This window comes from Agromyces italicus DSM 16388, assembly GCF_000421545.1.
GTDB classification, from domain to species: Bacteria; Actinomycetota; Actinomycetes; order Actinomycetales; family Microbacteriaceae; genus Agromyces; species Agromyces italicus.
This window is the reverse complement of record NZ_ATXF01000004.1, coordinates 1-57671: the sequence shown is the minus strand read 5'-3', so window position 1 is coordinate 57671 and position 57671 is coordinate 1. Positions and strand designations below refer to the sequence as shown.

46 protein-coding genes and 2 tRNA genes (1 of these 48 running past the window's edge) are annotated in these 57671 nt (G+C 71.2%); 9 read left to right on the top strand and 39 right to left on the bottom strand.

Going from position 1 to position 57671, the window contains the following annotated elements:
* Together H516_RS0100655 and H516_RS0100650 are read left to right on the top strand one after the other, a co-directional pair.
* Positions 1–88, top strand: the final stretch of a protein-coding gene (locus tag H516_RS0100655; RefSeq protein ID WP_051138645.1) for a substrate-binding domain-containing protein. 1580 nt of this gene lie to the left of the window's left edge; the window shows 88 of its 1668 coding nt (coding positions 1581–1668); its start codon lies beyond the left edge, outside the window; the stop codon is at positions 86–88.
* A 76-nt stretch (positions 89–164) separates the two neighbouring features.
* Complete coding sequence (locus H516_RS0100650) at positions 165–662, top strand: DUF3515 domain-containing protein (protein ID WP_022887798.1); 498 nt, start codon at positions 165–167, stop codon at positions 660–662.
* A 15-nt stretch (positions 663–677) separates the two neighbouring features.
* On the opposite strand, the gene H516_RS0100645 is transcribed toward H516_RS0100650, so the two are convergent.
* The 19 genes from H516_RS0100645 to H516_RS17510 form a co-directional block, all read right to left on the bottom strand.
* Entirely contained in the window at positions 678–1577 is a 900-nt protein-coding gene (locus H516_RS0100645) for a hypothetical protein (protein WP_022887797.1), read from the bottom strand.
* An 8-nt stretch (positions 1578–1585) separates the two neighbouring features.
* Positions 1586–2695: a D-alanine--D-alanine ligase family protein gene (locus tag H516_RS0100640; RefSeq protein ID WP_022887796.1), complete on the bottom strand. Its 1110-nt coding sequence runs from the start codon at positions 2693–2695 to the stop codon at positions 1586–1588.
* Positions 2595–3734 (bottom strand): NAD(P)H-dependent glycerol-3-phosphate dehydrogenase, encoded by a 1140-nt coding sequence (locus tag H516_RS0100635; RefSeq protein ID WP_022887795.1) that lies wholly within the window; start codon positions 3732–3734, stop codon positions 2595–2597. Before H516_RS0100635 ends, H516_RS0100640 begins: the two co-directional genes overlap by 101 nt.
* Positions 3724–4500: a lysophospholipid acyltransferase family protein gene (locus H516_RS0100630; RefSeq protein ID WP_022887794.1), complete on the bottom strand. Its 777-nt coding sequence runs from the start codon at positions 4498–4500 to the stop codon at positions 3724–3726. Before H516_RS0100630 ends, H516_RS0100635 begins: the two co-directional genes overlap by 11 nt.
* A gap of 7 nt (positions 4501–4507) precedes the next feature.
* The gene (murA, locus tag H516_RS0100625; RefSeq protein WP_022887793.1) at positions 4508–5875 is read right to left on the bottom strand and encodes a UDP-N-acetylglucosamine 1-carboxyvinyltransferase; all 1368 of its coding nucleotides are present in this window, start codon (positions 5873–5875) and stop codon (positions 4508–4510) included.
* On the bottom strand, positions 5872–6492 hold the full coding sequence (gene leuD, locus H516_RS0100620; protein WP_022887792.1) for a 3-isopropylmalate dehydratase small subunit: 621 nt from the start codon (positions 6490–6492) through the stop codon (positions 5872–5874). The genes murA and leuD overlap by 4 nt, the downstream gene beginning before the upstream one ends.
* Complete coding sequence (leuC, locus tag H516_RS17530; protein ID WP_022887791.1) at positions 6492–8003, bottom strand: 3-isopropylmalate dehydratase large subunit; 1512 nt, start codon at positions 8001–8003, stop codon at positions 6492–6494. The genes leuD and leuC overlap by 1 nt, the downstream gene beginning before the upstream one ends.
* A gap of 142 nt (positions 8004–8145) precedes the next feature.
* Positions 8146–8700, bottom strand: coding sequence for an FHA domain-containing protein (locus H516_RS21050; protein WP_157432107.1), 555 nt, complete (start codon positions 8698–8700; stop codon positions 8146–8148).
* Between the two features lie 9 nt (positions 8701–8709).
* Positions 8710–11028: a transglutaminase-like domain-containing protein gene (locus H516_RS17520; protein WP_022887789.1), complete on the bottom strand. Its 2319-nt coding sequence runs from the start codon at positions 11026–11028 to the stop codon at positions 8710–8712.
* Positions 11025–12323, bottom strand: a complete 1299-nt coding sequence (locus tag H516_RS0100600) for a DUF58 domain-containing protein (RefSeq protein ID WP_022887788.1) — start codon at positions 12321–12323, stop codon at positions 11025–11027. The genes H516_RS17520 and H516_RS0100600 overlap by 4 nt, the downstream gene beginning before the upstream one ends.
* Entirely contained in the window at positions 12320–13288 is a 969-nt protein-coding gene (locus tag H516_RS0100595) for an AAA family ATPase (protein WP_022887787.1), read from the bottom strand. The genes H516_RS0100600 and H516_RS0100595 overlap by 4 nt, the downstream gene beginning before the upstream one ends.
* 43 nt (positions 13289–13331) lie before the next feature.
* Complete coding sequence (locus H516_RS17515; RefSeq protein WP_022887786.1) at positions 13332–18683, bottom strand: Ig-like domain-containing protein; 5352 nt, start codon at positions 18681–18683, stop codon at positions 13332–13334.
* Positions 18684–18804: 121 nt separating this feature from the next.
* Positions 18805–20022 (bottom strand): fibronectin type III domain-containing protein, encoded by a 1218-nt coding sequence (locus H516_RS0100585; protein WP_157432106.1) that lies wholly within the window; start codon positions 20020–20022, stop codon positions 18805–18807.
* Positions 20019–24017 carry an Ig-like domain-containing protein gene (locus H516_RS0100580; protein ID WP_022887784.1) on the bottom strand — a complete coding sequence of 1333 codons (3999 nt, stop codon included), beginning with the start codon at positions 24015–24017 and terminating at the stop codon, positions 20019–20021. Before H516_RS0100580 ends, H516_RS0100585 begins: the two co-directional genes overlap by 4 nt.
* Positions 24018–24049: 32 nt before the next feature.
* Positions 24050–24763 (bottom strand): FHA domain-containing protein, encoded by a 714-nt coding sequence (locus H516_RS0100575; RefSeq protein WP_026378255.1) that lies wholly within the window; start codon positions 24761–24763, stop codon positions 24050–24052.
* Positions 24760–26430, bottom strand: coding sequence for a serine/threonine-protein kinase (locus tag H516_RS0100570; protein ID WP_022887782.1), 1671 nt, complete (start codon positions 26428–26430; stop codon positions 24760–24762). The genes H516_RS0100575 and H516_RS0100570 overlap by 4 nt, the downstream gene beginning before the upstream one ends.
* Positions 26430–27632 (bottom strand): FHA domain-containing protein, encoded by a 1203-nt coding sequence (locus tag H516_RS0100565; RefSeq protein WP_022887781.1) that lies wholly within the window; start codon positions 27630–27632, stop codon positions 26430–26432. Before H516_RS0100565 ends, H516_RS0100570 begins: the two co-directional genes overlap by 1 nt.
* Entirely contained in the window at positions 27625–28497 is an 873-nt protein-coding gene (locus H516_RS0100560) for a PP2C family protein-serine/threonine phosphatase (protein ID WP_022887780.1), read from the bottom strand. The genes H516_RS0100565 and H516_RS0100560 overlap by 8 nt, the downstream gene beginning before the upstream one ends.
* A gap of 123 nt (positions 28498–28620) precedes the next feature.
* Positions 28621–29658, bottom strand: coding sequence for a TerC family protein (locus H516_RS17510; RefSeq protein WP_022887779.1), 1038 nt, complete (start codon positions 29656–29658; stop codon positions 28621–28623).
* 209 nt (positions 29659–29867) lie between these two features.
* Here H516_RS17510 and H516_RS17505 point away from each other — a divergent pair, with 209 nt between their 5' ends.
* On the top strand, positions 29868–30569 hold the full coding sequence (locus tag H516_RS17505; protein WP_022887778.1) for a TIGR00645 family protein: 702 nt from the start codon (positions 29868–29870) through the stop codon (positions 30567–30569).
* 197 nt (positions 30570–30766) lie between these two features.
* Here the strand turns inward: H516_RS17505 and H516_RS0100545 are convergent.
* Both H516_RS0100545 and H516_RS0100540 read right to left on the bottom strand, forming a co-directional pair.
* A tRNA-Glu gene (locus tag H516_RS0100545) sits at positions 30767–30839 on the bottom strand.
* Between the two features lie 99 nt (positions 30840–30938).
* Complete coding sequence (locus tag H516_RS0100540) at positions 30939–31841, bottom strand: diacylglycerol/lipid kinase family protein (protein WP_022887777.1); 903 nt, start codon at positions 31839–31841, stop codon at positions 30939–30941.
* Positions 31842–31913: 72 nt separating this feature from the next.
* On the opposite strand from H516_RS0100540, the gene H516_RS0100535 reads away from it, so the two are divergent.
* Positions 31914–32552 carry an MBL fold metallo-hydrolase gene (locus H516_RS0100535; protein ID WP_022887776.1) on the top strand — a complete coding sequence of 213 codons (639 nt, stop codon included), beginning with the start codon at positions 31914–31916 and terminating at the stop codon, positions 32550–32552.
* Positions 32553–32891: 339 nt separating this feature from the next.
* A complete protein-coding gene (locus tag H516_RS0100530) occupies positions 32892–35048 on the top strand; it encodes a YhgE/Pip domain-containing protein (protein ID WP_022887775.1) in 2157 nt (718 codons plus the stop codon).
* Between the two features lie 54 nt (positions 35049–35102).
* On the opposite strand, the gene H516_RS17500 is transcribed toward H516_RS0100530, so the two are convergent.
* The 4 genes from H516_RS17500 to H516_RS17490 form a co-directional block, all read right to left on the bottom strand.
* Positions 35103–37505 carry a transglycosylase domain-containing protein gene (locus H516_RS17500; RefSeq protein ID WP_022887774.1) on the bottom strand — a complete coding sequence of 801 codons (2403 nt, stop codon included), beginning with the start codon at positions 37503–37505 and terminating at the stop codon, positions 35103–35105.
* 147 nt (positions 37506–37652) lie between these two features.
* Positions 37653–38585: a cytochrome b/b6 domain-containing protein gene (locus H516_RS17495; protein ID WP_245561681.1), complete on the bottom strand. Its 933-nt coding sequence runs from the start codon at positions 38583–38585 to the stop codon at positions 37653–37655.
* 139 nt (positions 38586–38724) lie between these two features.
* On the bottom strand, positions 38725–39495 hold the full coding sequence (locus tag H516_RS0100515) for a glucose 1-dehydrogenase (protein WP_022887772.1): 771 nt from the start codon (positions 39493–39495) through the stop codon (positions 38725–38727).
* Complete coding sequence (locus H516_RS17490) at positions 39492–40091, bottom strand: TetR/AcrR family transcriptional regulator (RefSeq protein WP_022887771.1); 600 nt, start codon at positions 40089–40091, stop codon at positions 39492–39494. Before H516_RS17490 ends, H516_RS0100515 begins: the two co-directional genes overlap by 4 nt.
* Positions 40092–40130: 39 nt before the next feature.
* Between H516_RS17490 and H516_RS17485 the strand changes: the two genes are divergently transcribed.
* The gene (locus tag H516_RS17485) at positions 40131–40466 is read left to right on the top strand and encodes an OsmC family protein (protein WP_022887770.1); all 336 of its coding nucleotides are present in this window, start codon (positions 40131–40133) and stop codon (positions 40464–40466) included.
* A gap of 18 nt (positions 40467–40484) precedes the next feature.
* Here the strand turns inward: H516_RS17485 and H516_RS0100500 are convergent, their stop codons facing one another.
* Complete coding sequence (locus H516_RS0100500; protein WP_026378252.1) at positions 40485–41066, bottom strand: YdeI/OmpD-associated family protein; 582 nt, start codon at positions 41064–41066, stop codon at positions 40485–40487.
* Between the two features lie 165 nt (positions 41067–41231).
* Here H516_RS0100500 and H516_RS21045 point away from each other — a divergent pair, with 165 nt between their 5' ends.
* A complete protein-coding gene (locus H516_RS21045) occupies positions 41232–44159 on the top strand; it encodes an AMP-binding protein (protein ID WP_022887767.1) in 2928 nt (975 codons plus the stop codon).
* Here the strand turns inward: H516_RS21045 and H516_RS17475 are convergent.
* The 11 genes from H516_RS17475 to H516_RS0100440 form a co-directional block, all read right to left on the bottom strand.
* Positions 44123–45208, bottom strand: a complete 1086-nt coding sequence (locus tag H516_RS17475) for an ABC transporter ATP-binding protein (RefSeq protein ID WP_022887766.1) — start codon at positions 45206–45208, stop codon at positions 44123–44125. The two genes, H516_RS21045 and H516_RS17475, sit on opposite strands and share 37 nt — an antisense overlap.
* Entirely contained in the window at positions 45205–46698 is a 1494-nt protein-coding gene (locus H516_RS0100485; RefSeq protein ID WP_245561679.1) for an ABC transporter permease, read from the bottom strand. Before H516_RS0100485 ends, H516_RS17475 begins: the two co-directional genes overlap by 4 nt.
* Before the next feature lie 65 nt (positions 46699–46763).
* Entirely contained in the window at positions 46764–47792 is a 1029-nt protein-coding gene (locus H516_RS0100480) for an iron ABC transporter substrate-binding protein (protein ID WP_022887764.1), read from the bottom strand.
* Positions 47793–47880: 88 nt separating this feature from the next.
* A complete protein-coding gene (locus H516_RS0100475; RefSeq protein WP_022887763.1) occupies positions 47881–48939 on the bottom strand; it encodes a permease prefix domain 1-containing protein in 1059 nt (352 codons plus the stop codon).
* Positions 48936–49271, bottom strand: coding sequence for a PadR family transcriptional regulator (locus H516_RS0100470; protein WP_245561677.1), 336 nt, complete (start codon positions 49269–49271; stop codon positions 48936–48938). The genes H516_RS0100475 and H516_RS0100470 overlap by 4 nt, the downstream gene beginning before the upstream one ends.
* A gap of 82 nt (positions 49272–49353) precedes the next feature.
* On the bottom strand, positions 49354–50745 hold the full coding sequence (locus H516_RS17470; protein WP_022887761.1) for an MFS transporter: 1392 nt from the start codon (positions 50743–50745) through the stop codon (positions 49354–49356).
* Positions 50715–51284 (bottom strand): ArsR/SmtB family transcription factor, encoded by a 570-nt coding sequence (locus H516_RS0100460; RefSeq protein ID WP_022887760.1) that lies wholly within the window; start codon positions 51282–51284, stop codon positions 50715–50717. Before H516_RS0100460 ends, H516_RS17470 begins: the two co-directional genes overlap by 31 nt.
* A 127-nt stretch (positions 51285–51411) precedes the next feature.
* Entirely contained in the window at positions 51412–51750 is a 339-nt protein-coding gene (locus tag H516_RS0100455) for an SH3 domain-containing protein (RefSeq protein ID WP_026378249.1), read from the bottom strand.
* A 240-nt stretch (positions 51751–51990) separates the two neighbouring features.
* Positions 51991–52062, bottom strand: a tRNA-Gln gene (locus H516_RS0100450).
* Positions 52063–52246: 184 nt separating this feature from the next.
* Positions 52247–53761, bottom strand: a complete 1515-nt coding sequence (gltX, locus tag H516_RS0100445; protein WP_026378248.1) for a glutamate--tRNA ligase — start codon at positions 53759–53761, stop codon at positions 52247–52249.
* A gap of 10 nt (positions 53762–53771) precedes the next feature.
* Positions 53772–54734, bottom strand: a complete 963-nt coding sequence (locus tag H516_RS0100440; RefSeq protein ID WP_022887757.1) for a LysR family transcriptional regulator — start codon at positions 54732–54734, stop codon at positions 53772–53774.
* A gap of 81 nt (positions 54735–54815) precedes the next feature.
* Here H516_RS0100440 and H516_RS0100435 point away from each other — a divergent pair, with 81 nt between their 5' ends.
* Complete coding sequence (locus tag H516_RS0100435; RefSeq protein WP_022887756.1) at positions 54816–55874, top strand: aminotransferase class V-fold PLP-dependent enzyme; 1059 nt, start codon at positions 54816–54818, stop codon at positions 55872–55874.
* 105 nt (positions 55875–55979) lie between these two features.
* Here the strand turns inward: H516_RS0100435 and H516_RS17465 are convergent, their stop codons facing one another.
* Together H516_RS17465 and H516_RS0100425 are read right to left on the bottom strand one after the other, a co-directional pair.
* Entirely contained in the window at positions 55980–56519 is a 540-nt protein-coding gene (locus tag H516_RS17465) for a group III truncated hemoglobin (protein ID WP_211217055.1), read from the bottom strand.
* Between the two features lie 26 nt (positions 56520–56545).
* A complete protein-coding gene (locus H516_RS0100425) occupies positions 56546–57334 on the bottom strand; it encodes a fumarylacetoacetate hydrolase family protein (RefSeq protein ID WP_022887754.1) in 789 nt (262 codons plus the stop codon).
* Between the two features lie 103 nt (positions 57335–57437).
* Here H516_RS0100425 and H516_RS17460 point away from each other — a divergent pair.
* The coding region (locus tag H516_RS17460; protein ID WP_033196661.1) for a hypothetical protein at positions 57438–57671 on the top strand (234 nt) is incomplete at its 3' end.

The following is a 57671-nucleotide window of genomic DNA, read 5'->3' as shown; positions in this document are numbered from 1 at the left end:
GGCGGCCTACTCCGCCGCGGAGCCACGGGATCTCAGTGTCGTGCTCACCGACGCCCTCTCGCAGCGCGCGTGCCGCCCCAACTGCTGAGCACCGTCGCGCTCGCCAGCCGTGCGGCGCCCTCGATGCACCGGACCCACGGGTTCGGACGGCTACGCTGAAAGAGATGAACCGCCCGACCCCGCCCCGCCGCCGCGCCCGAGCCCTCGTCGTCGTGGGCGGTACCGCGCTCGCCCTCGCACTGACCGGGTGCAGCCAGGCCGTACCGATCGACCCCGCCGTCGAGGCGAGCGATCCCGATTGCGCCGCGGTCGTCGTGCGCCTGCCCGACTCGATCGCGAAGGACACCGGCGAGGAGCAGGCCGAGCGTGAGACCAACGCCCAGGGCACGGGCGCCTGGGGTTCGCCCGCGTCGGTGCTGCTGCGCTGCGGCGTGCGCGCACCGGGCCCGACGACCGACCGTTGCGTCACGGTCAACGGCGTCGACTGGGTCATCGACGAGACCGACGCGCCGAACTACCGCTTCACCACCTACGGGCGTACGCCCGCGGTCGAAGTACTCGTCGACAACGACGTCGTCTCGGGCACCACGGCCATCACCGAACTCTCCTCGGCCGTGTCGGTCATCCCCGCAGAGGGCACCTGCACCACGACCGAGGGCTGAGCGCGGCGAGCCGATTCAGTCCGCGGGGCCCAGGGCCGCGTCGATCGCGTCGGCGATCTCGACGAGCAGCGGCAGCAGCCACCGCCACGTCTCGGGGTCGTCGCTCGAGAGCTGCTCGGGAGAGGTGAGGATGAGCCGATCCTCGACGATCTCGAGGTCGAGTCCGCGGGCGGTGACCCGCTCGACGAGCTCGGGCACGAACACCGTGCGCCCGAGCAGTTCCCGCACGGTCTCGCTTCGACCGATCCGCGACGAGACCGCGAACCGCGCCGCGAGCTCACCGCCGTGCTCGAGTCCGGCAAGGTCGACGTCGCCGAGCGCGACGTCGAGGGGCGCGGGAGGCGTCTGCCGGGCAGCTGCGCCGCGCCTCCGAAGGTCGACCGTGCATCGCGGCGCCTCGTGCTTCAGCGTCGCCGAGGCGTAGCCCCACGACATCCGAACGCTGTCCCGGTAACCGGTCGAATAGGCGTGGTTGCCGACCTCGATCTCGCGCGCGCCGTCGAACCTGACGACGTCGTTCGACACCGCGACCGAGCCGATGCCGAAGATGCGGCCCGGTCGCTCGGGGTCGCTGACGCGCGGCAGGTACCGCGCTCCGTTGCGCTCGGCGAAGCGCTGGAGGCGGTAGCGACGGATCCTGCCCGCACCGGCCCGGCGCCGGGTCGCGACGACGACGAACGACGTGGCGACGATGCCGACGATCACCGGAAGCGCGGCCCCGAGGGGGCCCCAGAGCGCGCCGAAGATCAGCGCGCCGAGCCCGCAGGCCACGAACACGAGCCCGATGAGCACGCACCCGCCGACCGCCTCGTGCCGCGCGAGCCCCTGCTCGCGCGACCGTTCGCGGGCGCGCTGCACCGCCGCCCGGCCGGCCGGCTCGGTCAGCGGTGCGAGATCGAGCTCGCCGACGTCCACGGCGGCCCTCAGCGCGCGCCGGTCGCGTGCCCGATCTCGATGAGCTCGGTGATCAGCTCGGGGTAGCTGAGCCCCGAGTTGAGCCAGCACGTCGGGAACATCGAGATCGGGGTGAAGCCCGGCATCGTGTTGAGCTCGTTCACGACGAAGCCCTCGTCGGTGAGGAACACGTCGACGCGCGCGAGGCCCTGGCCGCCGATCGCCTCGAACGCACGCCGCGCGATGCGCTGGAGTTCGAAGAGCTCGCCGTCGCCGAGGTCGGCCGGGCACACGAGCTCGACCCCCGGGGCATCCAGGTACTTGGCCTCGAAATCGTAGAAATCGCGACCCGTCACGACAACCTCGCCGGCCACGCTCACCCGAGGGGCCGCGCCGTCACGGCCCTCGAGCACCGCGCACTCGATCTCGCGACCGACGACACCCGACTCGATGAGCACGCTCCCGTCTTCGTCGAAGGCGACGTCGAGCGCCGCGTCGAGCGCCGCCCAGTCGCTCACCTTGGTGACGCCGACCGACGAGCCGGCGCGCGCCGGCTTCACGAACACGGGGAGACCGAGGCTTCGGGTGCGCCGCTGCCAGAGATCGGGGTCGGCGGCGAGTGCGGCACGGGTCACGGTGATCCACGGCGCGACCGGGATGCCGGCGCCCTCGAGCACCGTCTTCGTGAAGTGCTTGTCCATGCCGAGCGACGAGGCGAGCACGCCGTTTCCGACGTACGGCAGGCCGACGAGCTCGAGCAGGCCCTGGATCGTACCGTCCTCGCCGAAGCGCCCGTGCAGGATCGGGAACACCACGTCGACCGCGCCGAGCGAGCGGGTGTCCGAGCCCTCGGTGCCGGGCCGCGCCGTCGTCACGGTCAGTTCGCGCGACGCCGTCGACTCGGGCCAAAGCACCCGCGTGCCGTTGTCGACGACCTCGGGCAGGTGCGCGGGGTCGAGCGCGAAGCGCGAGGGTTCGTCGGATTCGAGGATGTACGCGCCCTCGCGGGTGATCCCGACCGGGATCACCTCGAAGCGGTCACGGTCGATCGCTCCCAGCACTCCGCCCGCCGTGGCGCAGCTGATCGAATGCTCGCTTGAACGCCCGCCGAACAGCAGAACCACCCTGAGCTTGTCCATCGTTCGTCCTTTCGCCCTGGGGCTCGTCGTCGGTCGTGAGGTGGGGCGCGATGTCCTTCGGGTCGAGCGTGCCCGCGAGCACCTGACGCACCTGTTCGACGATGGGCATGTCGACGCCCTTCGCCCGCGCGAGTTCGAGGACCGGCCCGACCGAGGCGAGCCCCTCCGTGGTCTGCTGCATCTGGTTCACCACGTCGTTGAGGTGGTACCCCTGGCCGAGCAGCCGCCCCGCGGTGTTGTTGCGCGAGAGCGGCGACTGGCTCGTCGCGATGAGGTCGCCGAGCCCCGCGAGGCCCGAGAGGGTCTCTGGGTGCGCGCCGAACGCGACCGCGAAGTCGCTCATCTCGACGAGGCCGCGCGTGATGATCGACGCCTTCGTGTTGTCGCCGTAGCCGGCGCCGTCGACGATGCCGATCGCGACGGCGATGAGGTTCTTCAGCACGCCGCCGAACTCGGTGCCGATCACGTCGGTGTTCACGAAGGAGTGGAAATAGCGGTTGCGGGCGACCGAGGCGACGGCCTGCGCGGTCTCGAGGCTCGTCGACGAGACGACGGCGGCCGTCGGCTGCTCTTTCGCGATCTCGAGCGCGAGGTTCGGTCCGGAGATGACCGCGATCTGCGACTCCTCGATCTTCAGCACCTCGGCGATGACCTCGCTCATGCGCTTGCCCGTCGACTTCTCGACGCCCTTCATCAGCGAGATCACCGTGGCCTGGGCGTGCAGGTGCGGCGCGATGAGCGCGAGGTTGTCGCGCAGCGACTGGCTCGGCACCGAGACGAAGACCTGTTCGGCGCCCGCGAGCGCGAGGTCGAGCCGGCTCGTCGCCCGGAGGCCGAGCGGCAGGTTCACGCCCGGGAGGTAGTCGCTGTTGCGCTTGGCCTCCTGGATCTCGCGGGCCATCTCGGGACGTCTGGCCCAGAGCACGACGTCGGCGCCGCCGTCGGCGAGGATCTTCGCGAAAGTCGTGCCCCAACTGCCCGCGCCGAGGACGGCGACACGTTTTCCGACGGGCTTGCGGGGGTTCTGCTTAGTCTTCAAGACGGCCCGTCTCCTTCTGGCCGTGGGCCACCGGATCCCAGCGCTCGGCCGGGGCGGGCTCGTGCCGGATCTCGGCGAGGAGCCCGGCGATCGCATCCATCAGCAGCGCGGTCGCCGCGACCAGCGCAGCCTGGTCGACGGGTTTGCCGCGGAACGCGCTGAGGTCGAGCGGTTCGCCGATGATGACGTCGATCGTCTTGCGCGGGAAGAGGTTGAGCTTCTTGCCGTAGCGCGGCATGAGCGCCTGGGTGCCCCAGTGCGCGGCCGGCACGATGGGGATGTCGCGCTCCAATGCGATGCGCACGGCCCCCGTCTTGCCGCGCATGGGCCACAGCTCAGGATCGCGGGTGAGCGAGCCCTCGGGGTAGACCACGACCATACGCCCCTTCTCGACGAGCTCTTCGGCCGCGCGGAGCGCCGCATGGCCGCTGCTGCCGGCGCGCTCGACCGGGATCTGACCGGAGGTTCGGAGGAACCAGCCGAGCACGGGGTTCTTGAACAGGGAGGCCTTCGCGAGGAATCGCGGAGCGCGCCCGAGCTTCCAGCTCGCGGCGCCCATCACGACCGGGTCGATCTCGCTGTAGTGGTTCGGCGCGAGCACGAAGGCGCCCGCGGCGGGCATGCGCTCGCGGTGGTGGAACCGGAATCGAACCGCCAGGTTGAGCACCGGCAGGACGATGCCGGCGAGCACCCAGAAGAACGAAGGGCGGCGGGTCTCCGAGCGCGGCTTCGCCGTCGCCGTCGGAGACGAGTCGTCGTGTTGCACTCCCCTATTATCCTTCGAGTTCGAAATCCGCCCCGAGGAGCTCGAGCTTCGTGATGAAGTCCTCGTACCCGCGCGCGATGATTCCGACGTTCGAGACGGTCGATCGCCCCTCCGCGGTGAGCGCGGCGATCAGGTGGCTGAACCCGCCGCGGAGGTCGGGCACCTCGACGTCGGCGCCCGTGAGCTTCGTCGGACCAGAGATCACGGCGGAGTGCTGGAAGTTGCGCTGGCCGAAGCGGCAGGGCCGCCCGCCGAGGCACTCCTTGTGCACCTCGATCGACGCCCCCATCTCGACGAGCGCGTCGACGAAGCCGAAGCGCTGCTCGTACACCGTCTCGTGCACGATCGAGACGCCCTTCGCCTTCGTCAGCGCGACGACGAGCGGCTGCTGCCAGTCGGTCATGAACCCGGGGTGCACATCGGTCTCGATGATGACCGGCTTCAGTTCACCGCCGGGGTGGTAGAAGCGGATGCCGTCCTCGGCGATCTCGAACGCGCCGCCGACCTTGCGGAAGACGTTGAGGAAGGTGAGCATCTCGGCCTGCCGGGCACCGCCGACGAAGATGTCGCCATCGGTCGCGAGCGCCGCGGCCGCCCAGCTGGCGGCCTCGTTGCGGTCGAAGAGGGCGCGGTGCGTGTAGCCGTCGAGCTTCTCGACGCCCTCGATGCGGATCACCCGGTCGGTGTCGACCGTGATGATGGCGCCCATCTTCTGCAGGATGTTGATGAGATCCATGATCTCGGGCTCGATCGCCGCGCCCGACAGCTCGGTGATGCCGTCGGCGAGCACCGCGGTGAGCAGCACCTGCTCGGTCGCGCCCACGCTCGGGTAGGGCAGTGCGACCTTCGCGCCGTGCAGTCCCCCGGGCGCCGACATCCGGATGCCGCTCGGCAGCTTCTCGACGATGGCGCCGAAGTTGCGCAGCACCTCGAGGTGGTAGTCGATCGGCCGGTCGCCGATGCGGCACCCGCCGAGATCGGGGATGAACGCCTCGCCGAGCCGGTGCAGCAGCGGCCCGCAGAACAGGATCGGGATGCGGCTGGAGCCCGCGTGCGCGTCGATGTCGGCCATGTGCGCCGACTCCACGGCCGAGGGGTCGAGGATGAGCTCGCCCTCCTCGCCCTGCGTCACCGTGACGCCGTGCACCTCGAGAAGACCCCGCACGATCCGGACATCGCTGATGTTCGGCACGTCTTTCAGGACGCTCGGAGTGTCGCCGAGGAGCGCCGCGACCATCGCCTTGGTGACGAGGTTCTTGGCCCCCTTCAGTTCGATCCGGCCGCGGAGCGGCTTCCCGCCGTTGATCGTGATCCTGTCGACGTTCAACCCGACTGCCGTCCCGTGGTTCTTGGCATCCTGCCCGAGTGTGTTCACAGACTCCCTGATTCCGCCGGCTCCCGGATGGGGAGCGTCTTGGGCCGCCACGCCGCCCGATGTGTCTCGAATTCGGCGATGGCTCGTTCGTCCCGGAGGGTGAGGGCGATGTCGTCCAACCCCTCCAGAAGCCTCCACCGAGTGTAGTCGTCGATGTCGAAGGCGACCGTGAGCGCACCCGCGCTCACCGTCCGTGCAACGAGGTCGACGGTCACGTCTATTCCCGGGTCGGCCTCGACGACCGCCCAGAGGCGCTCGATGTCTTCATAGGCGACCTGCGCGGCGACGAGCCCCTGCTTGCCGGCGTTGCCGCGGAAGATGTCACCGAACCGCGAGCTCACGACGACGTCGAACCCGTAGTCGCGCAGCGCCCAGACGGCGTGCTCGCGACTCGACCCGGTGCCGAAGTCGGGGCCCGCGATGAGGACCTTCGCGCCCTGGAACTCGGGGCGGTTCAGCACGAACTCCGGGTCCTGGCGCCACCCGTGGAACAACGCGTCGTCGAAGCCGGTCTTCGTGACCCGCTTGAGGAACACGGCCGGGATGATCTGGTCGGTGTCGACGTTCGAACGGCGGAGCGGCACGGCGACGCCGGTGACGGTCGTGATCTTCTGCATCAGCGCGCCTCTCCTTCGGTGCGGTCGGTGGCCGTCAGGCCGGGATCGTCGGTGGTCGAGTGGGCCTCCGGGCCCGTACCGAGACCCAGATCCCAGGGGCTCGAGAGCGTCCCTCGGATGGCCGTCGCGGCCGCCACGAGCGGCGAGACGAGGTGCGTGCGGCCGCCCTTGCCCTGCCGGCCCTCGAAGTTGCGGTTCGAGGTCGACGCGCAGCGCTCGCCCGGGGCGAGCTGGTCCGGGTTCATGCCGAGGCACATCGAGCAGCCGGCGAAACGCCATTCGGCGCCGAAGTCGGTGATGACCTTGTCGAGGCCCTCCGCCTCGGCCTCGAGCCGTACCCGTGCAGAGCCCGGCACGACCATGACGCGCACGCCCTCGGCCTTCTGCTTGCCCTTGATGATCGAGGCGAACGCGCGCAGGTCTTCGATGCGGCTGTTCGTGCACGACCCCATGAAGACCGCGTCGACCCTGATGTCCTTGAGGGGGGTGCCTGCGGCGAGGTCCATGTACTCGAGCGCCCGCTCGGCCGCGGCGCGCTCGTGCTGGTCGTCGATCGTCGCCGGGTCGGGAACCGACTCGGACAGGGAGACGCCCTGGCCGGGGTTCGTGCCCCAGGTCACGAACGGCTCGAGCGCGTCGGCGTCGATCGACACCTCCGCGTCGAAGCTCGCGCCCTCGTCACTCGCCAGCGTGTTCCAGTACGCGACCGCGGCATCCCATTCGTCGCCCTCGGGCGCGTGCGCCCGACCCTTCAGGTACGCGTACGTCGTCTCATCGGGTGCGACCATGCCCGCCCGGGCACCCGCCTCGATCGACATGTTGCAGATCGTCATCCGGCCGTCCATCGACAGCGCGCGGATCGCAGAGCCGCGGTACTCGAGCACGTAGCCCTGACCGCCGCCCGTGCCGATCTTCGCGATCACCGCGAGGATGATGTCTTTCGCGGTCACCCCGGGGCGCAGCGTGCCCTCGACGTTGATCGCCATCGTCTTGAACGGCTTCAGCGGCAGGGTCTGGGTGGCCAGCACGTGCTCGACCTCGCTCGTGCCGATGCCGAACGCCATCGCGCCGAACGCGCCGTGGGTCGAGGTGTGCGAGTCGCCGCAGACGACGGTGATGCCGGGCTGGGTGAGGCCGAGCTGCGGCCCCACGACGTGCACGATGCCCTGCTCCTTGTCGCCGAGCGAGTGCAGGCGGATGCCGAACTCGGCCGCGTTCTTGCGCAGGGTCTCGATCTGGGTTCGGCTCGTGAGGTCGGCGATCGGCTTGTCGATCTCGAGCGTCGGCGTGTTGTGGTCTTCGGTGGCGATCGTGAGATCGGGGCGACGAACCGGGCGCCCCGCCATGCGCAGGCCGTCGAAAGCCTGCGGGCTCGTGACCTCGTGCACGAGGTGCAGGTCGATGTAGATCAAGTCGGGGGTGCCGTCTTCGCCCTGTTTCACGAGGTGGTCGCTCCAGACCTTCTCGGCCAGGGTGCGGGGGCGGTCGGCGCTCGTCTGCGCAGTGCTCATGCGTTCGTCTCTCTTCGGTGCAGGAGGATCGACTTCGATCCGGAGAAATCGGCCGACGACGGACTCCGCGACGGGGACGGCCTCAGAACGAAGCCCCGCCGCGGCGACGAAGGAGAAGTCGTGGCGCGCGCATGGAATCAGGCTACACCGTCGAGCGGACGACCCGATCCACCCGCAGGCCGAACTCGCCCAGGTAGAGCGCCGCACCCACCGGCACATGGCTCGGCTGCTCCGCCACGAGCTCGCGCAGCGGTTCGCCGGGCGCCTCGACACGGCTGCCGTTCGTCGAACGCAGATCGGTGACGCGCACGCCCTCCTCAGCCGGCTCGATGACGGCATGCGTCTTCGACACCGTGCGGGTCGGGTCGTCGATCGCGACCGCCCTGGCCTTCGAGCCCGCCGTGGCGAGCGGGTCGCGCCCGAGCACGAGCACCCCGTCGATCACGATTTCGGCCCCGGATGCCGCGACGAGCCGCCATGCCGCCGACTCGGACCTCGGCGGTGCCGCCGGGGCTGCGCCACGCGGAGAGGGCGGACGCGGTGCGGCGGGGGCCGCACGCCCGGGGACGAAGCTCGGCAGCGCACGGGGCGGCAGCGCCCTCGTCGGCGCGGCGCGCACCGTGCGATCGGGCGCGGCCGTCTCGGGCGCCGAGGGCACGAGGCCCGGCGGCGGGACGATGAAGTCCGGTTCTGCCACGTTCACAGCCTACCGACGGGAGCGGATCCGGTAGCGGCTGATGAAGCGGCGAACTCGACCGACCGCGGCCGTGACCGCGGCGGTGGCCGCCTCCGCCTCCGTCCAGCGGTGGACGACGATCTCGTCGGGCACGGTCTCGCCGTCGAACACGTCGCGGTCGATCGTCGCCGCCAGTGCGGTGAGCGCGATCGGCTCGGGCCCAGTGCCATCCGCACCGCTTCTTCGCATCGCCTCGGTGAGCCCCTGCTCGCCGAGCTGGCGCTCGAGGGCGCGCGCCGACCGGATGCGGGTGGTCTGTGCGGGCGGCTCGAAGCCGAGCTCGGCGTAGCGGTCGACCAGCTCCTCCCAGGCCGCTGCGGCCTGCCGGTCGTTCGGGCCGGTGCGCCGCCTGCGACGTCGCGCGGCCTTCACGAGCATCACGGCCAGCATGGGGAGGAAGACGATCGCGGCGGGGATGCCGATCGAGGCGAGGGTGACCCACACCCAGCCCGGCACCTGGAACGGGCGGTCCTTGTCGTCGTCGTCGGTCTCGTCGATCTCGACGGTCGCGAGCAGTTCGTCGTCGGTGTGCTCGGCGCGCGGGGGCTGGCGCACCTGCGGCTGCGGCTCGGACTTCGGCTTCGGCGTCTCCTCCTTCGGCACGTCGACCTGGTCGGGTGTCGGCCGGAAGCTCACCCAGCCGATGCCATCGAATGCGACCTCGACCCAGGCGGTGACGTCGTCGCCGACGACCTCGACCTCCTCCTGGCCCTCGCCGATCTCGGGCGCGAAGCCCATCACGACGCGCGCGGGGTAACCGAGATCGCGGGCCATGAGCGCCATGGCCGCAGCGTACTGCTCGGCGTCGCCGACCATCTGCGAACGCGTGAAGAGCTCGGTGATGCGGTCGGCGCCGTGCCCGGCACGCGACGGCACCGCGTCGGAGGCGAGGCCGTGGCTCAGGAAACCCCCGGTCTTCAACGCCGTCTCGATCGCGCGGAGCTGCTCGATCGGGCTGACCGCGTCACCCGCGAACTCGCTCGCCTTCGCCTCGGCGACGTCGGGCGAGTTCTCGACGATCGGGAGCGTGAGGTTCGCGACCGGCACGTCGAGGAGGGCTTCGGTGTCGGGCTCGCGCTGCACGTTCGCCGAGAGCTCGTAGCGCGCACCCTCGTCGAGGCCGCTCGTGAGCACCGCGGTGCCCGCTTCGGGGTTGTAGCGGAGGTCGCCGGCGCGTGCCGAGCTCTGTTCGTCGAGGAGGCGCAGCGACGAGCCGTAGCCGACCGTCGGCAACCACACGTCGGAGTACGCCCCCACTTCGACCTCGAGGGCGCGCTTCGATCCGAGATCGGCGAGACCGGGTTCGGGAAGGGTCTCGCCGACGATGCCGTAGCCGCCGCCGTCGGCACCGACGTCCTCGGGGCCGGCGACGTTCCAGAGCCGTCCGGTGTAGGAGTCCATGGTGGCCAGCCGCAGCGTGTCGCCGGGCTCGAGCCCGCGCACCGTGAAGAGCGTCTCCTCTGCCAGGTCCTTGGTGTACTTGCGGAAGCCCGAGAGCGGACTCGGGAACTCGAGGGGATCGAACGGCGGCACGATCTCCTCGCGGAGCACGAAGCGGTCGGGGCTCACCGGGGCGAAGGCGACGCCCGCGAGCGCGCCGACCGCGACCGCACCGGCCACGACCGCCGACGTGCCGGTGATCTTCTGCCTGCGCAGGCGCTTCGCGCCCTCTCCTGAGGCTTCGACGGTCGTGCCCCGGTGCCAGGCGATCCAGACGAGCGCGATCACGGCGAACGCGACGCCGCGAACCCCGGCGAAATAGGCCTCGTCGGTGCCGAGCAGGATGCCAGACAGGTAGAGCAGCGCGGGGCCGATGACGAGCACGCTCGCGCGGAGCGCGGTGCGGCGCTTCGGCAGCCAACGGGTCACGAGCAGCGTGCCGACGAGCGAGACCAGCCAGGCGGCGAAGTACGGTAGCGCGGCGATGTAGTATGGCGCTTCGACCGGCGTACCGATCGTGACGATGTCGGCCCAGCCGAAGACGGCGCCGTACGCGAGCCCGGCGAGCGAGCTCAGCGACGGCAGCACGCCGAAGATCGCGGTCTCGGGCATCGTGAACGGGGTGCCGAGCAGGAAGTAGGCGGCGAGCGCGAGGAGCACCGTCGTGAGCACACCGAGCCGCCAGAGCGCTCCGGCGACGGCGACGAGGGTGCCGACGACGAGACCGGCGAGGGCCGCGACGAGGAAGTTGAGGTCGCCGAAGGAGGTCTCGTAGCCGAGGATGCCGAGCAGCGACAGCAGGCTGAGGACGAGGAGGTCGCTCGTCACGTTGCGGGGAAGTCGCTTCACGGGCGCACCCTCCTCATCAGGCGCGGCAGATCGCCGAGCGCGCCGACGGTCGCCACCGTCGTGCCGGCGACCTTGGCGAGCGAACTCGTGGTGCCGAGCTCGACGCGGATCGCGATCGTCTCGGTGTCGTTGCCGAAGACGGTCTCGACCGAGCGGAACTCGGCGATGGGCAGCTGGGAGCCGCCGATCGCGATGACGACGCTCGGAGTGGGCAACCGCTTCGTCGCGTCACGAACGAAGTCGCGCATCGACGGGTACGCGCCGTCGGCCGGCTCGATCCGGGACGAGTCGTCGAGGAGGACGGTCGGCGTCGCCGTGCGGAGCGCCACGCCCTCGGTGACGACCGAGAGCCTGGTCGCGTCGCGCACGACCTGCACGCCGATCGAGGCGAGCACCGACACGCCGAGCTCGAACTCGTCGTCTGAGGCGTAGTGCGCGCGCTCGGTCGTCTGCACGAGCGTCAGCTGCGAGCGCCGCGTTTCTTCGTACTGGCGCACCATGAGCTGACCGGTGCGGGCCGAGGTGCGCCAGTGAACGTTGCGCAGCGGGTCGCCCGGCTCGTAGGCGCGCAGCGCGTGGAACGCGATGTCGTTGTTCGTGATGACCTTCGTGACCTCGCCCTCGAGGTCGCGCACGAGACCCGCGGCCGAGGGGCGGAGCCGCGCGGTCAACGGGTGGACGAAGAGCTCGACCGGGTCGGTCCAGCGCACGGTGCGGCGGAGGATGCCGAGCTGGTCGCCGCGCACCGAGACGGCCGGACCCGCGATGATCACGGCGCGCCGGTTCGTCGGCACCGCGAAGAGCTCCTCGTGCTCGGCGTCGGGGGCGAGGTGCGGCACGACGAACTCGGCGAGTCCGGCGCCGACCGGCAGCTCGATGCGGGCCGGCGCCGACGGCGAACCACCCGCGTTGCGGACGACCATGCGCCCGAGCGCCCGCTCCCCCGCCACGACGCGCGTCGGCTGAAGCTCGATGCCGACCGTGAAGTGCATGCGGCCGAAGATGAACGCGACCGACACGAGCATCGCCGCGAGCAGGGTGAAGCCGAGGAACGCGAACTCGATCCAGCCGAACACCCACGCCAGCACGAGGGCGACGACCGCGGCGCCGAGCACGAGCCATCCGGTCGTCGAGATCACGCCCGTCACGGGCGCGCAGAAGTCGGCGACGGCGCGCCCGGCGCGCGCGAGGGTCGCACCAAGCGAGCGCAGGGATGCCCCGAGCGAACGTGCGACGGCGCGGACTGCGATGCGCGCCTGCGACGGGGGCTTCGGCGCGCCGGACTCGGCGGTCATGCCGCCCGGTACGCCGGAGGTGCGACCTCGACGAGCACCCGGTTGACGATCGCCTCGGCGGTGACGCCCGCGAACTCCGACTCGGGGTCGACGATGATGCGGTGGGCGAGCACCGGCACCGCGAGGTCGCGCACGTCGTCGGGGGTGGCGTAGGTGCGGCCGTTCGAGATCGCACGCGTCTTCACCGCACGTGCGAGCGCGAGCGCGCCGCGCATGCTGACGCCGAGCGCCGCGTCCTTGTCGCTCCGCGTCGCCGAGACGAGTTCGTTCAGGTACGAGAGCACCGCCGCGTCGACGTAGACCTCGCTCGCGAGCTGCGACATCGTCGTGATCGAGCTCGGCGCGATGATCGGCGACACCTTCGAGGCGCGGGCGCGGTTGGCCGAATCGAGCAGCAGCGTGACGGCCGTGTCGTGGTCGGGGTAGCCGAGCGAGGTCTTGATCAGGAAGCGGTCGAGCTGCGCCTCGGGCAGGGAGTAGGTGCCGGCCTGCTCGACCGGGTTCTGCGTCGCGATGACCATGAACGGGCTGCCGACGTCGTAGCTCACGCCGTCGACGGTGACCTTGCCCTCCTCCATGACCTCGAGGAGCGAGGACTGCGTCTTCGGGCTCGCGCGGTTGATCTCGTCGGCGAGCACGATCGAGGCGAAGATCGGGCCGCGGTGGAACTCGAACTGGGCCTTGCCCTGGTCGTAGATCGTCACGCCGGTGACATCGGAGGGCAGCAGGTCGGGCGTGAACTGGATGCGCGAGTTCGAGCCGTCGAGGGTGTTCGCGAGCGCCTTCGCGAGCACCGTCTTGCCGGTGCCCGGGAAGTCTTCGAGGAGCACGTGCCCGTCGGAGAGCAGCGCCGTCACCACGAGTTCGATGACCTCGCGCTTGCCGAGGATCGCACGGTCGACGTTGTCGACGAGCTTCGAGAAGGCGTCCTGGAACCACAGGGCCTGTTCTTGGGTTACTGACATGCGTTCGTCTCTCTCTCGCTGCTGGGAAGTCGGGTCGGGCGGGTCACCAGGTGTTGTAACCGAGGTTGTTCCACTGGGCTCCGCTGATCGAACCGAGTGTCACCGAGGTGCCGCCGCTGATGTTCTCGAACCTGACGGCGATCGTGTCGTTGCGCTGGCCGAGGTGGTTCTGCAGTTCCAGCCGGCCGCTCGAACCCAGCCCGTTGTAGACGCCCCGGTACGACCCGACGCCGGAGCCGCCCGCCATCGCGTACACGCGGTAGTTGCCGGGGTTCAGGTTGTTCCAGCTGATGCGCACCCGCGCGCAGCCGCCGCCGCCGCTGTCGCACGCCATGCTCGCACCCTTGCCGATCGTGCCCGACGGCTCGGGCGGCGGCGGCTTCGTCGGCGTGGCGCGGTTCGACGTCGCCCACGGCGAGCAGCCGCGCGCGTTGCACGCGCGAACGTCGTAGCGATAGGTGGTGCCGTTCGAACCGTTCGCGCTCGCCGACGTCGCCCCCGTCTGCCCGGTCGCGCTGCCGCCCTCGCGGTAGGCCCAGTCATAGCGGGTCACCGCACGACCGCCGTTGTCGGACGGCGCGGCCCAGCTCATCGACAGGTTGCCGTTGCCGTTCTGCGAGGCGGTCAGGCTGACGCTCCGCGGCACGCTCGGCGCACCGTACGGCACACCGCTCATCGAGTTCGATGCCTCGGACGGGCCGATTTCGTTGATCGCCCGCACGGTGAAGCTGTAGGACGTTCCGTTCGCGAGATTCGGGATCCGCTGCGGGCTGCCGTCGGCGTTCGCCCCGAACCTCGCCTGTTTGCCCGCGTAGGAGACGATGTACTCCTCGATCGGCGAGTTGTTCGTCGCATTCCCGCGCCAGGTCAGATCGACGTAGCCGTCGCCCTCGACGAGCCGGGTCAGCGTCGGCGCATCGGGCTCGTCGCGCACGATCACTTTCACGCGCCCCTGCACCTCGCGAGCCGGGTCCATCGTGGCGTCCCCGATGCGATAGATGACGCTGAGCTCACCCGTGAACGCGGGGCCGGTGCGCACGGTGATGCCCGTCTCGGTGTGGCTCACCGTGGCGTTCGAGCCGACGTTCAGCGAGTCGATCTCTGCGGCGACGACCCGCAGCTTCTCGCCCTCGGCGTTGAACGGGTTGAAGTCGTTCGCGAGCACGTCGACCGGCTGCGAGTCGCTGCGCGTCATGTCGATCGGTCCGTCGTCGTTCGCGGTCGGCTCGGCACGAGTCGACGAGACGACCTTCACGTCGACGTAGCCGGGCACGGTGAACGACTCGAACCGGAGGTCGAAGGTGAGCCTCGTCGAGGTGCCGGGCTGCACGCCGAGCTCGGCCGACATCGTGAGGGTGCCGCCGTCGATCGAGGCCTGGATGTCGTCGGTCGTGCCGCCGAGATTCGTGTACTCGACCCGTTCGATGTTGTCGGGGTTCGGCTGGAACGTCGAGGAGCGCAGGTCGACCTGCCACGGCTCCTCGCCCGCCTGGATCGTCTCGTTGCGCGGCGTGAACGTCGGCGGGGTGTCGTTGAAGTTCGGGTCGCCGACGGTGATCGGAATGGTGAGGACCGCTTTTCGTCCGATCGGGTCGTCGGCGCTCGTGCCGTCGGTCACCTCGAAGGTCACGGCGGCCGAGCCCCGGTAGTCCTGCTCGGGCACGTACTGCAGGGTCTGGCCGTCGACGAACGGCGACTCCCCGGCGTTGGTCGCCGACGCGGTGAGGATGAGCGGCGGCTTGCCGGAGGGCACCACCACGATGTCGTTCACGTTCCACGTGATGCTGCCGTTCATCGGCACGACGATCTCGCCGAGCTCGGCGAGGTGCGGCGCCGGGAACTTGGCCTTCTCTTCGGCCGCGAGCTCTTCGGGGGTCTTGGGTCGCTGCGTCTCCTCGACCGGCTCCTCGCCGCCCGGGATCGGCGGCACGATCACGAAGGCCTTGGCGTCGAGTTCGTCGAGCTCGTTCTCGAGGCGGAACGCGACGGCGAACCGCTCGCGACCGGGCTTCACATCGATGCTGCCGTCGTTCAGCACTTCGGCACGATCGGCGTTCGGCCCCTCGACCGTGACCGACAGGTCTTCGACGAGGCCGCCGGGGTTCGTCGCGTCGTTCAGTGGCCGCACGTTCACCCGGTCGCCGTCGACGACCTCTTCGGGTTCGATGACCTGGTCTTCGGCGGTCGGCGGCAGGATCTTCGCGTCCTTCGAGACGGCGATCTGAAGGAAGGCGGCATCGGCGCCGCCGTGACCGTTCGAGATCTCGTAGCGCAGCGTGTAGGCGCCCTCGGTCTCGGGCGCCGTGACGACGACCCGCCGACGGTCGCGGACCTCGGCCTCGATGCCGTCGTCGACGTCGGGCAGCCCGGCGACGTGCAGCTGGTAGCCAGAGGGGTCGGAGTCGTTCAGCAGCACCTCGACGCCGACGGTGCGGCCCGGCTTCATCTCGATGGTGTCGTCGACCGCCTTCGGCGGCAGCTGCACGGCGGGCCGCGGGATCACGCCGATGCGCACGACCCCGGTGGCCTTCGCTCCGCCCGTGTCCTGCACCTCGTATTTGAAGGTGTCGGTGCCGGCCGAGCCGGTGAGCGCCTCGTAGGTGATCGAGGTGCTCGTGCGCTCGATGATGCGGCCGAGGGCCGGGGGCGTCGAGATGCCGGTGAGCACGACCGAGTCGCCGTCGGGGTCGATGCCGTCGAGCGGCACATCGATCTTCACGGCCGACCCTTCGAAGGTGCGCGAGGTGAGCGGGGTCGGCAGCGGCGCGCGGTTGTTCTCGGGGTCGGGGCCGATCACGGTGAATCGCACCGTCGCGCGTGCGGTCTGTTCGAAATCGTCGCCCACGGTGTACACCGTGCTGTAGGTGCCCGGAGCCTTCGGCGCCTGGAATCGGACCGCGTCTTCGCTCACGAAGGCGAGCCCGCCCTCGGCGTTCGTGTTCGCGAGCTCGGGCAGCACGTGGATGGCGGCGGCGTCGGGGTGGTAGTCGTTGTCGAGCACCGGCACCGTCACGATGTCGCCGGCTCGCACGTTGACGCTGTCGTCGGCTGCGACGGGAGGCTGATGCTTCACGAGCGGCGGCACCGGAACCACCGCCACCGATGCGGTCGCGGTGTTCACCCCGTCGGAGATCGTGTAGGTGAACTGGAGCTGGCGGTCGATCGCCTCTGAAGCGGTGACCCGCGCGACCGTGTTGGTGAGGATCTCGACCGAGACGAGGTCGTCGGTGGCGGAATCGTCGACCGACTGCACGGCCAGCACGCGGCCCGACGGTGACACGTCGTTCGCGAGCAGCGGCACCGTCGTCGGCTCGCCTGGCCTGAGGTAGGCGGTGTCCTTCACGGCGATCGGGGGCGGCGCCTCGCCGGGCGCCTCGTTCACCTGCACGCGGATGAGCCCGACGCTCACGGCCGTGTCGGCCGCGAGGTTGTAGAGGAAGACGTACTCGCCGGGCTCGTTCGCCGAGAAGGTGACCGTGCCGCGCTCGAGGTTCGGCGTGATCGACGGCCCCTCGGGCACCTCGTCGAGACCGACGAGCGTGAGCGGCGCGCCCGAGGGCGTCAGGTCGTTCGCGAGCGGTTCGATCGAGACCGATTCGCCCGCGAACACCTGGGCGAAGTCGGGCGTGCCGACCGGGTTCAGGGTGCCCGTCGGCTTCACCTCGACGGTGAGGGTGCCAGCGGCCTCGGTCTGCCCGTCGGAGACGATGTACTGCACCTCTTTCGCGCCGAGTTCGCCCGACTGGTGCGCGAAGGTCACGAGCCCGTCGGGGCTGAAGCGCACCGAGTCGCCGCTCGTCGGCGAGGCGTTCACGAGGTAGACGTCGTCGCCGTCGGGATCGTTCCAGTCGGCCAGCACGTTGTACGAGATCTGGCGGCTCTGCTCGACGCTCGTCGCGCCGTTGCGCATCGAGATCGGCGCTTCGTTCTCGCTCGGCGGCCTGACGCGCACGTTGACGGATGCCTCGGCCTTGCCGCCGCGCCCGTCGTCGACGGTGTAGCGGAACGACGCGGTGCCGGCCGCCCCCTTCTCGGGCGTGAACTGCAGCGCCCGGCCGCCGTCGATGAGCTCGAGCCGCCCCGCGGCTCCGCTCGCGGCAGGCAGCTCGGCGACCGTGAGCACGTCGCCGTCGGGATCGGTGTCGTTCTCGAGGACCTCGAGGATGGTCGTGCGCTCGGGGCGCACCCCGTACTCGTCGTCACGGGCGAGCGGCGGCCGGTTGATCGGCCCGCGCTCGGCGAGGGTGTCTTCGAAGTTCTGCTGTGAGCTCTTCTCGTCGCCCTCCTCGTCTTCCGACTCCTCGGGCGGCGTCACCTCCTCCCAGTTGTCGACGAGTCGGAGGTCGGAGTCGACCAGCCAGGCGTTGCCGTTGGAGAGGTTGTTGAGCACGATCACGTCGCGATTGACGCGGAATTCGAGCCGGGCCCCTGCGGTGCGCTGCTCGATCGCCTGCGACCGCGGCTCTGCCCCGTCGCACGCCGCGAGGTAGCGCGCCGAGGCCGACCAGGCACCGTGGGCGCAGCCCTCGAGCCAGACGGGCGCGGCGACCTCGCTCGCCTTCGCGGCCGGAGTGTCTCCGCCGTTGGGAGTCGAGGTGACCGCCCCGCCGCCGAGGGGGACGTCGAAGAGCGCGTCGGCGCCCGCGACGAGCACGGTGTCGTGCTCGGCGCCCGACTGCTGGAGCCGGAGCCCGGGGGCGGGCAGTTCGACGGCCTTGCCGTCGACGATCACCCGGTTCTTCTTCTCGTCGAGGATGACGGCGCGTTCGCCGACCGCCGTGAGCTGGTGGCCCGCGAGCTTCGGAACCTCGCGCTTCACCGGCTCGTGATCGAGCGCGATCGTGTACAGCGCACCCTTGCCGGGCTTCGTCGCGAAGACGGTGCCCTCGCCCGAAACGGCGACCTGCGCCCCCTCGCCGAGCTTCAGGAGCGGGTCGGTGCCTGCGGCGTCGAACGACAGGGCGGAGCCGGCGAGCACCGTCCACAACTCGCCCTTCGGCGAGAGCACCGCGAGCACCTCGCCCCCGTACGCGACGGTCGACCCGGGCGGCACGTCGATGCGCTCGGTCAGGGTCGTGAACGAGGGGTCGATGCGCTCGATCGAACCGATGCTGCGGTCGTAGAGGAACGCGTCGTCGCCGTTCTGGAGCACGTCGAACTCATTGGTGGCCGTGCTGACCGCGGCGTCGAGTTCGCCGATCGGGCGGTTCAGCCGACCAGCGAGCAGGTCTTTCGCATTGGTCACCCACACGTCGCGCGCCCGGAGGTCGGGGTCGGTGACGGGGAAACCCTGGTGCAGGACCGCGAACGTGAGCGGCACGCCGGCGAGGAGCGTCAGCGCAAGGGTCGTCGCGGTGGCCTTGCGCGTACGGATCCACGAAGCGAAGGTTCCCACCACTGCTCCCTGGATTTCACGACGGATTCTCGGGGCGACCGGCCCCCACAACGGGGTACACGCTAACACGGGCCTGCGACGACGTCACATGGGGAGTCATCCCCATCGAGCTCGTCGGCCCTCAGCAGGCCGGGATGGAGCGCCCGGGCCTGTTCGTGTGGTCGGCGTACACGAACCAGCCGTCGTAGGCGCCGCTCTCGGAGGTGAAGTACAGCCAGTGCTCCCCGTTCTGCTGCGAGTAGCACCATGCATCGATCACCGTGCCGGGCGCCAGCGCACCCTGCGGCTGGAACGAGCATCCGCTGTCGCTGTTCCAGGGCCCGTCCGGGTACGCCGACCCCGGCTCGGGGCAGGTCGGCTGCGTGATCGTCGTCGAGTAGTGCGTCGGCGTCCACGGCGGCGGCGCGGTCGGCGTCGCCGGGTTCGAACTCGTCCACCCGCCGCATCCGCGCGCGTTGCAGGCCTGCACCTCGAAGGTGACCTGCGTGCCGACGCCCATCCGGAAGTTCACCGCCGTCGCCGTCGTCGTGCCTGAGGTTCCCCCGCCGAGCTGCCGCCAGCGGTATTCCCCGATGCCGCGCCCGCCGTCGCTCGCGGGCGGCGACCAGCTGAGCGTCATGTCGCCCGTGCCGTTCGTCGTCGCACTGAGGCTCGCGCTCGCCGGGGCGGCCGGGACGCCGTACGGGCGGACGGCGACGCTCTCGGGCGAAGGGGTCGAGTTGCCGACCGCATTGCGCGCGGTCACCCGGAACGCGTAGTCGGTGCCGTTCTGGAGCCCGGTCACGGTGTAACTGCCCTCGCGTGGGACCGTCAACTGCCCGCCCGGCCACGAGATGGTGTAGTCGAGGATCGGCGAGTTGTTCGATGCGGTCGAGTCGACGGTCACCGTCGCCCGGCCGTCGCCTTCGCTCGCGCCGGGTGCCCGCGGGCGATCGGGCACGTCGACGATCGACAGCACGACGCGCCCCTGCACCTGCCGCGTGCGGTCGCGGGTCGCATCCTGCACCGTGTAGACCGCGCTCAGCGTGCCCGTCGCGCCGGGCCCGGTTCTAATCTTCACCGTCTCATCGGTGAACGCGATGTCGGCGGACTCCCCCGCACCCGAGCGATCGAGCACGGCACCGACGACCCGCAACGGCTCGCCATCGGCCGCGAACGGATTGAAGTCGTTGGCGAGGACGTCGAGCTCGATCGTCTGAGAGGGGCGGAAGGTGCGCTGTTCGGCCCCGTTCGGGTCGTCGGCGGTGCGCGCAAGGGGCCGGGTCGAGGATGCCACGACCACGACGATCTCGCCCGGCACGACGAACTCGCCGAGCGACACCTCGAACGTCAGCGTCACCGTCGTGCCCGGCTGCACCCGCGCGGTGCCATGACGGTGAGCTCTGAGCCGGCGAGCCCCGCCTTCACCTCGCTCGTCGCGCCCGACAGACCGCCGAACGCGAGCTGCTCGACGAGATCGGGGTTGGGGTGCGACGCCGAGTCGCGCAGCTCGATCGTGAGCGGCTCCTCACCGGCTTCGATCGTCACGGTCTGCTCGGTGAAACTCGGGGCGACATCGGCGAGATCGGGATCTCCGACGGTCACGGGGAGCGTGAGCAGCGCCGAGACGCCGTCGGGGTCGGCCTCCGAGGTGCCGTCCGTCACCGCGAAACTCACCGACGCCGGGCCCCGGTAGCCCTTCGCCGGGGTGAACCGCAGCGTCTCGCCGTCGATCTTCACCTCGGAGCCGTCGCCGTTCGTCGCCGAGGCCGAGAGCACGAGCGCCGGGCGGCCCGACGGCACGGTGACGAGCTCGGCGACCGACCATTCGATCGGCGTGTCGAGCGGCGTCTGCTGCGGCGCCAGCTCGTTGAGGTAGGGCGGTGCGGGCCGCGTCTCGCGTTCGCCGTCGGGCGCGGGCGGGACGATGATGAACGAGGTCGTCGCGAGGCCGTCGACCTCGTTCGTGAGCCGATAGGCGATCGCGCGACGCGCCTCGCCTGCGCGCACCCGGACCTCCCCGCCCGGCAGCAGCTCCGCGGCATCCGTGCCTCTCCCCTCGAGCGAGACGACGAGGTCCTCGATCCGGCCGCCGGGGTTCTCGGCTCCCTCGAGCACGTCGACGACCGCCGCACGGCCGTCGACGACGTCGTCCACGGCGACGAACCGATCGACCGAGCTCGGGTACGCCGGCCGGGCGTCGTCGGTCACGAGCACGTGCAGGAACGCGGTGTCGACACCGCCGTGGCCGTTGTCGATCCGATACCGGATCGTGAACGCGCCCTCGGTGTCGGGCGCCTCGACGACGACGCGATCGTCGTCGACCTCGGCCGCGATGCCGTCGTCGACCTCGACCAGCTCTTCGTCGATCTCGAGCCGGTAGCCGTTCGGGTCGGAGTCGTTGCGCCATACCGGCACGGAGGCGACTCGCCCCGGCATGATCTCGACCGTGTCGTCGACGGCGTTCGGTGGCGCGTCGGTGCCGGGGCGCGGGATCACCCCGACGCGGATGGTCCCGGTGGAACGTTCGCCGCGCGTGTCCTCGACCTCGTACTCGAAACTGTCGGTGCCCGACATGCCCGGGTACGACTCGTACTCGATGCTGCCGGTGTCGGTCGCGGCGATCCGCCCGAGCTTCGGCGTCGAGGTGACGCCCCGCAGCGCGACGGAGTCGCCGTCGGGATCGAGGCCGTCGAGCGGCACGTCGATCTTCACGGACGAGTCGGCGAAGGTGCGGGTGGTGAGCGGCCGTGCGTTCGGCGCGGCGTTCGTTCCCCCGTCGTCGACGACCGTGAACCGTACCGTGGCGACGGCGGTCTCTCGGGAGGGATCCGTGAGCCGGTAGTCGACCGAGTACACGCCGGGCTCATCGGGCGCCTGGTAGCGCACCGTGTCGTCGCTGACGAAGGCGAGCCCACCCGCCGCGGCGTCGTCGACGAGCTCGGGCTCGACGGTCAGTGGCGCGTGATCGGGGTGGGAGTCGTTGTCGAGCACGGGCACCGTCACGATGTCGCCGGCCCGCACGCGCACCTCGTCGTCGACGGCGACGGGCGGCTGATGCTTGACCAGAGGCGGCACCGGAACGACGGTGAGGCCCGAGGTCGTGCTCGCCCGCCCGTCGCTGATCGTCACTTCGAGCTGAAGCTGCTCGGTGAGCGCCGACGACGGGGTGATGCGCACGACCGCGTTCGTCAGCACTTCGACGGCGAGCCGGCCGTCGGCCCCGTGCGTGTCGACCGCCTGCACCGCGAGCACGTCGCCGCTCGGCGAGACGTCGTTCGCGAGTACGGGCACCGAGACGGGCTCGCCGGCGCGCAGGTAGGCGAGGTCGGTCACGGCGATCGGCGCGAGCGGCTCTGCGGGCAGCTCCGCGACATCGACGCGGATCAGTCCGACGCTCGCGCTCGAGCCCGCGCCGAGCTGGTAGAGCACGGTGTAGCTGCCGGGCGTCGGTGCGGTGAACCCGATGGTGCCGCGCTCGAGGTTCGGGACGACCTCGGCACCGTCGGGCACCTCGTCGAGGCCGAGGAGCGCGAGCGGTTCGCCCGAGGGGCTCTGGTCGTTCGCGAGCGGCTCGACGAGCACGGTCTCGCCGGTGAACGTCGCCGCGAAGTCGGGGGTGCCGACCGGGTGCAGTTCGCCCTTCGGCTTCACCTCGACCGTGAGCGTGCCGGTGGACTGGTCGACCCCGTCGGAGACGACGAAGGCGACCTGCTTCTCGCCGAGCTCGCCCGAGGTGTGCGTGAAGGTGAGCTCGCCGTCGGGCGCGAAGCTGACCGCGTCATCGCCCTTCGGCGACGCCGAGACGAGGAAGACGGCGTCGCCGTCGGGATCGCGCCAGTCGCGCAGCACGTTGTACGAGACGCGCTGGCCCTGCTCGACGCCGATCGCCGCACTCCGCGACGACGCCGGTGCCGTGTTCTGCCCGAGCGGGCGGACCGCGAGGTCGACCTGCGCTTCGGCGACGCCGCCCGGCCGACCGTCGCTCGCCGAATAGCGGAAGCTCACCGAGCCCTGCATGCCGTCGGCGGGCGTGAACTGGAGCGCCCGCCCGCCGTCGATGACCTCGAGCACGCCTCGCGACTCGGGCACCTCGCCGGTCGAGGCCACGGCGAGCACGTCTCCGTCGGGATCGGAGTCGTTGTCGAGCACGGGGATGATCGTCGAGACGCCAGGGCGCACGCCGAAGACGTCGTCGCGGGCGAGCGGGGCCCGGTTCTCCTCCGTGCGTTCGGCGAGCGTGTCCTCGAAGGACTCGGTCGCCGACTCCTCGTCGCCGTCCTCGGTCTCCTCGTCCTCGGGCGGGGTGGCCTGCTCCCAGTCGTCGACGAGGCGGAGTGCGGAGTCGATCAGCCAGGCGTTGCCGCCCGTGAGGTCGTTGAGCGCGATCACGCTGCGATTGACGCGGAACTCGAGTTCGACGTTGTGCGTCGGGCGGTCGAGTTCGACCGTCCGGGCCTCGCCGTCGGCGCACGCGACCGCGTATCGGCCGGCCCCCGCCCACGCCCCGTGCGCGCACCCCTCGAGACGCACCGGTGCGGAGACGTCTTCGGCGTCGGCCAGCTCGCCCGTGATCCCGACGTCGATGCGTCGGACCGCACCGCCTTCGAGCGGCACCTCGAGGAGCCCTGTGCCGGTCGCCACGAGCGCCGCCGCGTCGTCGGGGCCGGTCTGCTGCAGTTCGAGCGCCGCCTCGGGCAGATCGACGGTCGCCTGGTCGGTGATCAATCGGTCTCGCTCGAGGTCGAGCACGACCGGGTGTTCGCCCACCGCGGCGAGTCGGTGCTCGCCGAGTTCGGGCAGCTCGATGCGTTCGGATGTCTCGGCGCCGACCCCGATCCGGAAGAGGGCGCCCTCGCGCGGCGAACTCACGAACACGGTGCCGTCGCCCGACACCGCGAGTTGCGCCCCCGCACCCGCCTCGACGATCGTCGGCGCGGAGGCGGAGTCGAAGGCGAGCGGCGCGGCGGCGTCGAGAATCCAGACGTCGCCCCCGGGTGAAGCGACGGCCAGGAAGTCGCCGCCGTACGCGACGCTCGAGCCCGGCGGCACCTCGGTGCGCTCGACGAGCGTGGTGAACGAGGGGTCGATCCGCTCGATCGCGCCGGCCTCGGCATCGTGGAGGAAGACATCGTCGCCGTGCTGGTAGACCTCGGTTCGGCGAGACGCGGTGTTCACGGCGCCGTCGAACTCGGCGATCGGCTTCGAGAGCCGCCCGGCGAGCAGGGCGTCGCCGTTCGTCACCCAGACGGTCCGCGCATCGAGGTCGACATCGGTGACGGGGAACCCGTCGTGCAGCACCGCGATACCGAGCGGGACCGCGGCGAGCAGGGCGAGCGCGGTGATGGATGCCACAGCGCGACGCCGTGCGCTCCGAAGGGGTGGGATCACGCGTGCGGGACTTCGGCGTCGTCGACCGCGCGATCGAGCATCGGCAGGTCGTCGGCGCTCACGAGGCGGGTCGCCACGGCGTACTCGACGAGGCGGGCGCGACGGTTCGTGGCGAGCTTGCCCCGCCCGCCGCGCAGTCCGTCGACGCCGATGCGGTCGAGCTTCTCGCACACGTTGTCGAGCTTGCGGTTGAACGTCGTCATGCTCCAGCCGAGGCGGGCCGCCGCCTCGGCCGAGGTGGGCACGGTCGCGCGCCCGGCCGTCGGCTGGGCCAGAACGTGCTCGGCGAGCGCGACCACGAGCAGCCGCTGGCTCGTCGTCAGGGTGACCGGCATCACCGTGGTGCCGCCGTCGGCGGGGGTCGCCGTGAGCGAGGTGTTGTAGAAGTCCTCTTCGGCATGCACGGTGAAGTCGTAGGTCGTCGCGCCGGCGCTGAACATGACGTGCACGGTCTGGAAGACGAGGGGCAGCTTCGCCCCCGGCGCGACCCAGGCCTGCACGCTGCCCGTCGCATCGGAGACCGTCGCCGACAGCAGCTGCCCCACGTTCGAGAGCCACCAGAGGCCGTACTCCGACGACAGGGTGAGGAAGGTGCGGTGCAGGTACGGGTTCTCGTCGATGGTGAGGTCGGAGTCGCGCCCGATCGTGAACGGCTCGCCGGCCTCGACCGTGTACCACTCCCCGCAGTATTCGACGCGCAACGGCCTCATCCGGAGCATCCCCTCGCCGGTTCGGAGGTCTTGCTGCCGCGCTGCACCTGCACATCGATGCAGACGACGCCCCCCGCATCGTTCACGACGGTGATCGTCGGGCCCTCGGAGACTTCGGTCGAACCCGTTCCGTCGACGCGCTTCCAACGGTAGCGGTCACCCTCTTCGGCGTCGTCGTGTGCGACCTCGAAGACGGCGGAGGTGCCGTCGAGGCCGGCGAACTCGACCGTCGGCGCCGGCACCGTCGCCTCGATCACCGCGTCCTCGCCGCTCGTCGACGAGGTGGGCTCGGGCTCGGGCGCGGCGAGCGTGCCCGAGAGTGCGATCGCGATGCCGACGACGGCCGCGACGACGATCGCGGCGACGATCGCGACGACCGCACCGACGCGCGAGCGTCGAGGCGCCCTGGTCTCGGTCGGCGCCGACGCGGTGCCGGAGGCCGGGGCCGCGCCCACTGGGCGGATGACGGTGGCGTCGGGCGCCGGCGCGGCGGCGCCGCGGGTGCGGAGCATGGTGGCGTCGTCGACCGCGGGCGCCGGAGCTTGTGCGGCGAGCTGCTGCGGCGAGCGGGCGAGGGTGCGGTCGTCGTCGACGGGCGGCGGCGCGATCGGCGCGGGCGCGACCGGCACGGCGGCCACGGGCGAGGGCGCGACGGGTGCCTGCGCCGCGACGGTCTTCACCGATCGGGCGCGAGTCGCGTCGGCGCCGTCGTCGTCGGGCTCGGCCTCGCGCGCAGCGGCGAGGTTCGGCACCTCGATGTTCGTCGCGGCATAGCCGAGCTCGAGCTCGACCCGCTGGAGGGCGCGCGCGAACTCGACCGCACTCGGATAGCGATCGTCGCGACGGGTCGCCATGCCCTTCGCCAGCACGGCCGCGAGGCTCGCGGGCACATCGGTTCGGCCGATCGGCGTGATCGCCCCGCGCTCGATCCGGCCCATGAGGTCGAGCGAGCCGTTGGAGCGCCCCGGGATCTCGAACGGGGTGCGCCCGGCGAGCAGGGTGTGCACCGTCGCCGCGAGCGAGAAGACGTCGCTGCGCGGGTCGGGCTTCGGGTCGTCGTCGAACATCTCGGGCGGCGACCACGGCACGCTGAGCCCGACCGCCGACTGCCCGGTGCCCGACGCCGAACCGGTCGCACCGAGCTCGGCCACCGTGACCGTGTGCACCGGCAGCTCGCCCTCGAGATTCGACGAGATGCCGAAATCGGTGAGCGCGGGCCAGCCGTAGTCGTTCGTGAGGACGTTCGCGGGCTTGATGTCGCGGTGCAGGATGCCGGCGGCGTGCGCGGTGGCGATCGCGCCGGCGAGCCGCACGCCGGTGCGCAGCGCGTCTTCGACCGAGAAGGGCTCGCGCTTGTACCGTTCGGCCAGGCTCGGGCCCGAGCAGTACTCCATGACGAAGTACGGGCGCCCGTCGGCCGAGACGTCGGCGTGGAAGATGGTGACGATGAAGGGGTGCGCCGAGAGCTGCGCCATGAGGTTCGCCTCGGCGACGAACTGGGCGCGGGTGTCGCGGCCGAGCTCTTCGGTGAGCAGCACCTTGACGGCGACCTTGCGGCGCGGCAGGCGCTGCTCGTAGAGGAAGACGTCGGCGAAGCCGCCCGAGCCGAGCAGGCCGAGCGAGTTGTAGCCCGGAAGCTCGGGCGGTGTCGAGGTGGCTCGCCGCATCAGTCGCCCACCACCTGGATCGTCCAGCCGCCGCCGAGGTCGACGACGGTGCCGATGAGCACGGGCGTCGGCTCTCCGGCGCGGAGCTTCACCGGTGCACGACCGGGGGCGACCACGAGCGTGCCGTTGCGCGAGTGCAGGTCGGTGACGACGACGGTGCCGCCCTCGAGCGCGAGGCGCACGTGACTGCGCGAGATGTCGGGATCGCCGTGCCCGATCGTGACGAGCCTCGGCAGACGACCACCCGAGACCTTGCTGACGCTCGGCGAGCGGCCGAGCACGATCTCGTGGCCGAGCGGTTCGAAACTGCCGTCGGGCATGCGCACGCGCACGCCCGGCGATGCCGGCGTCGGGCGCGCCGGCGCCGCACCCGTGGCCGGACGGGCCGCATCGCGCTCGGCGCGCAGGCGCCGGATGTCGGCGCTCGCGACCGTCATGCCGTCGTGGTCGCCGGGGGCGAAGGCAGCGGACACGCCCTCGCCGACCGGCCGCGCGATGGTCTCGTCGAGATCACCGACGACGGCGGGCGTCGGCACGACGTTCGGCGCCGCCACGAGCGGACCCCCGGTCGCCTCGGGCGGACGGATGAAATCGGTGACCCCGACGATGGTCTCTTCTTCGACCGGCGCGATCGTGTGCTCGGAGACCCCGAGCAGCTCGACGTCGTCGACCTCCGCCCCGGGATTCGCCGGCGCAGCGGCGGCCGAGGTCGCCAGGGGCTTCGGAGCGACGCCGATGTCGCCCGTCGGCGCGGCGCCCGGCACGGCGACGGCCGCCGCGGCCACCACGCCGTCGAGGATCGGCAGCCACGAGGCGCCATCCGTGGCATCCGTGGCATCCGAGGCTTCTGCATGGACGATCTCGACGCGCTCGGCGTCGTCGACGAGCCGTTCGGTCCACGTCGAGACGGCGGCGCCCGACACGACGACCTCGCCCGCGACGACCTCGAACGCTCCGCGCACGATGATGCGGACGCTGCCGAGGCGCTCGCCCGCGGACTGCCAGGTGAGGAAGGCGAAGTCGGGGGTGCGCCCGAGACCGTCGGCCGTGAGCCGCTCGAGCACCGCGTTCGTCGCCTCGCGGTCGAGCACCGACCACAGCTCTGCGGCCACCGGCGCAGCCGACTCGCCCGCGACGACGAGCACGGCCCCCGTCCGCACGGCGGCGACGGCCCCGCTCGCGTCTGCGCGATACTCAGCCATCGTGTCGCCCCTCGTCTCTCGGCCTCGTGACTTCGATCGACTCGTCGCCGCGGTCGCGCGTCGAATCGGCGTCGTCGTCATCGCCGCCGATCTTCGATTCGACGACGACGACGCTGATGTTGTCGCGTCCGCCGTGCGCGAGCGCGGCATCGACGAGTTCGCCCGCCATGCCGGCGGGGTGCGCGGCGTCGCCCGCGAGGATGGCGGCGATCCGCTCGTCCTCGAGCTCTTTCGTGAGCCCGTCGGAGCAGACGAGGAAGACCTGTCGACCTGTGGCCGGGATGAGCCATACGTCGGGGTCGACGACGTCGTCGGCTCCGAGCGCTCTCGTGATCACGTTGCGTTCGGGGTGGCGTTCGGCGTCGTCGGGGCTGATCAGCCCCGCGTCGACCAACTCTTGCACGGCGGAGTGGTCGACGCTCACCTGCTCGAGCGCCCGGCCGCTCCACGAGTAGATGCGGGAATCGCCGATGTTGAACGCCATCCAGTGGTAGCCGCCCGCATCGCCCGCGTCGACGAGCGCGACGCCGGCGAGCGTGGTGCCCGCCACGGCCGTGCCCTCCTCGCCGCGGTCGCTCAGCGCGCGCACGGCCTCGTTCGAGCTGTGGATCGCGTCGAGCACCTGCTCGGGTGACGGCGGCGTGCCCGGCTCGACATGGCGCCGGAACGTCTCGACGACCGCCTGGCTCGCGGCATCGCCCCGCGCGTGGCCGCCCATGCCGTCGGCCACGAGATAGACCGGCGACTCGGCGAACACGGCGTCTTCGTTCACGCTGCGCACGCGCCCGATGTCGCTCCGCGCGGAGTGCGCGATGAGCGCCGAACCGCGGGTCAGAGCGACGACACCCTCGACATCACCTGGCACGGTTCTCCTCGATAGGGCGGGCGTGGTCGGGACGGCAGCCCGAGCGACGCCGCCGGGCGTCGCCCGTCAACGGTAGCAACTCCTGCGCCGCAACGCCGTCACCTGTGGAGAACGGAGCCCGGGTCAGCGGCCCGAACGCTCGGAGTCCTCGGTGAAGTGGGGCACCTCGTCCATCAGCTTGTGTCCACGGCGCTTCGCGTCGACGCGGGCCTTCACGAGGCTCGCCACGGTGGCGACCGCCATCGCGGCGAGGATGACGCCCAGGGACATCCACGTGGAGATCTCGGGCGCCCACTCGATGTGCTCGCCGCCGTTGATGAACGGAAGTTCGTTGACATGCATCGCGTGGAGCACGAGCTTCACGCCGATGAACGCGAGGATGAAGGCGATGCCGTACTTCAGGTACTCGAGGCGCTCGAGGAGGCCGCCGAGGAGGAAGTAGAGCTGGCGCAGGCCCATCAGGGCGAACACGTTCGCGGTGAACACGATGAACGCCGACTGGGTGATGCCGAAGATCGCGGGGATCGAGTCGAGCGCGAAGAGCAGGTCGGTCGTGCCGATCGCCACGAAGACGATGAGCATGGGCGTGAAGAAGCGCTTGCCGTCGATCGTGGTGCGGAGCTTCACGCCGTCGTACTCGTCGGTGAGCCTGACCCGCTTGCGGAGCAGCCGCACGATGAAGGTCTCGCTGTCTTCGTCTTCATGGTCGCCGCGCACCTGCTGGATCGCGGTCCACACGAGCCAGGCGCCGAAGATGTAGAAGATCCAGCTGAAGTTCTCGATGAGCGAGGCGCCGAGCAGGATGAAGATGCCGCGCAGCACGAGCGCGATGATGATGCCCACCATGAGCACCTCCTGCTGCAGCTTCCGCGGCACGGAGAACCTCGCCATGATGATCACGAAGACGAAGAGGTTGTCGATCGAGAGGCTGTACTCGGTCAGCCAGCCGGCGAGGAACTGCCCGCCGTGCTCGGCGTCGCCGAGCCAGAACATCATTCCGGCGAAGACGAGCGCGAGCGCGACGTAGAAGGCGACCCAGAGCGTCGACTCCTTCATCGAGGGCACGTGCGGGCGCTTCAGCACGAGCAGCAGGTCGCCGATGAGGATGAGCGTCAGCACGATGAGCGAACCGACTTCGAACCAGACGGGGAGTTCGAGCACGTTGGACCTTTCGGAGTTCTGGGGACGACGGAATCCGAAAGTCTCTCCCGGGCTGTTCGCACAGCTTCGACGACCGGAGCGGCTGCGATGGCGCTCGTACTGACGATCGTGAATCGAGGCACAGCCTCGCGGGATACTCCCCTTCGCTCCGGCGAGTCTAGTCGAAATCTCGGCCACGTAGACTCGTACCCCCGATCCGAGGAGAGAACTTGAGCGCCACGAAGACGCCGCCACCCGCCCGCCAGTACCGCCCGACCCCGGGCTCCGCGCTCGTCGGGTACTCGATCTTCGCGAGCCGCTGGTTGCAGGCGCCGCTCTACCTCGGGCTCATCGTCGCCCAGGTGGTCTACGTGTGGGTGTTCCTCAAGGAGCTCTGGCACCTCATCGACGGTGTGTTCTTCGCTCAGGACCACGCCCTCGGCGAGGCCGAGATCATGCTCCTCGTGCTCGGCCTCATCGACGTCGTCATGATCGCGAACCTGCTGATCATGGTGATCATCGGCGGCTACGAGACCTTCGTCTCGCGCATCAACGTCGACGGCCACCCCGACCAGCCCGAATGGCTCTCGCACGTGAACGCCAACGTGCTCAAGGTCAAGCTCGCGATGGCGATCGTCGGCATCTCCTCGATCCACCTGTTGAAGACCTTCATCGAGGTCGGAGGCATGCCCGAGAACGGCACGACCGGCGACGGCACCGACAAGTACACCTCGACCGGCGTCATGTGGCAGGTCATCATCCACTGCGTGTTCATCCTGTCGGCCCTGGCGCTCGCACTGATCGACCGCATGTCGTACCACAAGGTCGCCCCGCACGAGGTGCACGACGGCGTTCCCGTGGCCTACCCCGACGCCCGCAACGGCCTCGCCGAGGTCGTGGGCGAGCCCGCCCAGGCGACCGCGCGGCACTGACCGATCGCGGGTGCCGCCTCGCGCGGCACCCGCGATCGCGGGTCACGGCGCGGATGCCATGGGCTCGGGGACGTCGACCCTGGCCGGCCCGTCGTGCACGACGGAGATCTCGGGGCACAGCCCTGCGCGAGACATCCCTGCCGTGAAACGACGAATGCCCCCGCCGAAGCGAGGGCATTCATCTGTTGTCGAACTCGTGACCCCAGCGGGATTTGAACCCGCGCTGCCGCCGTGAGAGGGCGGTGTCCTAGGCCGCTAAACGATGGGGCCGTGCATCTCAGAACTTCTCGTTCTATTTTCGACAACTTGAAGAGTATGACACACGTTTCCGGCACTTTCCAAATCGAGCGACGGCCCCGATCGTGCTGCTCAGGCGAGCACGCTGAGCGCCGCCGGGACGACCCTGACGGAGACCGGCGGAGCACCGATCCGCTCGCCGTCGGCGTAGGCCACGACGCCATCCGCCTCGATCGTCACCTCGCGCGCCGTGACGAATTCGACCGCCGGATGGTCCACATGCTCACCCGCGAAGACCTTCGGGAACACGCCGGCCAACGCCGCACGCGAGAGCGGGTGGACGATGAAGACGTCGAGCCGCCCGTCGGTGAGATCGGCGTGCGGCACGATGCGCATGCCGCCGCCGAGCGAGGCGTTGTTCGCGACCGAGACGAGCATCGCCCGCTGCTCTCGGCGGACGCCGTCGATCGTGAGCACGTACGTCCGCGGTCGGAACGTCGCGAGCTCCCGGAGGATCGCGAGTGTATACCTGCTGGGGCCGCGAGGCCGGGTCATCCGGTTCGCCCGTTCGTTCACGACCGCGTCGAATCCCGCCGAAACGACCCCGGCGAACCAGGTGTCGACGCTGCCCTGCCGCACGACTCCCGCATCGATGGTGCGGGCAGGCACCCGCAGCTGCGCGACGAGGCGCTCGGTTCCGGCCGACGGGTCGCCGATGGGCAGTCCGAGCCCACGCGCGAGATCGTTGCCCGTGCCCGCCGCGACGATGCCGAGCGGCACCGTCGTGCCCGCGACCAGATTCACCCCGAGCGAGGCCATGCCGTCGCCGCCGACCACGACGACGGCGTCGGTGCCGCGGGCGAACGCCCGCTCGGCCTCGCGACGAAGCAGTTCGAAATTCGCCTCCCTGAGCATGGCGACCTCGTAGCCTTCGCGCAGGAGCCGCTCGACGACCGCAGGGCCGACGGCACGGTTGCGCCCGAACGACGCCGCGGGGTTCACGGCGACCAGCAACCGCTCGGGAGTTCGATCCATGGGGCGATTCTGGCAGCGATTCGCGCGGTGGCGCGCCTTGCGCGTCCGACGGGTGCGGTGTTGGCTCGGAGCATGCGCCTCACGAAACTCGAACACGCCGCCCTCGTCATCGAGCACTCCGGCGACAAGCTCTACCTCGACCCCGGCAAGTTCACGACGCCGATCACCGAGTCGTCGGGTGCCGTCGCCGTCGCCGTCACCCACGAGCACGACGACCACTGGACACCGGATCAACTCGAGCGCATCGTCGAGCAGAATCCCGAGGTGCGCCTGTTCGGCCCCGCTGGAGTCGCCGCGGCCGCCGCCGGCCTTCCCGTCGAGGTCGTCGCAGCCGGCGACCAAGTCGAGATCGGGCCGTTCCGCCTTCGGTTCTTCGGCGGCCGGCACGCCGTCATCCACCCCTCCATCCCGGTCATCGACAATCTCGGGGTGCTCGTCAACGACGCGCTCTACTACGCGGGCGACTCGTTCACCGTGCCGCACGGCGTCGCCGTCGACGTGCTCGCGGTGCCCGCGGGCGCGCCCTGGATGAAGATCAGCGAGGCCATGGACTTCATCGAGGCCGTCGCGCCCCGGCGGGCGTTCCCGACGCACGAGATGCTGCTGTCGACCGCGGGCAAGGCGCTCTCGAATCTCCGCCTGGCCTGGGCGACCGAACAGCACGGCGGCGAGTACCTCCCGCTCGAGCCCGGCGACACGCTCGACTTCTGAAACCCGGCGCCCGCCCGCGCCGCACTGTAGGGCGTCGACAAAGGCTCACGACCCCGGCCCGCGAACCGTTGTCGATCGGCACAGAGATTCCGCGGCATCCGTTGAGGGAATATCGCGCGCTGCTACGTTCAGGGCACCTCAGGCGCACCGCGCCACCGCGGCGCCACGGCGGCTCCGCACCGGCGGGGCGTCGGCTCCCCTGAGTACGCGGGCGCGACCCGACCAGACAGCGCCCGCATCCCGATGACCTGCACCGTCATCGTCCTGCACCCTCCACTTCCGGGCGTCTGCGCGCGTCGTACGACGTGCCGTCGCGCCCGGGCGACCACAGGAGTCTCAATGACGAGAATCGACCCGACCGCGCATCGCCACGGCAACGGCATGAAGGTCACGGCCGTGATCCTCGCGATCGCCCTCATCGCCCTCGCGGCGTTCTTCATGCTCACGACGGGCGCGCTGCACTCCGGCGCCACCCAGCTCGCGTCGGGCGCCGGCCAGGCCGGCGACGGCTCGACGAAACTCGCCGCGGGCACCCAGCAGCTCTCCGGCGGCGCCGGCGAACTCGAGGACGGTGCGGCGAGCGCCGCGGAAGGCGCCGAGAAGGTCTCGGCCGGCGCCACCTCGGCCGCAGCGGGCGCCGAACGACTCAAGGCCGGTGCGGAGAAGAGCGCCGCAGGCGCCCTCAAGGTCTCCGACGGTGCCACCCGCACGGCCGGCGGCGCGGCAGAACTCGATGCCGGCGCCGGCCGTCTCGTGACCGGCGCAGGCGACCTCGACGCCGGAGCGGTACGACTCGAGGACGGCACCGACCAGCTCGTCGCCGGAGCCGGGGAGCTCAACGGCGGCGCCGCTGCCGCGGCCGACGGCGCGAAGCGACTGAGCGCAGGCGTCGGCCAAGCGGCCGGCGGCGCCGCCGAAGTCAGCACGGGCGCTGGAGCCGTCGATGCCGGCGCCGACGCCCTCGCCGCCGGCGCTGGCCGGACGGCCGGCGGCGCAGCGAAGTTGAGCTCGGGTGCCGGCGTACTCGACACCGGCGCCAAGTCCCTCGCCGTGGGCGCAGGGCAGGCCGCCGGCGGCGCAGCCCAGCTCAGCGCAGGCGCTGGCACGCTCGCCGAGAAGACGAGCGAACTCGCGTCGGGCAGCTCAGCGCTCGCCGACGGGGCCGCCCGCCTCGCGCAGGGGGCAGCTCAGCTCGCCGGAGGCCTCGGTCAGACCAAGACCGGCGTCGAAGGGCTCGCCACGGGCACCGGCTCGCTGCGCACCGGTGTCGCCTCGCTGAAGACGGGCGGCGAGGATCTCGCCGTCGGCGCCGCGTCCACGCACAGGGGCGCGTCCGCCCTCGCCGACGCGAACACGAAGCTCGCGACCGGCCTCTCGGGCCTCTACGACCAGCTTGCCGCCGCCGGCGCCGACGCGAACCTCCTCGCATCGGTCGGGCAGCTCCGGGACGGCTCGGTCGCGGCCCGCGACGGAGCCGTCCGGCTGGAGACCGCGACGGGGTCGCTCGCCGCCGGTTCGGCCGCGCTGTCCGCCGCCGTCGCCGATGCGAAGGGTGGCGTCGACGGGCTCCACGCCGGCGCGGCGAGCCTCGCTGCCGGCATCGGCGAGCTCGCCGAAGGCGGCACCGCTCTCGCCGACTCATCGGCGGAGCTCTCCTCAGGCGCCGCGGCGATCGCCGCCGGGTCCGGCCAGATCGCCGCAGGCACCGGCACCCTCGCAACCAAGTCCGGCGAACTCGCCACCGGCACCGGCACTCTCGCCCTCGGCGCGACGTCACTGGCCACGGGCACCGGAGACCTCGCCCTCGGCGCGAAGTCGCTCGCCACGGGCACCGGAGACCTCGCCCTCGGCGCGAAGTCGCTCGCCACGGGCACCGGGGAGCTCGCGGTCGGCGCGAAGGATCTCGCCGCAGGCACCGGTACCCTCTTCGGCAAGTCGCGTGAACTCGCGGCGGGCAACGGCCTGCTGCTGAGCGGCACGGAGCGGCTCCGCCAGAGCTCGGGTCTGCTCGCCGCCGGCGCCGACGGGCTCCTCGCAGGCACGAACCGACTCGTCACGAAGTCGGGCGATCTCGCCGCAGGCACCGCGCGCCTCACCGAAGGTGCGCAGTCGCTCGCGAACGGCGCCGGCGAACTCTCGGCGGGCGCGAGCACGCTGAGCGCCGGCGCCGGCGACCTCGCCGCGGGCACCGGAACACTCGCGAACGGCGCCGCGTCGCTCTCCGCAGGCGCCGGAGAACTCGCGGCCGGCAGCTCGACGCTCGCCGCCGGCGCGGACGAACTCGCGAACGGTGCGGAGGAGCTCGACGCGGGCAACGGCAAGCTCGCCGACGGCACCGCCACGCTGGCCGACGGCACGGCGAAGGTCGCGCCCGCATCGGTCGCCCCGTGGCTGCTCGTGCTGCTCGGGCTCGGCGCAGCCGCGATCGCAGCCTGGATCGTGCACCGGGTGCGATTCCGCAGGGCGGAGTCGAACACCGAGGCCGCCGCGGTCTAGGAGGATCCACGATGGGGCGGTCGAGCGATGCTCGACCGCCCCATCGTCGTCGGATCAGCCTCCGCGCCCGCCCCCGCCACCGCGACCACCGCCACCCCCGCGGTGGCCGCCGTCGCCACGACCGCCACCGCCCCGATCGCCGTCACCGGCGCCGCTTCCGTCGCCTCCGAAGCCGCCGCCTTCCGCAGGTTCGCCCGCGCCCGTCCCCGCCGGTTCGGCGCCCTCGTCGGACTCCTCGTCGCCGTCGTCGCCCTCACCGGGCGACTGGAGCGAGGGCGGCCGGGCGACGACCGGTCCGGGGCCGAGCTCGCGGAATCCGTGGCCCCCGTACTTCGCCGCGGCGACGGACATCACCGCCGGCCACATCCGGTGCCGCGCCGTCGCCGCCTCCCCGCTCGCGAACGTGATCCCCCGTTGGTTGGCGTCGCCGTTCACGCTCACGACGGCCGCGACCGTCGCGACCTCGGTGCTCGCACCCGCCATCCACGTGTCCTTCGCGCCGTCGGTCGTTCCCGTCTTGCCGATGAGCGGGACGTAGGGCACCGTGTTGCTGTTCGACTCGTACGCCGTGCCGTTCATGACCCGGCTCATGCCGTAGTGCATGCCCGCAGCGACGTCGGGCGAGACGGATGCGGTGCACGTCGACTCGGGCACCGGCACCTCCTCGCCGTTGCGTCCGACGATGCGTTCGATCGCGATCGGCGTGCACGTGACCCCGTCGTTCGCGATGCCGGCGAACGCGATCGCGAGACTGAGCGGGGCGACCTCGTTCGTCCCGATCACCGAGGCCGGGTTCTGGTTGAGCGGATCGCCGTCGGCCCGGTGCATCCCGAACGCCTCGGCGGTCTTGCGGATGCCGCAGAGATCGAGCTCCTTCGCCATGCCGAGGTAACCCGTGTTGATCGACTGCGTCGTCGACTCGAGTGCGGTGTAGGCCCCGCCCGACTCCCCCTGGTCGTTCTTCGGGTTCCAGTTCTCGCCCGAGACGTCGACGTTGCCGAGGCAGCTGTCCCGGAACACGCCCCAGTTCGAGCGCGGCTTCGAATCGACGCGCTCGCTGAGGCCGTGCCCCTCCTTGAGCCACTGGGCGAGCGTGAACACCTTGTAGGTCGAACCCGGCTGGAAGCCGCGCGAGCCGCCGTGCGTGAAGTCGGTGTTGTAGTTGATGCTCTCGTACTGCGCACCTGAGGCGAGGACGGCGGGGTCCTGGCTGTAGACCTTGTTCTGCGCCATCGCGAGCACGCGTCCGGTGCCGACCTGCACGCTCGAGATGACGCCGCCGACGTCCCAGCCCGGGAAGGTCTGCGGCACGTTGTCACCGAGCGTCTTCACCGCCGCGGCCTGCAGATCGAGGTCGAGCGTGGTGTACACGTCGTAGCCGCCCCGCCGGAAGTTCAGCATGCGGGTCTCGGCGTCCTCGCCGAACGTCGGATCGGTCTGGAGGATGTTCTTCACGTAGTCGCAGAAGTACGCGCTCGCTCCGGCGGTCTGACAGCCGGTGCTCGGCTCGGTGATCTTCGGTTCGACGGGGGTGGCGATGGCCTCATCGTGACGTTCCTGCGTGATCTTCCCGAACGCGAGCATCCGGTCGAGGATGTAGTCGCGGCGCCCGTGGTTGTCGGCGTAGCCGTCGGCCGAACCGTTCCGCTCGTTGCCCGGCCGGTCGATCCTGAACTTCTCGGGGTTGTTCACGATCGCGACGAGCGAGGCCGCCTGGGCGAGGCTCAGATTTGACGAGGAGGCGCCGAAGTAGTAATTGGCCGCAGCCTCGATTCCGTAGACCGTGCCCCCGAACCCGGCGATGTTGAGATAGCCGAGCAGGATCTCGTCTTTCGTGTACCGCTTCTCGACGCCGATCGCGAGCCGCATCTCCTTCACCTTGCGGTCGATCGTCGTCTCGGTCACCGCGTCGTAGCAGTCGTCGCGCGACGCATCCTCGGGCATCAGCTCGCACTGCTGCACGCGCACGTTCTTGACGTACTGCTGGGCGATCGAGGAGCCGCCCTGCGTGTCCCGTCCGCTCGCGGTCGTGGCGGCCGCGCGAAGGGTGCCCTGCATGTCGATGCCGCCGTGGTCGTAGAAGCGCGGGTCCTCGCTCGCGATGGTCGCGTCCTTCACATCCTGGTCGATCGCCTCCCAGCCGACCTCGACCCGGTTCTGGTCGTAGAACGACGCGAGCAGCACGGGCTTGCCGCCGGCACCCGTGGCGTAGATGTTGCTCTTCTCCGAGAGCTCGCCGATCTCGAGATACCCGGGCAGATTGTCGAACATGCTGATCGTGCCGGAGGCGGCGAGCCCGACCATCGCGATCGAGGGGGTCACCGACACGACGACGAGCGCGGCGACCGCGGTGCTCGCGAGGATCAGCCCGACGAATCCGCCGATGACTCCGCCGGGCGTGCGCGTCTCGGCGAAGTCACGGTTCCGCTTGTTCCGCGTCGCGGTCTTTCCGACCACCTGACCGCACCCCCTCCCCGCGCTCGGCAGTGCGTTCGAGAGCCCCGGAAGAGCAGGGTCCGTCCTGCGCTGTCACTCAATGACACCGCAGGCCGGGCGACTTGTCCAGCACCAACCCGTTCGTCTCTCGGCGGGGGTCCCGCCGGCTCAGCGCCGTGCGGCGGTGCGATTCGGCACGGGCGGGGCCTCCGGCATCCGGCGCACCTGCCCGAAGCGCTCGGCCGCAGGCACCAGCAGCAGAGGGCGCGCGAGCACCCACCCGCCGATCATGACCACGATCGAGACGGCGAAGATCGCGAAGCCGACCCAGTCGTCGGACTCGCGCGACGCGTACATGTGATTCAGGTTGCGCAGCGCCCCCGTCGCGAGCACGAGGACGACGTGCGCGAAGGTGAAGAGCAGGAAGAACAGCATCACCGGGTAGTGCAGCGCCCGCGCAGTGCGCTCGGGCAGTGCCGTCGCGAGCCGGCCCTGGAGCGGCCAGCCCGGCGAGAGCCGGAGCCCGGTGAGGATGGCGAGCGGGGAGGCGATGAAGACGATCGTGAAGTACGCGAGCACCTGCGCGTCGTTGTACGAGACCCACGAGTTCTCGGTCGGCCAGTCGAGCGAGAGGTACTGGAGCACGACCGAGATCGAGCCCGGCACGACGTCCCAGCTCGTCGGCACGATGCGCACCCACTGCCCGGTGGCGAAGAGCAGCACGACGTAGACCACGCCGTTGAGCACCCAGAACGCGTCGACGACGAGGTGGAGCCATACCGAGATGCCGAGGCGGCGCGGGGCGCCCTTCGTGCGCGGCCAGCGGGTGTTGTCACGGGTCCAGAAGGCGGGGGGCCGGGTCTTCGAGCGCACGATCAGCCCGGTGCGCACCAGCATCACGAGGAAGAAGGCGCTGAAGAAATGCTGCCATCCGAGCCAGGCCGGGATGCCGACGGGCGCACCGTCGGGCAGGGGGCTGTGCCCCGGGTATTCGGCGATGAAGCCCTCGACCGCCGTCAGCGTGCGCAGGCCGCGCGCCGCCAGCACCGCGACGGCGAGCAGCACGACCGTGCCGCCGGCGTAGAGCACGGCTCGTTTCACGGAGAGTCCCCGTGACCTGGGGCGCGAGGAAGAGGGCACGCTTCTCAGCGTGACAAAGCGCCGCAGGCGGCGCAAGTTCACACTGTCACGTGACGGACGGCAGCGGGATGCCCCGTCCGAGGCATCCCGTACCGCGTCGTCACCGGCCCATGATGTACTCGGTCGAGGGGCCGGCCGTCCAGCCGCCGTCGACCGCGAGCTCCGCGCCGGTCGTGTACGAGGCGTCGTCACTCAACAGGTAGGTGATCGCGCCGACCAGCTCCTCAGCGCGGCCGACCCGCTTGAACGGGTTGTTCGGGAACGCACCCTCGTCGAGGCTGATGCCGGTCGGTGCCGTCATCGGCGTGAGCACCATGCCGGGGTGCACCGAGTTCACTCGGATCTTCTCGCGACCGAGCTCGACGGCGGCGATCTTGGTGAGGCCGCGCACGCCCCACTTCGCTGCTCCGTACCCGCTCGTGAGCGCCATGCCCATGAGCCCGGCGGCGGATGAGATGTTCACTATCGAGCCACCGCCGGCCGCTCGCATGGCCGGGATCGCGAAGTGCATGCCCATGTGCACGCCGACGAGGTTGATCTGCACGATCTTCTGGAAGGTGTCGAGCGGCTCATCGGCGACCGGCAAACCCGAGGCCGAGATGCCGGCGTTGTTGACGAGCCCGTCGAGTCGGCCGAACGCCGCAACGGTCGCGTCGACTGCGGCCTGCCACGACGCGGCGTCGGTGACGTCGAGATGCTGGTAGCGTGCCGACTCTCCGAGCGATTCGGCGACGGCGACGCCGTCGTCGTCGAGCAGATCGCCGATGACGACCTTGCCGCCTGCCGCCACGATGCCGCGCGCGTACGCCTCGCCGAGCCCTCGGGCGCCGCCCGTGACGAGGACGACCTTGCCGGTGAGATCCTGGGTCATGATTCCATCCTTTCGTGCTGTGACGGCATGCGGTCCCGTACCGTCTCGGGAAGTGATCCGGCGAGCTCGTCGGCCAGCTCGGAGGGGTGGCTCCCCTCGGCGACGAGGTGCTCGACCGCCGCCATCACGAAGGCGACCGCGCTCCAGCAGGCCGCAGTGACCGCGACGGAGCCGTCGGGCCTGCCGAGGAGCCCCGCGACGGTGGGCCGAATGAGATGCACTGTGTCGTAGCTCGCTTCGAGCCAGACTCGCCGGAGCGACGGGTCGGCGATGACCGCAGACATGATCGCGCGCGACCGGGACTCGAGTTCGTCGGGAAACACCTCGACGAACACGCCGTGCAGCGCGGCGACGAGTCCCGACTCGGCGGGCCGGGCGGCGAGTGCGCGCGCAAAGGCTCGATTGCCGTCGTCGAAGAGCGGACGCAGACACTCCTCCTTCGTCGGAAAGTAGCGGTAGAAGCTGCGCTCGGAGATGCCTGCGGCTGCGGCGAGGCTCGCCACGGAGGGAACTGCGCCCGGGTCGGCCGCAATCGCGTCGGCGCACGCCGCAGAGATGCGAACGAGTCGTTCGGGGGTGATCGGCCGGCGTGCCACACGCAACACCGTACTCCGAAATGGCAGTTTCTGCCACTATTGGGCGCGCGGCCCGACCCGATCGCGCAGGTCGAACGCGAGCGGTCGGCTGCGACGGCCGGACTCGTCGTGACCGGCTACGAGGACGCACCGGTCGGCACGATGCTCCAGGAGGCCGTCGGCAGCGGCCGGTTCTCCGAGATCGTGCTGCGACCCACCGTCACGATCGCCCCGGGCGCCGACGGCGCAGCCGACGCTGCCCGTGCCGACGAACTGCACGAGCGCGTGGGCGACCACTGCTTCACCGCCAGGTCGGTGAACTTCCCGGTGCGGCACGAGCCCTCGCTCGTCGTCGCCGAAGGTGCCACAGCCGAACGATCGGTCTCGGGGCGCTGAGTCCTGCGCGCTCCAAGCTCACTGCGGGTACGGCGTCTCGCCCCGTTCGAGCCCGCCGACGAGTTTCGTGAGCCGGTTCGCGCGGCTCGTCGCACTCGGCGCCGTCGTGACACGGTGGAGCACGGCGTAGCGGTTGGTCGCGTTCAGGCGTGCGAAGAGCTCGGATGCCGCCGGCGACGCGGCGAGCGCGGCCGCGAGGTCGTCGGGCACCTGCGCCGCGGCCGCCCCTGCGTAGGCACGCTCCCAGCGCCCGTCGCCCTTGGCGCGGTCGATCTCGAACTGGCCGCGCGCCCGCATGCGGCCCTCGTCGACGAGCCCCTCGACGAGGCCGATGTTGCGCTGCGACCAGAGCGAGGCGCGTCGCCGCGGCGTGAACCGCTGCAGGAAGCAGGCGTCGTCGTGGCTGCGTTTCTGCCCGTCGATCCAGCCGCTGCAGAGCGCCTCGTCGAGGGCCTCGGCGTAGATCAGGGTCGTCGGCTCGGTCGTGCCCTTCTTCGCGAGCAGCAGCCAGACCCCGTCGGAGCTTTCTTCGTTCGCGTCGAGCCAGGCGCGCCAGGCCGCGCGGTCGGCCACGACGAAGGGGATGATCTCTGCGCTCATGACGGTCTCCGGTCGCGCGGCGGCAACGGCTCCGCCTCGCTCTTCACACCTTACGCAGCCCCACCGACGCCGATCCGGTCATTCTGCGCCCGACCTCGGTTAGGGTAGGCTCACCTCAGTCCTCCCAGCCGCTCGGCACCCTCCCCGCTCCGAAAGCCCTGATCGATGCCCTCGTCCGCACCAGCCCTCGGCGTCTCGACGCTCGGCGGACGTGCGGAGGATCCGGCACTCGTCGCGGACGGCCGGGTGATCGACTACGCCGAACTCGTCGACCGCGTCGGCCGGCGCAGCGCCGAGCTCGGCACGACCCGGCGGCTCGTGATGATCGAGGCGGGCAACACGCTCGAACCCGTCGTCACCTACCTCGCCGCGCTCGAGGGCGGCCACCCGGTGCTGTTCGTGCCGGCCGGGGGCGACGAGACCGCGCGTCGCAATCGCGCGGCACTCACCGAACGCTTCGACCCCGACGTCATCGCACGCACCGGCGCCGATGACCGCGGCGAGAGGCACTGGATCCTCGACGAGCGTCGTCGCGGCACGCGCCACGAGCTCCACCCCGAACTCGCCTTGCTGGCGAGCACCTCGGGGTCGACCGGCTCCCCGAAGCTCGTGCGGCTCTCGGCCGAGAACCTGCGGTCGAATGCCGCCGCGATCGCCGAGTACCTGCGACTCTCCCCTGCCGACCGCGCCGCGACCACCCTGCCGCTGCAGTACTGCTACGGGCTCTCGGTGGTCAACAGCCACCTGCTCGCCGGGGCGAGCCTGTTGCTCACCGAGCGGTCGGTCACCGACGAGAGCTTCTGGCACGAGGCATCCGAGCATCGCATCACCTCGTTCGCGGGCGTCCCGTACACCTTCGAACTGCTCGAAGCCGACGGCTTCGCCGATCGTGAGCTGCCGAGCCTGCGGTACCTCACCCAGGCGGGCGGGCGACTCGCGCCCGAGGCGGTGCGACGGATCGCCGAGCTCGGCGAACGCCGCGGCTTCGAGCTCTTCGTCATGTACGGGCAGACCGAGGCGACGGCGCGAATGGCCTACCTGCCTCCCGAGCTCGCGGCGAGCGCCGCCGGGGCGATCGGCCGGCCGATTCCCGGTGGTCGGCTGCGCATCGCCGGCCTCGGCGAGGTCGAAGACGAAGCGGATGCTTCGAGCACCGCCTCCATCGAGGGTGACGGGCCGCTCGGCGAGGGCACGGGCGAGCTCGTCTACGAAGGCCCGAACGTGATGCTCGGCTACGCCGAGGCGCCGGCCGACTTCGCGCTCGGCCGAACGGTGCACGAGCTCCGCACGGGCGATCTCGCACGTCGTCGCCCCGACGGCCTCTTCGAGATCGTCGGGCGGGCGGTCCGGTTCGCCAAGGTGTTCGGACTCAGGCTCGACCTCGACCGGGTCGAGCGGCTGCTCGCCGAGGAGGGGCTCACCGCGCGTGCGGCCACCGACGACGCGCGATTGCTCGTCTTCGCCACCTCCGATCGCGTCGTCGCGCGCGTGCGCGAGCGGGCGGCGAGCCTCACCGGGCTGCCGTCGCACGTCGTCGCGGGCTACGCGGTCGCCGAGTTCCCCCGCACCTCGAGCGGCAAGCCCGATACCGCCGCCCTCGTGCGCTTCGCCGCCGACCACGATCGGGTGCTCGGGGAGACGACCGGCACCTCGGCGCCGACCGCGAGCGATGCGTCCGAGCGCGTCCGCGACCTCTTCGCGACACTGCTCGGCCGGGCCGACGCCGGGTTCGACGACTCCTTCGCGGGGCTCGGCGGCGACTCGCTGAGCTACATCGAGGTGTCGCTGCGACTCGAGGAGCTGCTCGGGGCGCTCCCGCGCGAGTGGCCACGGCTGACCGCCCGCGAACTCGGCGCGCGCGGAGGCTCGAGCCCCGCCGATGCCGCGAACCGCGCCGTGGACCAGCCCGACGTCACGGCGAGCAGCGCCGCGTGCCAGCCCGACGTCACGGCGAGCAGCGCCGCGCACCGCACCGCGGGCGCCCGAGCGCACGGCGCGCCGCCCGAGGCATCCGCACCGAACCCCGCCGGCCCGCGCCGCCGCCCATGGGCTGTACGCCTCGAGACCCCCGCGGTGCTGCGCGCCGCCGCCATCGTGCTCATCGTGGGAACGCACGCCGACCTCTTCATGCTGAAGGGCGGCGCGCACCTGCTGCTCGCCGTCGCGGGCTACAACCTCGCCCGATTCCAGCTGGCCGCGGTGCCGGGCGCCACCAGGGTGCGACGGCTCACGCGCAGCGCCGTGCAGCTCGCCGTGCCCGCGGCGCTCTGGATCGGCGCGGTCGCACTCGTGACCGGCCGGTACGGCCCCACCACCGCGCTCCTCGTGAACAACCTCGTGCCGAGCGACGGCCGATGGAACGAGCAGTGGCAATTCTGGTTCCTCGAAGCGGCCGTGTGGACTCTCGTCGGCCTGGCCCTGCTCTTCGCCGTGCGCGCGGTCGACCGGTTCGAACGCCGAGCGCCGTTCGGCTTCGCCCTCGGCGCCCTCGCCGTCGCGCTCGCCGCCCGCTTCGCGATCTCCGGCCCGCACGCCGAATACGTCGAACGGTACAGCGCACCCGTCGTGATCTGGCTCATCGCCCTCGGCTGGCTCGTCGCCCGCGCCGACACGACCGCACGCCGCATCGTCGTGTCGGCGGTCGCCGTCGCGAGCTCGTTCGGCTTCTTCGGCGAACCCGGTCGTGAGGCGATCGTCGCGGGCGGGGTGCTCGCGCTGATCTGGATCCCGGCACTCCCGCTTCCGCGCCTCATCGTTCCCGCCGTCGCCACCCTCGCCGGTGCCTCGATGTTCGTCTACCTCACGCACTGGCAGGTGTACCCGCCGTTCGAGACGTCGGCACCGTGGCTCGGCACCCTGCTGTCGCTCGCGGTCGGCGTGCTCGCGTGGCGCGCCTACCTGGTCGCGAGCGGGCAGCTCTCACGGATGACGGACCGCGCGCGCCGAGGATTCGCCTCACGGGCGCGGCTCCGGCAGGAGCGGCTCGAACGATCGGCGGACGCGACGGACCGGACCGAGCTTCGGCAGCCGGCCTGCGGCCCCGCCGAGCGGAGCGGTCAGCCGACCGGAGCCGTGGCCGCGATCGGCGGCTGATCGGGCGCGGGGTAGAGCACCACGCCGCCATCGACGGCGACCTGCACCGGGCATCCGGCCTCGAAGCGGCCCGCCTCGTGCAGCGGCACGCGGTGCGTCACCTCGACCGGGAACTCCGCGGCGCCGAGGCGCAGCCGCAGTTCGGCCGAGGCGCCGGTGCGGCGCACCCCGACGACGGTCGCGTTGCCGTCGGCCGCGCCCGGGTCGAGCCGGAGCTGCTCGGGCCGCAGCATCGCGCAGACCCGTTCGGCGCCGCCGCTGCGATCGTGGCGCACCACGAGGCATCCGAACGCGCAATCGGCCAGATCGGTTCCCGCCGAACGGGCGGGCACCACGACGACGTCACCGAGGAACTCGGCGACCCCCGCGTCGATCGGAGCGTCGAACACGGCCGCCGGGTCGCCGGTCTGCACGAGTCGGCCACCCGCGAGCACGCCCACCTGCTGGCCGAACGAGAGGGCTTCGTCTTGATCGTGGGTGACGAGCACCGCCGTCACGCCGCTGCGCTCGAGCACCTCGATGACGGCACGCCTGGTCTGCGCGCGCAACCCCGTGTCGAGGGCGCTGAACGGCTCGTCGAGCAGGATCACGCTCGGTCGCAGCGCGAGCGCCCGGGCGAGCGCGACCCGCTGCTGCTGCCCGCCCGAGAGCTCATGCGGCATGCGTTCGGCGAGGGCGGGATCGAGCGAGGCGAGGTGCATGAGCTCGCGCACGCGCGCCGCCCGGCCGGACCCCCGCGGCAGCGCGAAGGCGATGTTGCGCGCCACCGAGAGGTGCGGGAAGAGCGCGCCGTCCTGCGCGACGTAGCCGATGCCTCGGCGATGCGCCGGCATCGCGGTGGTCGGACCGGCGAGTTCGCGCCCGTCGAGCCGGATCGAGCCGGCGTCAGGGCGTTCGAAGCCCGCGATGAGCCGCAGCAGGGTGCTCTTGCCGCTGCCGGAGGAGCCGACGAGGGCGAGCCGGGTGCCGTCGGGCACCTCGAGCGAGACCTCGCGCAGCACCTCGGTGCTGCCGAACGACTTCGTGACGCGATCGAGGCGCAGGGTCATCGGAGACTCCGTCGGGTGGCGTGGGCGAACATGAGGGCGACCGCGGGGATCGAGAGCAGCACGAGCAGCACGGCGTAGGGTGCGGCGGCCGGGTAGTCGAGCGAGGATGCCGCCGACCAGAAGCTCGTCGCGACCGTCCGCGTGCCGGTCGGTGCGAGCAGGAGCGTCGCGGTGAGCTCGTTCGCGGCGCCGAGCGCGACGAGGGCGCCGCCCGCGGCGACGGCGGGCACGAGCATCGGAACGGTGACGCGCAGGCGCGCAGCCCACGGCGCGACGCCGAGCGAGCGCGCCGCCTCCTCGAGCGACTCCGGCACCTGGGAGAGCCCCGCCCGCAGCGGCACGAGCGCCCGGGGCAGGAAGATCACGACATAGGCGAAAATCACCGTGAACACCGTCTGGTAGAGGGCCGGCGCGAATGCGAGCGTCGTCGCGACGAGCGCCAGGGCGACGATGATCGCGGGGAGGCTGCTCGCCAGGTACGCGGCACCCTCGAGCAGGCGCGAGAGCCGCCCCGGGTAGCGCACCGCGAGCCACGCGAACGGCAAGGCGACGAGTATCGCGCCGATCGCACCGCCGATCGAGAGACCGAGCGTCTGCGCGGTGGCCGGCACGAGCGCGGCGAGATCGAACGCCTCTGCGGCGAAGAGCCAACGTGCGACGCTCGCGAGTGGCACGACGGTGGCGGCGACGACGACGGCCGCCGCCGCGAGCACCGCGAGCGGTGAGAGCCGGCCGAGCGGGAGGCGTGCGGGCGGGTGCGGCGACCCGCTGCCGACTCGCGCGTAACGCGCGCGTCCGCTGCCGCGCGCGAGCGACTCGAGCGCGAGCAGCCCGAGGCAGAGCACCGCGAGCACGAGCCCGAGCGCCGCCGCGTTCGGGCCGGCGAACGTGGCCTGGTAGGCGACGACGATGGCGGTCGTGAAGGTGTCGAACCGGAGGAATGCGAAGGCGCCGTACTCGGCGAGGAGGTGCAGGGCGACGACGAGCGCCCCGCCGAGCACCGCGAGGCGCAGTTGCGGCAGCACCACCCTCCCGAACACGCCCCACGAGCCCATGCCGAGCGCCCGCGCCGACTCCTCGAGCGCGGGGTCGAGCCCGCGGATCGCCGCGAGCGCGGGGAGATAGACGAGTGGGAAGTAGGCGAGCACGGCGACGAGCACCCCGCCCGAGAGTCCGCTGATCGAGGGGATCGCGCTCGCCCACCCGTAGCTCGCCACGAACGCCGGGATGGCCAGCGGGGCGACGAAGCCCACCGCGAAGACGCGTCGCGCGGGCAATGCCGTGCGCTCGACGAGCCACGCCGCCCCGACGCCCAGCACGACGCTCGCCGGCACCCCGATGACGACGAGCAGCACGGTGTTGACCAGCAGCTCGCCCACCTTCGGGCGGAACACCAGCGCCGCGAGCTCGCTCCAGCCCATCGCGAAGGCCGCCTGGACGACATAGCCGATCGGCAGGAGCGCGCCCGTGGCGAGCACCGCGACGACCACGACCAGACCGACGGGCGCCCGACGCCGATGCGTCGCGACCGTGGGCGTCGTGGTCGCGGTCGGGGTCAGAGCAGGCCGGCTTCCGTCATGAGTTCGATGACCTTCGGCCCGTTGAGCGACGACGGGTCGATCACGGGGGCGTCGAGCGAGTCGAGCGGAGGAAGTTCGGCCTTGGCCGGGACGCCCGAGGCGACGGGGTACTCGAAGCTGTAACCCTCGCCGAGGATTCGCTGGCCCTCTTCGCCCGCGAGGAAGGCGAGGAACTGCTGCGCCTCGTCGGGGTGCTTCGCGTTCTTCAGCACGCCGCCGCCCGAGACGCTGACGAAGGCGCCCGGGTCCTGATCGCCGAAGTAGTGCAGCTTCGTGTTGCCGCTGTCTTCGGCCGCGGCATCCTGGTCGCGGTACCAGTAGTAGTGGTAGATGATGCCGACCGGCACCTCGCCGGCGTTGACCGCCTTCATGGTGACGATGTTGTTGCGGTACTCGACCGCGTTCTCGGCCATGCCCTCGAGCCAGGCGCGCGCGCCGTCCTCGCCCTGCGTCTCGAGCACGGCCGAGACGATCGCCTGGAAGTCGGCCTTCGCGGGGGCGGCCCCCCAGCGTCCTTTCCACTCGGGGTTCCGGAGGTCCATGAGCGAGGCCGGGAGCTCGGCCTCGCTGATCAGCTCGGGGTTGTAGACGAGCACGGTGGAGCGGGCGGCGATGCCCGTCCACGCGCCGGAGGTCGGGCGGTACTGCTCGGGCACGAGCTCGAGGGTCTCCTCGCCGACCGGGGCGAAGAGCCCCGACTCTTCGACGAGCGACATCGCCGGCGAGTTCTCGGTGAGGAAGACGTCGGCCTTCGACGCCGCCCCCTCCTGCACGAGCTGGTTGCCGAGCTCGCTGTCGTCGCCGTTGCGGAGCACGACCTCGATGCCCGTTTCCTCGGTGAAGGCGTCGGCCCACTCCTGGGTGAGCTCTTCGTGCTGGGCGTTGTAGACGACGAGGGCGTCCTCGTCGATCGCGGCATCGCCCGAGCCTCCGGCGGCGCAGCCGCTGAGGAGCAGGGTGACGGCGAGGGCCGGCACGACGGCACGGCGCAGGGCTTGACGCATGGAGAGGAGGACCTTTCGGACCGAAGCAGGCAGGTAAGGCTATCCTAAAGCACCCTCGTCCTCCACGCTCGCGTGCCCGCCGCGGCGGCTATCCGGCGCGGTTCGCCCGGTAGCGCTCGACGGCGTGCAGCCCCGAGGAGATCGCGGCGAAGAGCACGGCGGCGATCGGCCAGACGATCCACGACCTGCCCCAATCGCCGCCGATGAAGCTCCATCCGAGGAAGACGACCACCACGAGCGGCCAGTAAAAGGCCGAGATCACGCCGACGATGCCGCGTCGGTCGTCGGATGCCGCGGCGACCCCCTCGGCCTGCGTGAGCGTCTCGGCGACCGATGCGGCCCAGTTGCTCGGGAGGAAGACGAGCAGCCCGGTCGCGACGATCGCGAGCATCGCGGCGACCGCGACGCCGATCCACGCTTGCGTCACCTCGGGCGGAGCCAGCAGGCTCATGGCGAGCACCGGGGTCACGGCGAGGATCCAGAGGCCGATGGCGATCTGGAGGGCGGTCGTGCGCCGGGGCGAGGCCTCGGCCGCGAGCTGCCGCGCCCACCGGTCGACACCGGGCGAGCGGGTGAACTCCCCTGCGGTCAGTCGCGCGAACGGTTCGAGGAGCTGGCCGCGGCGCACCATCATCATGACCGCGACCGTCACGATCGCGAGCAGGGCGCCGAGCCCGATCATCACGCCCACCTGCTGGTCGAGCGCGATCGCGCCGCCGCCGGTGAGTGTCGCGAGCGCGATGAGCGGCATGGGCGACATGACGAGCAGCGCCACGGCCAGCGCGACGCGCGGCTCGCTGCGACGGCGCGCCTCGGCGAACGCTTCGGCCTCCTCCTGCGTGACGGGGGCGGGCGCCGCCGCCCGGGCATGCGGCGCGGACGGCATGGTCGCTCCGGCTGCGACGCCGGGCCCGCCCGCGGCCGGAGCGATCTCGGCGCTGATGCCGAGCTGCGGCGCGAGCTCGTCGAGATTGCCGAACTCGGTGATGACCCGGCCGACGGCCTCGTTCTCGGACAGCCCCTGGTCGACGTACCCGTGGTAAGCGTCCTCCATCATCGTGTGCAGCTCGGCCTTCGCCTCGAGCAGCCTCGCGGTCGGCGAGTACGCGCCGAACATGGTCTCGAGGTAGGCGGTGATGACGTTCATGCTTCGACTCCTTCGATGAATCGGTCGACGACCGACTTCGTGTCGCGCCATTCGGCGACCTTCAGCTCGAGGTGGGAGAGCCCGCCGTCGCTGATGCAGTAGTAGGTGCGGGGCTTGCCCGACTCGGATGCCCCGGCGTACGAGGTGACGAGCCCCGCCCCTTCGAGGCGCTTGACCGCGGAGTACAGCGTCGTCTGCTTGATCGTGTACTCGGCGCCGGTCACGGCGTGGATCTGCTGTGCGAGCTCGTACGCGTACGACGGTCGCTGTCGCAGGAGCGACAGGACCATGAGGTCGACGTACCCGCGGATCGCGTCGGCACTGATCATCATGACCTCCATTCGGTGCTACGGGTGATACACCCCCGAACATACTATGTGTGGCGTAGTACGTCAAGCATTGGACGGAAGCCGCTCAACGCGCCTCCGCCACCGCGGCCGTGCCGCGGGGCAGGTCGCGCCGACGGAGCCAGGGCTGGAGCCAGGAGGCCGCGTTCGCGACGAGCGCCACGACGCCCATGACGAAGATCACCGGCGCCGGCCCCCACTGCTCGGCGAGCACCCCCGCCAGCACGCCGGCGACGGGCATGCCCGCGAAGTTCACGAGCTGCGCGCTCGTGCTCTGGCGCGCGAGCATGTGCTCGGGCACGTACGACTGCACCCAGGTGCGCCGCAGCACGTTCGCGGCGACGATGCCCGCGACGGCCACGGCGTTCGCCGCGACCACGATCCAGAGCACCGGGCCGGGCTGCGCGAAGGCGAGCAGGGGCAGCATGAGCCCCGCGACGGTCAGTGTGATGCTGACGCCCCGGGCGTCGCCGAGGATACGCCCGAGCGCGGGCGCGGCCAGCGCACCGACGATGCCGCCGACCGAGGAGACGGCGAAGACGAGGCCGATCACCGCGGAGTCGAGCTGCAGTTCGCGACTCAGCCACAGCACGAGGACGGCCTGCTGACCGATGAGCCCGAAGTTCGCGAACGCCCCCTGGAGGGCGAAGAACCGCAGTCGCCGGTCGCCGAAGACGAGCCGGAGACCCGAGCGCACCGAAGCCCGAAGCGGCTCGCGTCGCGGCGTCGATGCCGCGGGGTGCGGCCGCATCAGCACGAGGCAGACGAGCGAGACCGCGAGCCCCAGCGCCTCGCCGAGCATGCCCTTCACCGGGCCGACGAGCTGGCCGACGAGGCCGCCGAGCCCAGGCCCCACCGTGTTGGCGGCATTCTCGGTGCCGAAGAGCAGGCTGTTGGCGACCGGCCGGTCGCGCTCCGGAACGACGCGCACCAGCAGCTTCGTGTACGCCGACCTGAACGCGATCGTGCCGGTGCCGACGACGAGCGCGACGACCACAAGCTGCCAGAGGCTCAGCACCCCGACGAGCGCCGCGACGGGTACCGAGACGTACGCCGCCATCGAGACCGCGTTCGCACCGATCATCACGGCGCGCGGCGAACGACCGTCGACCCACGCACCGATCGGCAGCCCCACGACGAGCCACGGCAGCCAGGTGGCCGCCGCGATGACCCCTATCCAGGTCGCCGAGGCGTCGAGGAGATCCACGGCGACGAGCGGCAGCAGCACGCTGGTCATGCCGGCGCCGGTCACCGAGGCCGCCTCCCCCGCCCAGAGCAGCAGGAAGTCGCGGTTGCGACGCAGGCCGCCGCGCGCGCGGGAGCCCCGAGCAGGCGCCTCGACTGCGCGCGGGTTCGACCCCGCGGCATCCGCGCTCGAAGCGCCCTCGATGCGTGTGGGGCTTTCGACGGGCCCAGCCTGCTCGACGCTCACGGCCGGTTCGGGAACGCGCGCGCCCACAGGAGCACCGCCTCTCGCCCGTCGTGGTCGCGGCCGGAGTACGAGCGGACCAGCGCGACGATCGCCTCGTCGAGCTCGGCGAGCTCGGCGGGGCTGAGCCAGAGGCGCGACTGGTGCGCGAAGGCGACCTCGGCCCACTCGGGACGCGCTTCGCGCTCGGTGAGCCACCGCCGGGCCCGGTCGTGCTGCTCCTGGAGCATCTGCGCCTCGAGCGAATCGGCGATCGTGCGTGCCGCCGGGTCGGCGAGGCGCGACGACGACCATCTGATGCCGCGCTGCGCCCGCTGCCACCAGTGCTCGCGGGCGTCACGGGCGAGCTCGGGCGCCTCGACGACGAGCCCGGCCCTGGCCAGGATGCCGAGGTGGTGGCTCACGCTGCCGATCGCGGCACCGGCGCGTTCTGCGAGCATCGAGACCGTCGCCGGACCATCGACGGCGAGGAGGTCGTAGAGGCGGTTGCGCAGCGGATGCGTGAACGCCTTCAGGACGTCGGCATCGGTGATATCGAGGATGCCGTCGGAGTCGGGTGTCGTCGCCATGTGCACCACGATAAATGCACAAGGAAATTTGTGCAACCCTTCTTGTGCAACTCTCGGTGCGGGCGCACCCGAGCCGGAGACGACGAGACGTCAGCAGGGCGGCGTCCCGGCGACGCTGCCGTTCGGTTCAGACGGCCGCGAGTGCCCGGTACGGAATCCAACCTTCACGCCCGTCGCCTGCCCGGCACCAGCCCCAGCCGCTCTCGACGTCGTCTCGGACGACGTCGACCACAGCACCCCTGGGCACCGTGAGCTCGGTGGTGTCGTACGCCGTTCTCACCGTCCCGGTCTCCCCCTCGATCGAGAGATACCTGCCGGGCACCCAGCCAGACCCTCCCGCCGACGTCACGAACACGAATGCGGGCCATTCGGTGTCCCATTCGCCGACCTCGACGACCTCCCCCGGCGCGATCGACAACGGCGCTCGCGCGGGAGCTTCGTGACCTTCGATCACCATATGGAGCATCGAACCATCATGCACGAACCGGGCGGGGCCGGCCCAGCCCGAGCCCTCGACGAGCGAATGACGACCGCCTCGGAACGAGGAGGGCTCGCGCCGTCGATCTCGATCGGGCTGATCGTCGACGCGACGCTCTTCGATCAGCGGGCCACGGCTGGCACGGTGGACGGAGATGCTGCCGGCCGGGGGTGCGCGCCCGCGCCCGAGAAACACGAAAACCCCCGGCGAACCGGGGGTTTCTCACAGCTGGGGTACCTGGACTCGAACCAAGAACAACGGTACCAGAAACCGCCGTGTTGCCAATTACACCATACCCCAATGGCCCGAAACCGGAGTTCCGCGCCGAGAGTCAACTGTAGCCTACCCGGTCGCGCCAGCCAAACTGAGCGAGCCGTGCCTCAGCCGACCGAGCGACGTTTCGGGGGTGCTCTTCCGCAAGATCGGCGCCGAGGAGGCGGCCGAAGTTGCGGAAAAGCACCCCCGAAACGCGATGGGCGCGGGGTCAGCCGATGAGGGCGGCGAGCCGGTCGACGCGCGCGAGCGAGTCGACCTTGCCGAGGATCTGCATCGACTCGAACAGCGGCGGCGACACGCGGCGGCCCGAGACGGCGGTGCGCACGGGGCCGAAGGCTACGCGGGGCTTGAGGCCGAGGCCGTCGATGAGTGCGGCGCGAAGCGCCTCCTCGATCTCGGCGGTGCCCCAGGCCGAGGCCGGCAGCGCGTCGAGCGCGTTGCGGGCGGCGGCGAGCACCGCGGCCGTGTCGGCCGGCAGCGCGCCGACGGCAGCCTCGTCGTACTCGAGCGAGTCGGCGTCGGTGAACAGGAAGCCGAGCATGCCGGGCGCCTCGCCGAGCAGGTTGATGCGCTCCTGCACGAGGGGTGCGGCCTCGGCGAGGATCGCCTCTTCCCCTGGAGTGATCGGCGTCGAGACGGCGCCCGCGGCCTGCAGATACGGCACGGTGCGGGCCGCGAAGTCGGCGACGTCGAGCCGGCGGAGGTGGTCGCCGTTGATCGACTCGGCCTTCTTCAGGTCGAAGCGCGCCGGGTTCGGGTTGACGTTCTCGACGTCGAACGCGGCGATGAGCTCGTCGCGGCTGAACACGTCGCGGTCGGCCGAGAAGCCCCAGCCGAGGAGCGCGAGGTAGTTGAGCAGCCCCTCGGGGATGAAGCCGCGATCGCGGTGGTGGAACAGGTTCGACTCGGGGTCGCGCTTCGAGAGCTTCTTGTTGCCCTCGCCCATGACGTACGGCAGGTGGCCGAAGCGCGGCACGAAGGTGGTCACGCCGATGTCGATGAGCGCGTGGTACAGCGCGATCTGGCGCGGCGTCGACGAGAGCAGGTCTTCGCCGCGCAGCACGTGCGTGATGCCCATGAGCGCGTCATCGACGGGGTTCACGAGCGTGTAGAGCGGGGCGCCGTTCGGGCGCACGACGACGAAGTCGATGGTGTTGCCGACGGGGAAGGTGATCTCGCCGCGCACGAGGTCGTCGAAGCCGAGGTCGACCTCGGGCACCCGCAGACGCAGCGCGGGCTCGCGCCCCTCTGCGCGGAACAGCGCCTTCTGCTCCTCGGTCAGCGTGCGGTCGAAGTTGTCGTAGCCGAGCTGCTTGGGCCGGCCGGCGGCCTCGTTGCGCGCGTCGATCTCCTCCGCGGTCGAGTAGCTCTCGTAGACGTGGCCCGAGGCCTTCAGCTTCTCGATGACTTCGGCGTAGAGGTCGGCGCGCTGCGACTGCCGGTACGGCTCGTGGGGGCCGCCGATGCCGACGCCCTCGTCCCAGTCGAGGCCGAGCCAGGTGAGCGCGTCGAGGATCTGCTCGTAGCTCTCTTCGCTGTCGCGGGCGGCGTCGGTGTCTTCGATGCGGAACACGAAGGTGCCGCCGGTGTGGCGCGCGTAGGCCCAGTTGAACAGGGCGGTGCGCACGAGGCCGACGTGCGGCGTGCCGGTCGGTGAGGGGCAGAAGCGCACACGGACATCGCTGCCGGTGGCCTGGGTGACGGGGTGAGCTGACTCGGACATCGCCTCAATGCTACCGAGCGGCGCGCGCGGACCGCGCGCCGGCGAGGCCATCGAGCGCTGCCAGGGTGGCCGCGACGGCGGGCACCCTCCCCGCGCCCTGCGCGGTCACGAGGTGCAGGGAGCGCACGTCGGCCCGCGCGGTCGGCCGGGCGACGACGTCGGGATGCCTCGGCGAGGCCGCGAGCGCGAGCGCCGGCAGCAACGCCACCCCGAGGCCCTGCGCGACCATGCCCTCGACGGCCACGAAGTTGTCGGTCTCGAAGGCGATGCGCGGCGTGAAGCCCGCGGCATCCGCGAGCTCGAGCAGGTGCCCGCGGCAGCGCGGGCAGCCGGCGATCCAGGCCTCGTCGCCGAGGTCGGCCAGTTCGATACGGTCGGATGCCGCGGCCGGATGCCCCGCCGGGAGCACGAGCCGCATCGGCTCCTCGCCGTAGCCGCGCACGTCGAGCCCGCGCGCGCTCGCGCGGTGCGGGTCGTCGCGGTCGCCCGGGTAACTGAAGGTGATCGCGACGTCGGCGCGGTCGGCGCGCACGGCCGCGACCGCCTCGGGCGGCTCTGCCTCGACATAGGTGACGGTGACGCCCGGATGCTCCGCCGCGAGCGCGGCGATGAGCCGGGGCACGAGGGTCGCCGACGCCGACGGGAAGGCGACGAGGCGCACCCGCCCCGCGCGGAGCCCCCGGAGTTCGGCGAGTTCGCCGGCGGCCGCCTCGAGGGCGGTGGCGACGGCGTTCGCATGACGGGCGAGCACGCGCCCCGATTCGGTGAGCCGGATGCCGCGGCCGACGCGTTCGACGAGGGCGATGCCCGTGCGATCCTCGAAGCGGCGGAGCTGCTGGCTCACCGCGGGCTGGCTGTAGCCGAGCGAAGAGGCGGCGGCGGTGAGCGAGCCGTGCTCGGCGATGCGGCGCACGACCCGCACCGTCTGCAGGTCGAGTGCGGTGGCGAGGGCTTCGATCGAGGCATCCGACATGTCGATATCATAAGCACGGCTTATGTAAGTCATCGAACACTGGCTCTTGTCGAATGAGTCGACTCGGGTGACGCTGGAGGCATGCACCACCTCCGAGACCGTTTCGCCGCAGGCCGCGGCTACCTCGCCGCCTGCACCCTCGGCCTGCCCGCCGACGTCACCCGCGACGCCGTGCGCCGCGACCTCGAGCGCTGGTCGCTCGGTGCGGCCACCGCCGCCGACTACTCGGCCGCCCTCGAGCGCGCCCGCGGGCACGCCGCGAGCCTGCTCGGTACCTCCCCCGAGCGCATCGCGACCGGCTCGCAGGTCTCGGTGTTCGCGGGGCTCGCGGCCGCCGCGGCCCCGGCCGGCGCAGAGATCCTGTGCGTCGACGGCGACTTCTCGTCGGTCGTGGCGCCCTTCCTCGCGCGGGGCGACCTCGACGTGCGCCACGTGCCGCTCGACGCCCTCGCCGACGCCGTCACCCCGTCGACCTGGCTCGTCTCGTACTCGCTCGTGCAGTCGGCGACCGGCGAGGTCGCCGACGAGGCATCCATCACCGCCGCCGCCCGCGACGACGGCGCGCTGACGCTCGTCGATACCACCCAGGCGACCGGCTGGATGCCGACCGACCACGTCACCGGCGACCTCGTCGTCTGCCACGCCTACAAGTGGCTCGGCGCCCCCCGCGGGGCGGCCTTCGCCGCGATCTCCGACCGGGCCGTCGAGTCGTTCACCCCGCACACCGCCGGCTGGTACTCGGGCGACGACCCCTGGGCGTCGTGCTACGGACCCGAACTGCACCTCGCCGACGGCGCCCGTCGCTTCGAGGTCTCCCCCGCGTGGCACGCGTGGGCCGGCGCCGACGCCGCGCTCGGCTTCGCCGCCTCGCTCGACCTGGCTTCGGTGCAGCAGCACGACGTGGGGCTGGCGAACGCGTTCCGCGAGCGGATCGGACTCGACGCCTCCGACTCGGCGATCGTCACCTGGCCCGACGAGTCCGGCTGCGACCTCGCGGCGCTGACGGCCGCGGGGCTCGTCGCGTCGGGGCGGGCGGGTCGGGCACGCGTCGCGTTCCACCTCTGGAACGACGACGAGGATGTCTCGCGCGCGGCCGATGCCGTGACCGGCAGCGCCGCGCACCTCAGCCTGCGGCGCTGAGCCGCGGGCGTGCAGGCGCCGCTGTCCTCAGACCAGCCGTCGGTGCCGGGCGTTCGTCACGCCGACCATGCCAGGCCGGACGCCCCGCTCGGGCTGCCGGCCGGTTCAGCCCTCTCCGCCGGTCGTGCCGTCGCTGCGCGGCCCGTCGATCGTGCCGCCCTCCTCGAGCCGCTCGCGCGTCGTGATCGTCTCGTAGGCCGACCCGGTGCCGCCGGCGAGCCGTCGACGGATCGACGCGGCGATGCGCTCGCCCTGCACCTTCGCGCGGTCGGCGACGTCGCCCGTGAACCCGTCGTCGACGGTCTGCCGCCAGAGCACGAGCCAACGCTCGAAGTGCGCCTCGGTCAGCGGGTGGTTCGCGTCGAGCGCGACATGAAGCCCGAGCGCGTTGCGGCGGTAGGTACCGGCGTCGAAGAGCACCGACTCCCAGAAGTCGCACATGATCGGCAGGTGGTGGGCGAGGTCCATCTTCGCGACGTCGGTGAAGATGGGCCCGATGAAGGGGTCGGCGAACGCCCGCAGGTAGAACGCCTCGATGAGCGCGGCGAGGTCGTCGCGACCGCGGAGGTCGTGGTGCCCGGCGCCGGGCGCGGGCTCGATCGCCAGGGGGTCGGCGGCGGCGCCGGTGGCATCCGGACCGTGCACTGAGCCCTGCTCGCCCACACCGACCACTACCCTGCCGAACGCACCGGGTTCGAGAGCACCCCGAGGCCCGAGATCGTGACCTCGACCGTGTCGCCGTCGACGATCGGGCCGACGCCGGCCGGGGTGCCCGTGAGGATGACGTCGCCGGGGAGCAGGGTGAACACGCTCGACGCGTAGGCGATGATCGCGGGCACCGAGTGCACGAGGTCGGCGAGGCGCCCCTCCTGCTTGCGCACGCCGTTGACGCTCGTCTCGATGGTGCCGTTCTCGAAGTCGACGTCGGTCGAGATGACCGGCCCGAGCGGGCAGAACGAGTCGAAGCCCTTCGCACGGGTCCACTGGCCGTCGCGCTGCTGCAGGTCGCGCGCGGTGACGTCGTTGGCGATCGTGTAGCCGAAGATCACCTGCTCGGCATCGGCCTCGCTCACGTTCTTCGCGATGCGGCCGATCACGACGGCGAGCTCGCCCTCGTGCTCGACCCGCTCGCTCTGCGGCGGCAGCACGATCGCGTCGTCGGGGCCGATCACGCTCGTGTTCGGCTTCAGGAACAGCAGCGGCTCTGCCGGGGCCTCGCCGCCAATCTCGGCGGCATGGTCGTGGTAGTTCTTGCCGACCGCGACGACCTTCGACCGCGGGATCACCGGCGCGAGCAGCTTCGCCCCGGCGAGCGGCACCCGCTCGCCCGTCGGCTCGTAGCCCGCGAACATCGGATCGGCCTTCAGCACGACCAGCTCGTGCTCCTCTTCGTCGAGGATGCCGAACGAGATGGTCAGGTCTTGTTGGCTCCGGCCATGGCTGAACCGCGCGATCTTCATGCGATCAAGCCTATCGGGGGTGCCCCTATGTCTTTCGTCAAGTCCACTGGCCCAAACCCAAGCGTGGTCACGACAACAGGTTTGGGCGCGGCAGAATACGTGGATGACGATTACTACCCGGATGGCTACGGTCACGGATGAGGGGTGGCTGTTCCAGCTCCACGAGGATGCTCACAAGGAATTGGTTGAAGCGGCCTATGGTCCGTGGATCGTGGTGCAGCAGCAGGAGTTCTTCCGCCCGCTCGTCGATGATCACGACGTCTTCATTCTCGAACAGGACGGGTCGGCTGTTGGCGCGGTGTACTTGGGCATCCGCGATGAAGACACCTGGCTCGAG

Bases quoted from the DNA above. Each gene is read 5' to 3' on its own strand.
- H516_RS0100650 (WP_022887798.1), top strand. From the start codon at position 165: ATGAACCGCCCGACCCCGCCCCGCCGCCGCGCCCGAGCCCTCGTCGTC.
- H516_RS0100640 (WP_022887796.1), bottom strand. From the start codon at position 2,695: ATGGACAAGCTCAGGGTGGTTCTGCTGTTCGGCGGGCGTTCAAGCGAG.
- leuD (WP_022887792.1), bottom strand. From the start codon at position 6,492: ATGCAGAAGATCACGACCGTCACCGGCGTCGCCGTGCCGCTCCGCCGT.
- leuC (WP_022887791.1), bottom strand. From the start codon at position 8,003: ATGAGCACTGCGCAGACGAGCGCCGACCGCCCCCGCACCCTGGCCGAG.
- H516_RS0100600 (WP_022887788.1), bottom strand. From the start codon at position 12,323: ATGACCGCCGAGTCCGGCGCGCCGAAGCCCCCGTCGCAGGCGCGCATC.
- H516_RS0100595 (WP_022887787.1), bottom strand. From the start codon at position 13,288: ATGTCAGTAACCCAAGAACAGGCCCTGTGGTTCCAGGACGCCTTCTCG.
- H516_RS0100575 (WP_026378255.1), bottom strand. From the start codon at position 24,763: ATGAGGCCGTTGCGCGTCGAATACTGCGGGGAGTGGTACACGGTCGAG.
- H516_RS0100570 (WP_022887782.1), bottom strand. From the start codon at position 26,430: ATGCGGCGAGCCACCTCGACACCGCCCGAGCTTCCGGGCTACAACTCG.
- H516_RS0100565 (WP_022887781.1), bottom strand. From the start codon at position 27,632: ATGGCTGAGTATCGCGCAGACGCGAGCGGGGCCGTCGCCGCCGTGCGG.
- H516_RS0100540 (WP_022887777.1), bottom strand. From the start codon at position 31,841: ATGGATCGAACTCCCGAGCGGTTGCTGGTCGCCGTGAACCCCGCGGCG.
- H516_RS0100535 (WP_022887776.1), top strand. From the start codon at position 31,914: ATGCGCCTCACGAAACTCGAACACGCCGCCCTCGTCATCGAGCACTCC.
- H516_RS0100530 (WP_022887775.1), top strand. From the start codon at position 32,892: ATGACGAGAATCGACCCGACCGCGCATCGCCACGGCAACGGCATGAAG.
- H516_RS0100515 (WP_022887772.1), bottom strand. From the start codon at position 39,495: ATGACCCAGGATCTCACCGGCAAGGTCGTCCTCGTCACGGGCGGCGCC.
- H516_RS0100500 (WP_026378252.1), bottom strand. From the start codon at position 41,066: ATGAGCGCAGAGATCATCCCCTTCGTCGTGGCCGACCGCGCGGCCTGG.
- H516_RS21045 (WP_022887767.1), top strand. From the start codon at position 41,232: ATGCCCTCGTCCGCACCAGCCCTCGGCGTCTCGACGCTCGGCGGACGT.
- H516_RS17475 (WP_022887766.1), bottom strand. From the start codon at position 45,208: ATGACCCTGCGCCTCGATCGCGTCACGAAGTCGTTCGGCAGCACCGAG.
- H516_RS0100480 (WP_022887764.1), bottom strand. From the start codon at position 47,792: ATGCGTCAAGCCCTGCGCCGTGCCGTCGTGCCGGCCCTCGCCGTCACC.
- H516_RS0100475 (WP_022887763.1), bottom strand. From the start codon at position 48,939: ATGAACGTCATCACCGCCTACCTCGAGACCATGTTCGGCGCGTACTCG.
- H516_RS0100470 (WP_245561677.1), bottom strand. From the start codon at position 49,271: ATGATGATCAGTGCCGACGCGATCCGCGGGTACGTCGACCTCATGGTC.
- H516_RS0100460 (WP_022887760.1), bottom strand. From the start codon at position 51,284: ATGGCGACGACACCCGACTCCGACGGCATCCTCGATATCACCGATGCC.
- H516_RS0100455 (WP_026378249.1), bottom strand. From the start codon at position 51,750: ATGCTCCATATGGTGATCGAAGGTCACGAAGCTCCCGCGCGAGCGCCG.
- gltX (WP_026378248.1), bottom strand. From the start codon at position 53,761: ATGTCCGAGTCAGCTCACCCCGTCACCCAGGCCACCGGCAGCGATGTC.
- H516_RS0100440 (WP_022887757.1), bottom strand. From the start codon at position 54,734: ATGTCGGATGCCTCGATCGAAGCCCTCGCCACCGCACTCGACCTGCAG.
- H516_RS0100435 (WP_022887756.1), top strand. From the start codon at position 54,816: ATGCACCACCTCCGAGACCGTTTCGCCGCAGGCCGCGGCTACCTCGCC.
- H516_RS0100425 (WP_022887754.1), bottom strand. From the start codon at position 57,334: ATGAAGATCGCGCGGTTCAGCCATGGCCGGAGCCAACAAGACCTGACC.